The organism is Bacillota bacterium (genome assembly GCA_040754315.1).
GTDB lineage: Bacteria > Bacillota > Sulfobacillia > DUSP01 > JBFMCS01 > JBFMCS01.
Genome location: JBFMCS010000052.1, coordinates 93,319 through 146,871 on the forward strand (window position 1 = coordinate 93,319; position 53,553 = coordinate 146,871).

Below are 53,553 nucleotides of genomic sequence, written 5' to 3' on the forward strand. Positions count from 1 at the left end.
GGGGGGGGGGCCGCCGGGGGGGGGGCCGCGGGGGCCCGCCGGCCCCCCCCCCGTGAAAGGATGGAAGGCATGGACATGCTGCCTCAACTCCTGGTTAACGGTTTGATCTCTGGAAGCAACTACGCCATGGTGGCGGCGGGCTACGCCATGGTGTACAGCATCCTGAAGATGATGAACTTCGCCCACGGCTACGTGGTCATGGTAGGAGCCTACTTGGCCTATGCCTTCATCGTGTGGTTAGGGCTCAACCTGGTCCTGAGTTTCCTCCTGTCCATGCTAATCTCGGGCATTTTGGGTTTTGGGATAGAACGCATAGGCTACAGGCCCCTGAGAAAGGCTGCCAGGTTAGCGCCCTTGATGACTGCCATTGGCATCTCCCTTCTTTTGGAGAGCATCGCCATGCTGATCTGGGGAGCCGACATCAGGGCCTACCCTCGTCCAATTGAGGCCGGGTACTACCTCCTAGGTGCCAGGATCACCCCGGTCCAGGTATCCATTATCGGGGCGGCGCTTGTATTCATGCTGAGCATGCACTGGCTGATCAACAAGACCCCCCTGGGGGTAGCGGTGAGGGCCACATCCGATGACCTTGAGATGACATCAATGATGGGGATAGACTCAAACCAGGTGATATCCATCGTCTTCGTGATCGGTGCTGCCCTGGCCGCGGTCTCGGGTATCCTGGTGGGGTACGAGGCTGACCTCCAACCCACCATTGGGTTGGTGGTTACTATCAAGGCCTTTGCCGCCGTAATCCTCGGTGGCCTAGGAAGCATCTACGGGGCCATCCTGGGAGGCCTCCTCATCGGCTTCGCGGAGAACCTGGGGGTCTGGTTCATCCCCGCTGTGTGGAAGGATGCCATTGCATATGTGATACTCCTGGCGATCCTCCTGGTCAAGCCCTCGGGGCTCCTGGGGGAACGCTACGAGGCGGAGACTAAACTATGATATATCACATCATTGTCCTGATGTGCATCTACGGGATACTTGCAATCAGCCTGAACCTTACGATAGGCTTCACTGGACTTTTCAACCTGGGGCATGCCGCGTTCTTCGGTATAGGGGCATATACCTCGGCCCTGCTAACCCGCGCAGGGTCTCCGGTTTGGATCGGACTCATGGCTGGCGCCCTCCTGGCAGGGCTGTCCGGCAGCTTCATCGGTTTTTCCACATTGAGGCTCCGCGGCGACTACCTCGCCATTGCCACTCTGGGCTTTGGTGAGATAATGAGGAGCGTATTCCGCAACTGGGTGGGACTCACGAGGGGGCCCATGGGACTGCCGGGCATACCTCGCCCTGAGATCCTTGGCTACCAGTTCTCCAGCATGCCCTCATACGTAGCTTTGATGCTGGGATTCCTTGTCTTGACCTACGTGGTCATCGAGAGGATGGTGAACTCGCCCTACGGCAGGGTGCTCAAGGGGATCAGGGAGGACGAGATCGCCGTCCAGGCCATGGGGAAGGATGTTGTGGGGTTCAAATTGGTGGCCCTTGTGGTGGGTTCCCTGTTTGCAGGCGTTGCGGGCAGCCTCTACGCCCACTACATCACATTCATAGACCCTACGAGTTTCACGCTGAACCAAACCATTTTCGTCCTGCTGATAGTGGTCTTTGGCGGGTTGGGCAGCAACGCGGGGTCACTGGTGGGCGTGTTCATCCTGGTCTTGATCAGGGAGTCCACACGGTTCTTCGGGCTGCCGCCATCCGTGTCCGCGCCACTTCAGCAGATAATGTTCAGCCTTATGCTGGTCATCATGATGCTGGTGAGACCCAATGGGCTCTTGGGTGAGAGGCGCCTTCACCTGAAGCCCAAGACTGCCAAGGGAATGGGTAGTGAACATGCTCAAGATAACTGAAGTGAACAAGCGTTTTGGAGGCTTGCAGGCCGTGGATAGTGTGAGCTTCGAGGTAGAGCGAGGCTCCATATGCGGGCTCATTGGGCCCAACGGATCAGGCAAGACAACCATCTACAACCTGATCACCGGCTTCTACAGGGTCGACAGCGGGGAGATAACCTTCAAGGGCGAGCCCATAACTGGCCTCAAGCCCCACGAGATCGTCAAGAAGGGGCTTGTTCGTACCTTTCAGGTGACCCGGGTCTTCCCCCGGATGTCCGTGATGGAGAATATGCTACTGGCGCCGGTTAGCTCTGGTGAAAGCGTGCTGGCGGTGCTGAGGGGCTCCCGGAGGGTGAATGAGGATGAACGCCTCTACAATGAGAAGGCCTTGAAGCTCCTGGATTTCGTGGAATTGACCCATCTCAGGAACGAGCTGGCCTGCAATCTCTCTTACGGGGATCAGAAGCGCCTGGAACTGGTCAGGGCCTTGATGACCGACCCGGAGATGGTGCTCCTGGACGAGCCCACCGCTGGTGTGAACCTGACCCTTGTGAATAAGATGATAGACTACATTCACCAGCTGAGGGATAAGGGGCTTACCTTTCTTCTCATCGAGCATCACATGAAGTTCATCATGAACCTCTCTGACAGGATCTTCGTGCTGGACCACGGGGCTAAGATCGCCGAGGGCAAACCGCCCGAGGTACAGTCCAACCCCAAGGTAATCGAGGCGTACCTCGGTGTGAAGCACAAGGTGATCAGCTAGGCCGTCTTATTCCAAAGGGGAAATGACCATGGCACTCCTAGAGTTGAACGATGTCAGCACCTCGTACGGCAACGTGGAGGCCCTAAAGAACGTGTCACTTGAGGTAACCGAGGGAGAGATAGTGACGCTTCTTGGGTCAAACGGAGCCGGGAAGAGTACTACGCTAAAGACCATATCGGGGCTCTTGAAGCCAAGGAGCGGTGAGGTTGTGCTGGATGGCCAGCGCATAGGTGGGTTGTCGCCCCACAAGATAGCGCTGTCCGGGATCGCCCATGTCCCCGAGGGCCGCAGGGTTTTCCCTAGTCTCACCGTGGAAGAAAACCTGGCCATGGGCACCTACGCCTTCAAGGGCAAGGCAGGGCTAGAGGAGTACAGGTGCCTGGTTTTCGACCTCTTCCCCCGGCTGAAGGAACGACTCAAGCAGAAGGGTCGCACCCTGAGCGGCGGCGAACAACAGATGCTGGCCATCGCCAGGGCACTCATGATGAGACCGAAGATCCTAATGCTGGATGAACCCTCTATGGGACTGGCGCCCGTTCTGACCGCGCAGATCTTTGAATCCATAGAACGCTTGAACAGGGAGGGCACCACGGTGCTCCTGGTAGAGCAGAATGCCCACGTGGCGCTGGAGGTAGCGCACCGCTGCTACGTGATCCAGACAGGCTGCATCGTCATGGAGGGCAATGCCGAGGACCTGCGGGGAAACGATATGGTGAGGCGTGCCTACCTAGGCGAGGAGTAAATATGTCACGCGGTAAAGCCCGCCAGCGGCGGGCTTGGTTATCTGGTGCGCCTGGCAGGAATCGAACCTGCGCACCCGGCTCCGGAGGCCGGCGCTCTATCCTCTGAGCTACAGGCGCATACACACATATCTAGTGTACCGCAAAGTAGATCCCCGGGCAAGCTGTACCTGGCACTTCCAGAATATGGCCGGGCAACGGCCACCTCTTGAGGCAACACCTTCAGGTCAGACGCCCCTCGTTCCCATAGCGACGCTACTTGCCCCTGGAAGCCAGGAGCAGGATGCCCACAACGACGAAGAACGCTCCCGCGATGGAACGGATAAGACGGACAGGTACCACCCTGGTTATTGCCTCCCCGAACACAACCCCCAGGAGGGAAGTGAGCACCAAGGCTGTGGAGGCCCCCAGGAACACCGCCACCGGGGACCTCGTCTGTGCAGCCAGCAACATGGTGGTGAGCTGGGTCTTGTCACCTAGCTCGGCCAGGAAGATCATGGCGAAGGCCGTGATGGATGTCCTCCAATCCACGTGTACTCCCCCACTCTCCAGCTTCCTGAAGGGAAGCTGGTCCTTACATCACCAGGGCAAGAATGGCCTTCTGCACGTGAAGCCTGTTCTCGGCCTCATCCCATACGACTGATTGTGGCCCGTCGATTACCTCGCCGGTAACCTCCTCGCCCCTGTGGGCTGGGAGGCAATGGAGGAACACCGCATCGTCCCGGGCATGGCTCATAAGTCCGGCGTTGACCTGGTAGGGCCTGAGTGCACCAAGACGCGCCTCCTTCTCCTCTTCCTGGCCCATACTGGTCCACACATCGGTATAGACCGCGTCAGCGCCCCGGACTGCCTCCACAGGGTCATTGGTGACGGCTATGGATGCCTTCGTGAGCTTGGCATCCTCCGTGGCTAGTCTCGTAATCTCGGGGTCCGGTTCGTATCCAGGCGGGCAACCGATAGTGACACTCACCCCGGTCTTCGCCCCACCGAACATCAGGGAGTGAGCCACGTTGTTGCCGTCTCCCACGTAGGCTATCTTCAGCCCCTTTAGGTGTCCCTTCTTTTCGTAGAGCGTCAGGTAGTCTGCCAGGGCCTGGCAGGGATGAAGCAGGTCTGTGAGCCCGTTGATCACGGGGATCGTGGCGTGCCGAGCCAGCTCTATGACATCACTGTGGCTGAAGGTGCGTATCATGATGCCATGTATGTAACGGGAAAGCACCTTGGCTGTGTCGCCTATGGTTTCTCCCCTCTTGAGCTGGAGGTCCTGGGCGCTGAGAAACAAGGGATAGCCACCCAGCTGGTACATGGCCACCTCAAAGGATATCCGGGTGCGGGTGGATGGCTTGTGGAATATGAGGCCCAGCGTCTTGCCCTGAAGGGGCTGGGGATGCTCCCCCGTCTTGTCCAGCACCTTGTAGTGGGCAGCGGTGGTGATGATCTGTGAAACCTCCTCAACGCTGAGGTCGTGAAGGGAAATCACATCCTTGCCCTTCATGTTCTGCATTTTTTCATCCTCCTCAACTCATTATGGAACCGGTTATGGCTATGGTTTGCCCGCATTGCGGGCACTGGGCCCCATGAGACAGGTCCCACTGGCCAAGATGCATTCCCTCACGGCAGATGAGAGCGTACCCGCACTGCGGGCAAAGGGTCGTGGAGCCCTCCCTGCCCGCCATGTTGCCCGTGTAGACATAGGACAAGTGCTCCCTGGCAACCTCCCAGGCCCTCTTCAGTGTGTCCAGCGGGGTCGCCAGCATACTGTAGCGGTAGTTGGGGAAGTACCGTGTGAGGTGCAGGGGAATGTCCTTGTCTATTGATGCCAGCCACCGGGCTAGGTCCGCCAATTCCTTCTCGTCATCGTTTAGACCGGGAATCACCAGGGTCGTCACCTCTACATGCCACCCCGCGCCACAGGCAACCTCCACTGTCTCCTTTACGGGTTCTAGACGCCCCTTGCAGTGCTTCCGGTAGAAGTCCTCAGTGAAGGCCTTCACATCTATGTTGGCGGCATCGATGAGATCCAGGAGTCCCTTAAGGGGCTCCCTGTTGATGAAGCCATTGGTCACCAGGACGTTCTTGAGTCCTTTCTGCCTGGCTAGAGCAGCTGTCTCCAGGACGTATTCATACCACATCAAGGGCTCGGAATAGGTGTAGGCCAGCCCCACGCAGCGGGGGTTACCCTCCCTGGCCTGCACGGCGTCTTGCACGGCCTCTTCAGGGAGAAGCCGGTAACTGGGGGCGTCCCTCTGGGAGATCTGCCAATTCTGGCAAAACCCGCACTTCAGATTACAGCCCAAAGTGCCCAGGGAGAGAAGGTAAGAACCAGGGTAGAAGTGGTAAAGGGGCTTCTTTTCTGTGGGGTCTAGCGCCCGCGCTGTGCACCTAGAGTAGTTTGTGGCCCACAGCCTGCCATCCTTGTTCAGGCGCACCCGGCACACGCCCCTCTGCCCTTGGGCAATTCGACAGTCCTGGGGGCACAGGTGGCAGTGGATGCGCTCCCCCGCCGCTTCGTAGTACATAGCCTCTCGCCCGGTGTCCATGGGTTCATCCTTTCCTTCCAAACCTCGTCACCTTGAACCGGTAGAGCCTCACCCCGTGCTCTCCCGGCCTGAGGCCCGCCTTCTGGCTGGCTATAGCCACCTGCTCCGCCGGGGTGTCCACCCCGTCAAGGCCGGGGAGGAGCACGCCACGCTTGTCTCCCTTCTCCACTATCACACCGTAGACCCTGGCGTCAAGGTCTCCAAGCCCGCTAACGGGCTCGGGCTCTCCAAGAACATCTACGCTGTATGTGAGAGAGCCCAGTTCCCAAGCCCTCAACGCGGGGAAGCGCGGATCCTGGGTGCCAGCGGCTATCGCATTCTCCACCACCTCCAAGGCAACACTCCCCTTGGTAGGGGCTATTGTCCCGATGCATCCCCTGAGGCGGCCCCGGGAGTGAATGGATACAAAGGCCCCTGCCAGCGATGAGAACTCTGGGGGAACATCATCTGGCTCGATGATCCTCCCGCACCTTACATAGGCCTCCAGGCTCCTGCGGGCCAAGGATACCAGGTAGTCCTGGGCGATAGCCTGGGCCACAAGGTATCCCACACCGAAGGGGCCTTCATAGGAGAGCACCTGGAACCCCCCACTGTCCTTAGCCACGCCGGAGAGCATCGCCACGGGCCTGAGCCCGCACTGGCCCGCCTGCTCCACCAGGTTCTCATCCATGTTCAGCAGCGCCCCGGCATCTCCCTCGCGTAGTGCCTTGACGACGAGGTCGTCGAAGACCTGCCCCATGCGGTGGTATCCCGCCGGGGCCCCGCACTTGAGGCGATGGGAGAGGTCGCCGCTGGCAATGAAGGCCACCCTCTTGGTGAAGGTTCTTGCCATTTCAAGACCCATCCGGTAGAGGGCACCGGTGGGCAACGCACCTGGTCCTAGAAGGACCAGGGGGGCGCTGACACCCGCCTTCCTGATGTAGTAAAGGGGGACCAGGAAGCCGTGGTCCAGGTCGGCCCGTGCCTCCCTCACTTCAAGGCCGGTCTGGGTCGCTGCCCTGATTACCTCCTGCCGGGTGCCGGCATCCAGGCTGAACTCCAGCGACACCTCCGGAGCCCCGAAGGCTCCGAGGGTACCCCTCACCTGGTCACCCGAAACCACACCTATTGCGTCCCAGTACTGAAGCCCATGAGGTCCAGCCATCACCAGTACTTCGGGTTCGGTGGATCGAACCGTCTTGGACAGCTGTTCCATCGCGTTGACCGTAGCCTCGACCTCACGCAGGCTTTCCCGGCCAACCTCCGGCACTATTACTGGGGGATGAGGACACAGCCCCGCAAAAACCACAGTTGCCACGGCATCACACCCCTCTGTGGACTCCTGTGCTCTCGCAAAGAAGACTTGCCGCAGCCTTGGGCCACCGAGTCGACAGTACTCCGCATGCCGCCATGACATAGTTGCCATCCAGCAGGACCCGGGCATCCCGGGGATACATCTCCCTGCCTGGCCCCGGGACCGTGAGCGCCTCCAGGGCTTCTTTCCCCCCGGGCAGCCTGGTAAGGGGTCCCCCAGTCCCCACGATCCACTCGACTCTCCCCAGGTCCCTGCCCTCCGCTACCACAGATCGGCCTCCAGGCCCGTAGACCTCCTTGAGGCGGCCAGCATGCCGTGCCACTGCCAAGCCCACAGCCTCCTTGGCCAAGCGGGCTACCAACCTCTCTTCTAGAGGGGTAGAGGGCATGGTGTGCATTGATGCTAGCACCTCCCGGGCATCCAGTCCCAGGTCTTTCGAAAGGTCCTCCTCACCGATGATGTTTACGATGTGAACCGCATTGCGCCGGACACCCAGGTCACCCTCGACAGTTCGTTTTCTGAATGGCTCAGGAAAGGTGGAGATCCTTCGTAGTTCCTCCGAGCCCTCCGTGATGGAGTGCACGTCAGTGGTGGCTCCCCCTACATCAATGGTCATCAGGTCTCCGAGCTCACGGTAAAGGAGGGTTGACGCCTCCATCACCGCCCCCGGGGTGGGCAACAATACCCCTGAAAGCCCCTGGCGGATCCGGGCCATCCCGGGGGCCTCGGTTATCCTCTCCTCAAATACCCGCTGTATCACCATGCGGGCAGGCTCAACATCCAGCTGGTCTATGGCGGGGTATACGTTTTCCGCGGTCTCCACCCTGCGCCCCTGGCTGCGCAGGATATCGACGACCTCCTGGCGCGCGCTGCTGTTGCCCGCGAAGACCACCGGTATGCGGGCGTGCACTGCCGCCAGGGCCCTGGCGTTGGCAACCACGGTGTTGCGGTCTCCATGCTCAACGCCCCCGGCAAGGAGGATTATCCCCGGAGACAGCCGGGATACTTCCTCCAGGTCCCAGCGGCTGAGGAGCCCTGCCGTGACCATCTTCACTATAGCTCCCGCTCCCAGGGCAGCCTCCCGCGCAGCCTTCACCGTCATGTCGTAGACCAGGCCGTGCACGCTCATGACCAGGCCGCCCGCGGCGCTGGAGCATGCCATGAGAGGAAGCCCCTGCGCCATGGGGCCCAGGGCTCTTATGGCTTCGTTGAGGCCTAGGCGGGCATCACCCTGGTCTACGGTGGTCTCTACCGTAACCTGGCCCACCAGGCTTGGCTGGCCTGTTTCGATACCCTCGAAGGCACTGACCACAGTGGTAGTACTGCCGATCTCCGCCACCAGGACATCCGGCCGGGCCCCGTCCATATTCTTCTTCACCAGGATGCCTTTACCTCCTCCCTTCGAGCCCCCGTGCCCTACGAGCCTTGACCAGGAACGAGGCAACCTCAATGCCTTTGGCGCCCCGGCCGAACCCGCCGTCCAGTCCACACTCCCGAGCCATCTCACCGGTGACCTGGGTGCCCCCGGCCAAAAGCACCAGGCGCTCCCTGATCCCTGATTCCTGGGCATACTGGCTGAGCCTCCGCATATTGCGCCTGTGAACATCCCCATGGGTGATTATGGTGCTCATGAGTATGGCGTGAGCGTCGACCTCCCGGGCGGCATCCACCATCTTGTTCACGGGCACTGATGTGCCCAAGTAAAGGCAGGAAATCCCGAACTTCTCGATGCCCCCGTGCTTGATGTCGAGGATCTCCCGCATGCCCATGGAGTGCTCGTCCTCGCCGGCCGTGGCCGCCACAACCCTCATGGGGGCGAGCAGTATCGCCTCCCTTATTTCCTCTTCCGCTAGGAGCGGTTCTCTCCTAGGCATCTCGAGCGTGGAAGGGTCTAGGTCCCAGGGAACCCGTCCCTTCACCTCCACCAGCGTTGCCTCGGCTGGGTGCATAACCCTGGCATATGTCACCTCGGGCTCCTGTAACCCCATTCTGGCTGCGGTCTCCAAGCCAGCCGCCTGGGCCACACCGGTAGCCGCGGGGAACAGCATGGTCACAGTGATGATGCCGTCAGCCCTCCATTGCACCTCCGGCCGCAGCACTTCACCATTGCGATGACGTTCGGTGAGGGCCATCCTGACCCTCACGTTATCTTCAGGGTCCAGCTCGTCAATGTAAGGAATCCGCTCAGGGCGGCAAAGCGTGCACCCCCCTATAAATTTGCAGGGTGGGTCGCCGCCGGGCATGTTCTGGCCAAAATGGGAGCACACAGGGGCAAGGTAGTCCGCATCCCTTGGGATGACACTGCCGGCCCCCACACCCCCTCCAGGGTCTCTCTTTATCCCGTCGCCTTCCCTGTCTGGATAGAGCCCCGAGTCCACGAAGAACCCCTGGCTCACAGCCTGGAAGTAGCCTCCCACCCCCAGGATGTCCTCCAACAGCAACAAGGCCCGCTCCTGGATCTCCCTGACCGCATCCCTCAGGGGCCCGTCCCACCTGAGACTGACCATTTCCTCCAGTCCATCCAGCCCGGTGAGCGCCTGCTTCGCCGTGTCCACGGCTGCCACGCTGTTGTGATGCCAAGGCACGTTCCTGCCCTCGTCCGGGGTAATGGTGCTCTGGATGTCTGCCGAGGTTAGCCTAGATATGAGCACATCCAGGACATGGGTAACCGTGGCTTCCCTGGGGTCTGCCTCCATATAGCGCGTGTTCATCTGAGCCCTGAACCGGAAGCCGGGAAAGAACTGGCGCAAGGCTACGGCGTAAGGCAGGTCCAGGCGAACCTTGGGCGCCGGGGGGGCCGTGGGGGGCACCGTGCTCAGGTAGATCATGTCCGGGGGCATCCCGACCATCTCGGAGAAGGCAGCGTTGATGGCGTGTTGCACCATGAGCTCCGGCATTACCTTCCAAGCCTGCCGGGCAGTGGCATTGGCGTTGTGGGCACCGTCTATCTGGATGATGCCAGCGCCAGTCATGACCCTCTTGGCCTCCGCGGCATCAACGAAGGACCTTACCATGTTCACGTTCCGGTATAACACATTGTACTGGGGATCCTGGTGAGCCCCCCCAAGTCCCTCCTCGGCAAAGAGCACGGCCATCTCGGGACCCGCTAGGCCACTCACGTAGGAATGAAGGTTGATGGGGCGACCCACCTCGTCTTCGATAAGGTCCAGCGCGCTCCTGGTGGCCCTGAGCTGCTTGCGGGTGATAGGTACCCCGCCTACACCCTCAGGGGTTCCCTCTAAAAGGCCGTCCACATGACTCTGACCTGCAGTGCGTATCACCATCACGTGGTCCGCACCGTGCCAGGCCGCCATGCGCATTCGCCTGAGGTCATCCTCAAACCGCCCGGAGGCTATCTCTGTGCTGATGGTGCAGTCAGGCTGGGGGTCAATCCCCCCGAAGTGCCTCGCCGCAGGAAGGGGCACACCCTTGGATAAGGGTGAGGAGGATTCCCGGTACTGGAAGGGCCCGAGCACAGAACCGTCAGGACGCCTTGGAATCCATCCTTGCCGCCTGGGGCGGTAGGCTTTAAGCCCCCTCAAGAGGGCCATCACGTCCAGGGGCTCACTGGGTGTCATGTATGCCGGAGACCCTGGTACCCGGCCCTTCTCCCCTCGGGGGTGGGCAGTTGAAGGCCAGGGCAGCCGCTTCCCACCCTTCGCCACGGCCAAGCCGCCGGAGGGCTTCAGCCGGGTCGCTTGCGGTGATCTGGGCCACCCGGAGCACCACATGGCCAGCTCCCTTGCCCATTAGGCCAACGTCGAGGCATCTTTCCACGATGGCCTGGGCCTCCAGGCTAGTCGCGCCCATCCTCATGAGCACTGACCTCTCGATGGAAGGGGTAGTATGTGTCCTGGCCATTTCCACCAGGGGGCTCACCGCCTCACGAGCGGCAGACCAGAACCTCTGCCTGAGTTCATCGGCGCTAAGGTGGGCCAGCGCCGCGCGGCGCTCCGCGAAGTGTTTATCGATGCCTGTCATGGGACCACCTCCGAGAAAGCCCCTGGAGCGGTCCAGGGGCGGTGACCTGGGCTCAAGGCCCGGCAACTGTATTGTTCTCATTTCCGGGACACTTCTACTCGGATCCCCGGAAGAACGAGGCCAGGCCCATGAAGATGGCCCAGGCGACCCTCCTCTGGTAGCCCTCCGTCTGCAGCAACCGGGCCTCTTCGGGCTGAGACAGGAAACCGACCTCCACCGTCACAGCCGGGATCTCCAGGTTCTTCAGGACGTAGTGATCGATCTTCTGCGAAGCCTCCCTGCTGGTTCGCCCTGTGTGTTCCACCAGGGCCTTCTGGACAGAGAGAGCCAGGGGCTCGTTGAGAGGGTGTCTGCCCGCAACGTAAAAGGTCTGGGCCCCTCCCCACCTTGGAGAGGGAAACGCGTTACAGTGTATACTCAGGAAGACGTCAGCCCCAGATGCGTTTCCCAGGGCGACCCTGGCCTCCAGATCACTTCGCTCACGCCAGCCCTCCCCGCTGTGGCTCATGTCAGTATCCGTCTCCCTGGTCATCGTCACCTCGGCCCCACTGACCTCAAGATACCCCCTGAGGTAGTGCGATATCTCCAGCACTATGTGTTTCTCCACACCACCATTACCGCTTGCCCCGGGATCCCATCCCCCGTGCCCAGGATCTATGACCACCACCTGTTCTTCGAATAGAGCCAATGCACCTACGCTGCAAGGCCTGCCACTGAGAGCACCGGCCAGGAGCCCCAGGATGCACAGGATGAGCAGCCCCACCAGGGAAAGATGCCTTCGGCTTATAGACAAGAGAACGTAGCGCTTCATTCGCCCTCCCTCCTCGCTCGCTAATGATGCTATGCGGCCCCAGGTCCGGGGATAACAGCCCATCTACAGGACAAGGTTGCCGGATCCGGTCTATGGGACACCTTGCCCACATAGCCTTCAGTGAAGTCCAGCAAAGGAGGCCAGGGAGTGGCAGGTAAAACCCTGCTGGGAATGTGCCTGTTAAGAGTCCTCTCGGGCTGCATCGAGCTCAGCGCCGCGATGCTTATGTGGCACTTCGGGAGTATTCCGGTGGCCTTGCGGATCAACGGTGTTCTGGGTGTGTGCGGGCCGTTGGTGCTTCTTCTTGCCACGGGGCTTGGCCTGTCGTCTCTGGCCGGCCAGGTGCCGCCCTCGCGACTTCTGTTGATCCTCGCTGGGGTTTCCCTTATATTCCTAGGCACACGTTGGGGGGAGGTGCCGTGAGGCCCATCGCTGAACAGTTGCCTCTCATCCTGATGTTCCTGCTAGGGGTCGGCATCAGAAACAGTCTCCTCGCCTCGGCTGCTGGCATACTCCTGGTGCTCTCCTTTTTGCAGCTACAGCCAGCCCTTCTCTTATTGGAGAAGCGTGGCGTGGAACTCGGGCTCCTCCTGTTAACCCTGGCGCTCCTGCCCCCCTTTGCCTCAGGCAAGATCACGCCAGAAGACCTCAAGGCCTCCTTGTTGAGCCTGCCCGGCCTGGTGGCGGTAACCGGGGGAGCGGTCGCAGCTGTGCTCAATAGCCGTGGTGTGCAGCTACTGGCCATTTGCCCGGAAATCGCCACGAGTGTTATCGTGGGTTCCATCGCCTCCATCCTCCTGTTCGGCGGCATCCTGGTAGGACCGGTAATGGCCGCCGGGGTCACCGCCGTGTTCCTAAGCTCCCTATCCCTCATCCAGTAGTTTCCTCTTTCTGCCCAACCCTCAGGACAAGGTGCATTACTCTGTCCCCCCCCGCATAGCCTGAAGTCAGGCATGGCAGAACTTACCAATTATGTTAAGGGGAGGGGGACTATGTCTTCAATATTAGTACCCGCACAAGGACCACTGCGTTGCAGGAGGCGTTGAACCTCTCCATTGTCCCCAGGAGGGCGGCGGACTGTTCGGGCGTGTCCATCCTGACGCTTGAAGGCAGGCAGATCATCCCCATCGTTTTGGGAGGTTCAAGCCGACTGCATCCGGGGAAGAACCGGTATGAGCATGGAATTGCTCAACACAATCACAAAGGGCACGGCGCTGAGCGTGATAAGGGTAGGGAGTATGTCTCTCTTCAAGAACCAGCCTCCAGACGTGCCTGCCTATATCATCCCCCGGATGGGGCCTTTCCTGTGCACGGAGGTGTTTGGGCCTCTTGACGGTGATCTGGCCAAGTGGGGACGAGGCTTGGGCATGGCCTTCTGTGGCGAAGGGACACACCCAGACATATGATGATTAGCGGGTGGAAGTGAGGGTGGACTTTATTTCAAGAACAGTGTCCAGGGGGTGATTGGTGTGCATGGCGGCGCAAAGAGCATGGGATACAGGGAGATTCTTACGAAGGCTGTATGCGGGTACGGGGTCAAAGCCTTCAGGCTCGAGCGGATCCTTACCGTTCCCGAGGGCAGTGTCCCAGGTGAGGTCCTGGGATGCCTTTTCACACAGGTATCGGAGCCTGAAGCCTCCCCTCCGGAGAGGTCAGGGCAGAATGTGGTGTCGGTCCCCATCTCCGGAAGGTTTGACGTGAACGTGTGGTACTCGTACAACAACCGGCAGGGCACGGCCCTGGCAAAAGAGACGGTTCGCTACACGGAGTTCATTCCCATCACGGAGTGGAGCAGCACCGCCCTGGGGAGCCTGGAAGCCAAGGCGCGTGCGGTGCAGGTTCCTGAATGCTCCGATGTGAGCATCGTATCCCAAAACCGCGTCAGGGTCACGGTAGAGTTCTCCGTGCAGGCAGAGGTCATTGGAGAGACCAAGATAGCAATAGAGGTGTTTGACGCACCCCGGTGAGCCGCTGGGCGGTTTTCGCCTGGAGAGGAGGGTGCCCTCCATGGGATCCCGTGAGCCCGTGCTGGGGGAGTTCCGGGAGATCTTCACCAGGGTGGTATGGGGATGGGGTCAATCCAGGATCGTCAAGACCATGCGTGCGCCCATCCAAGGCGTCACACCTAAGAGGGTACTGGGGTGCCTGGTGGATGGCTTCAGGGTTGATTCCGCTGTCCTGGACGTCCGGGATCCCCGTGTGGTGAGACTGCGGGGGTCCCTGGCAGCCCATGTCTGGTGCACAGGTGTTAACCCTGGAGAGACTCGCGCTGTTGATGTCAGGATTCCCGTTACGGAGGAGATCCCCTGGACACACCTGGGAGATAAACCCATTGAGGCGCCCCAGGTTACGGTAACCGTCCTGAGTGAACCCGCCTGCAACTGGGCAAGGCCCCAGGCTGGATCTGTCGAGCTGGAGGCAGAAGCTGTGGTCAGGGTTGACGTTGTAGGCTTCGAATGGATCTGGGTAAGGGCGGTCCAGCCGGGGGCAGGAGGCGGTGATAACACCACTGGCGATAACCGGGACGTGAATCAACCGGAGGGCTAGGCCTGCAGGTTCCCAGGCATACCACTGGCCTAAAGCGTGCTCACACGAAGGCTCCATGCCTGGGAGGCATGGGCCCACAAAATGAAGAAACCCCGTGATACCGGGGTTCCTCGTCTAGCGCTTGGAGAACTGCGGAGCCTTTCTGGCCTTCTTCAACCCGTACTTCTTCCTCTCCTTGACCCTGGCATCCCTGGTGAGAAGACCCACTCTCTTCAGTGATGTCCTAAGGCCCACATCCAGCAGGCACAAGGCCCTGGCTATTCCGTGCCTTACCGCACCCGCCTGGCCGGAAACCCCTCCCCCGCGTACTGTTGCGAACACGTCATAACGGCCAAAGGTGCTGGTAAGCCGTAGCGGTTCGGTTACCTGGGTCTGCAGGGTAGAAAGACCAAAGTAGTCCTCAATGGGCCTGTCGTTTATGGTAATCCGGCCGTCCCCTGGCATGAGACGAACCCGGGCTATGGCTTCTTTGCGCCTTCCCGTGGCAGTGAATTGCGACATTGCCATCCATTCAAACCCCCTTTCCTGGAGGAACTGTCAGGAGTCTAGATCCCATGCTTGCGGTGCCTGGGCCTCGTGAGGATGGGTTGATCCTCGGTAGACCTTGAGCTTCTTGGCCATTTGTCTTCCTAGCTTGTTGTGGGGGAGCATGCCCTTGACAGCCATTTCGATCGCTTTCTCGGGATTGTCCGCCAGGAGCTTCTCGTAGGGTGTCGCCTTCAGGCCCCCGGGGTAGTTGGAATGCCGGTACCACATCTTCTGCTGGGGCTTATTGCCCGTCAGGAGAATCTTCTCGGCATTGACTACGATCACGTGATCCCCGGTATCCAGGTGAGGGGTGAAGGTAGGCTTGTGCTTGCCCCTCAGCACCAGGGCCACCCTGGCGGCCAGGCGCCCTAGGGGCTTGCCCGTGGCATCCACCACGTACCAACGGCGGGTGATCTCCTTAGGCTTTGCCATGTAAGTCGTGCGCATCTTGCTCCTCCTTGTCCTCGGCCCCGCGGGCACAACCCCATTCTATAACAGAGCCCATGGGCTGTCAAGAATACCTTACCTGTTCAAGACAGAGACCGGAGGCAGGAACGGTAGGCCCAGCCATGCCCCTCTCCCCAGTCTCCAGGGCATGGCGGACATCCCCAGGGGTGAGCCGCCCCCGCCCTGTCTCCAGCAGTGTCCCCACGATGATCCTGACCATATTGTAGAGGAACCCATCAGCCTCCAGGTAGAATCTGAGAAATGGTCCCTCCTCATTCACATCCAGCCGGTTGAGGGTCCGGACGCTTCCCTTCACGGAGCTGCCCATAGCCCTGAATGCCCGGAAATCGTGCTCCCCTACCAGGACATTTGCCGCCTCCACCAAGGGATCCATGGAGAGGTCCTCCCAGAAATGGTAGCTATACTTGCTGTAAAAGGGCGACCGCCGCCTGTCCCTCCATACAGTGTAGCTGTAGAGCTTGGAGACTGCCTCGTACTGGGGGTGGAAGCCCGTGGGTACTTCAACCGCGTCCCACAGAGCGATGTCCGCTGGCAGCCGGGCATTTGCTGCTTCAGGTATTCTCTCCGTCGGAATGTTCCCTTCCAGGGAGAAGCACACTACCTGTCCCACGGCGTGTACTCCTGCATCGGTTCTCCCCGCCCCCACTACCCTTAGAGGGTGCCCTGCGATGAAGGAGAGGGCGCTCTCCAGTTCTCCCTGGATTGTGGCGAGGCCCTTCTGGCGCTGGAACCCTGCGTATGCCGTGCCGTCGTATTGCACCGTGGCCTTTATGTGCCTGGAACGACTCAAGAAGGCCCCCCCCTTAGAGCAACAAGCGGCCTAGCACAATGCTGCTCGCCATGATGGCACTGAAGACCGTCAAGGCCACGTAGTCCGCCAGGCCAAGTCTCAACTGCTTCATCCTGGTGCGGTTCTCGCCCCCGCGGTAGCACCGGGCCTCCATGGCCAGGGCCAGGTCATCCGCCCGGCGGAATGCCCCCACGAACAGGGGTACTAGGAGGGGCACCATACCCCTGGCGCGTTTCACGATATTGCCGCTCTCGAAGTCCGCTCCCCTGGCCATTTGGGCCTTCATAATCTTTTCGGCCTCCTCCAGCAGGGTGGGGATGAACCGTAGAGCGATGGTCATCATCATGGCCAGCTCATGGGCGGGGACACCCAGGGGCTTGAAGGGCCTCAGGAGTGCCTCTATACCGTCAGTGAGGGCAATGGGGGATGTTGTGAGCGTCAGGAGGCTGGTGGTACTGATGAGCAACAGGAGCCGGGACGCCATGAACGCGCCTTGAACGAGCCCCTGCCGGGAGCCGGTCAAGGGACCCAGGGTGAACAGGGGCTCCCCCTTGGTGAAGAACACGTGGAGTACCAGGGTGAAGGCCAGGATGAACAGGATTGGCCTGAGGGTTCTTAGCACAAGCCTGACCGGAACCCTGGATAGGAGTATCGCCCCCAGGGAGAATGCGCTCAGGACACCGTAGGCTGGCACCCCTTTTACCAGGAACAGCACAACAATGTATATGATGGCCATGACGATCTTCGTCCTGGGGTCGAGCCTGTGGCTGAGTGACTCAACCGGGTAGTACTGGCCTAAGACCACGTTCCTAAACACTTGTCCGGCCCTTCTTCCACTCCAGTATTGAATCCCTAGCCTCCTCCACAGTGAGCGCCCCACGCTTGACAGGAACACCCTTAAGGGCCAGCTGGCTCATTAACCTGGTCATCTGCGGGACGTCAAGGCCCATTCCCCGGAGCAACTGGTCCTGAAGGAAGACCTCCCTGGGAGGGCCCTCCAGAACCACCCTGCCCTTATCCATGACCACAAGGCGTTCAACCAGCCTCGCTATCTCCTCCATGCTGTGAGACACAAGGATAACCGTAATGCCTCTCTCGGAGTGAAGGTCCTTGATCCTGCCCAGTATCTCGTCACGGCCCTGAGGGTCCAGGCCCGCCGTGGGCTCGTCCAAGACCAGGTACTTGGGCTCCATGGCCAGGACCCCTGCCATAGCCACCCGCCGCATTTGCCCGCCGCTGAGCTCGAAGGGGGACCTTTCCGCGAGGTCTTCACCCACTCCCACCAGCCCCAGGGCCTCTTTTACCCGGCGTTCGATCTCCTCTTCTGCCAGCCCCAGGTTTCTGGGGCCGAAAGACACGTCCCGGCGCACAGTCTCCTCAAATAGCTGGTGTTCGGGGTACTGGAAGATGAGGCCAACCTTGCGGCGGACGTCCCTCCAGGAGGCCTTGTCCCTGAACACGTCCGCACCATCCACAAGAACGCGGCCTGCCGTGGGTTTCAGAAGCCCGTTGAAGTGTTGTATGAGTGTGGACTTGCCGGAGCCCGTGGGCCCGATTATACCTAGAAACTGCCCGTCCGGGATAAAAAGGTTTACGCTGGCAACAGCCCTTACTTCAAACTTGGTCCCTGGCATGTAGGTGTGGGCGAGGTCTTGCACCACTATTGGCATAGGTGCTCCACCATCTCGTCCACAGTGAGGAGGTCTCCAGGGACATCCAAGCCTGCCGCTCGGAGTTGCTGAGCTAGCACCAGGACCTGCGGGACGTCAAGGCCCATTCCCCTGAGGAGGTCAACCCTGGAGAAAACCTCGGACGGGGAGCCCGCCATGGCTACCTGTCCACCCTCCATCACCAGCACCCTGTCAGCATCCACGGCCTCCTCCATGAAGTGGGTGATGAGGATGACCGTTATGCCCTCCCCGTTCAGCGTCTTGATGGTGGAAAGCACCTCAAGGCGTCCCTGGGGGTCTAGCATAGCCGTGGGTTCGTCCAGTATGATGCACTCTGGCCTCATGGCCAGGATCCCAGCGATGGCAACTCGCTGTTTCTGGCCTCCTGACAGCAGGTGTGGGGCGAAACTGGCGTAGCCAGCCATGTCTACGGCTTCCAGGGATTCCGTCACCCGCCTCCTGATCTCTCCAGGATCAAGGCCCAGGTTCTCTGGACCAAAGGCAACGTCCTCCTCCACAACTGCCGCGACAAGCTGGTTGTCCGGGTTCTGGAATACCATTCCCGCAGATTGCCTAACGTTCCAGAGATTCTCCGGCCTCCGTGTATCCATCCCCCGTACCCACACAGCACCCTCTGTGGGCAAAAGCAGTGCATTTAGGTGTTTTGCCAGGGTGGACTTGCCCGAACCGTTCCGCCCAATTATGGCGATGAACTCGCCTTTTTTCACGTGAAACTCAACACCAGTTAGGGCAAGGATCTCACCTTGGTCACCCAAGCTGTAACGATGGCCGAGATTCTCGGCCTCAACTATGTTTGCGGTACCGCTCAAGGCATTCGCCTCCCAGGCTACACCAGTTCCACCACAGCCATGGGAGCCCCGTCGCCCCTCCTGGGCTCCGTTTTGGATATGCGGGTGTACCCACCCTGGCGGTTGGCGTAGCGCGGTCCCAGGGACTCGAAGAGTTTTGTGACCACATCCTCATCCGTCAGGTAGGCTAGGACCTGCCGCCGCGCGTGCAGGTCCCCGCGCTTGCCCAGGGTGATCATCTTCTCGGCTATGGAACGCACCGTTTTCGCCTTGGTCTCTGTTGTCTCAATTCTCTCCTCCCGCAAGAAGGAGGTTACTATGTTCCTCAACAGGGCCCTGCGCTGGTCAGACGGGCGCCCGAACTTGCTCATTCCCATGAATGTGACACCTCCTGCGAGACCTCGCCAGCCCGTCAGTCCTCTGAGGGCTTAAGGCCCAGCCCCAGGTTGGCCAGCTTGATCTTGACTTCTTCCAGTGACTTCTTACCGAGGTTTCGCACCTTGATCATCTCTTCATCAGTCTTCTCCGTGAGTTCGCCAACGGTGTTAATCCCGGCCCTCTTAAGACAGTTGAATGAGCGGACAGACAGCTCCAACTCCTCAATGGGTGTCTCCAGGAGGCGGCTCCGCTCGTCCTCCTCACGGTCCGCCGTTATCTCGATCTCCTCTGTCGTATCGGTAAGCCCAACAAAGAGCTTCAGGTGCTCCATCAGGATCTTGGCCCCCAGGCTCGTTGCCTCCTCGGGGGATATGGTTCCGTTGGTCCATACCTCCAGGGTCAGGCGGTCGTAGTCCGTAACCTGCCCCACCCGGGTGTCTTCCACGCTGTAGTTAACCCGCCTTATGGGCGTGAAGATGGAATCCAGCGGGATAACCCCAATGGGCTGCTCGCCCTTCTTGTTGCGCTCCGCGGGAACGTAACCGCGCCCCTTTTCCACGATCATCTCCATGACAAGCCTTCCGCCCTTGGCCAGGGTGGCTATGTGGAGGTCAGGGTTGAGTATCTCCACATCCGCATCGGTAGCGATGTCAGATGCCGTGACCTCGCCCTCAGCCTCAGCCTCAATGCGGATCACCTTCGCCTCGTCGCTGTGTATCTTAAGGTAGAGGCGCTTGAGGTTGAGTATTATATCGGTGGTGTCCTCGATAACACCGGGTATGGTAGAGAATTCGTGGAGCACGCCCTCGATCTTGACGGATGTCACCGCCGCACCTGGCAAAGACGACAGGAGGATCCTCCTAAGGGAGTTCCCCAGGGTGATCCCGTAGCCCCGTTCCAGGGGCTCAATCACGAACCTCCCGTAGGAGTTGTCCTCACTGATCTCCCAAACCTCGATCTTAGGTTTCGCAATCTCGATCATCCACTCGGACCCTCCTTGGCACAGGAATTCTTCCTTGGGCCCCACAGGTCATTCGGCGGTTTATCTGGAATAGAGCTCCACGATCAGGTGTTCCTCCACTGGGATATCTATGTTCTCACGGTTCGGATACCGGAGTACCTTGGCTGCCATGTTATCCACGTCCACCTCAAGCCACTCGGGGAAGCTGCGGCCCTTGGCGAACTCCTGGAGTTCCTTCATCCTGGCATCATCGCGGAACTTGGGCTTCACAGCGACAATGTCGCCCTGCTTGACCAAGTACGATGGGACATCGACCTTCTTGCCGTTGACGGTGAAGTGCCCGTGCCTTACCAGCTGGCGAGCTTCCGCCCTCGAGGCCCCAGCCCCCATCCTGTGGACCACGTTGTCAAGGCGCCTCTCCAGCAACTGTAGAAGGATCTCGCCGGTCACACCCCGGGATTGCTCGGCCTTCCGGAAGTACCTGCGGAATTGCGCTTCGAGCACTCCATAGACCTTCCGGACCTTCTGCTTTTCCCTGAGCTGGATCCCGTACTCCGATACCTTCTTCCTACCCTGGCCGTGCTCCCCAGGGGGATAGTTCCTCTTGTCAACAGGACACTTGGGTGTATAGCACTTTTCGCCCTTGAGGAAGAGTTTGCCTCCCTCGCGGCGGCATTGCCTGCACACTGCCTTTGTATACCTAGCCACGCTTCTTCACCTCCTGCCTATACCCTCCTGCGTTTGGGTGGCCTGCAGCCGTTGTGTGGTACCGGTGTTGTGTCCTCTATGGCGTTTACCTCCAAACCGGCTGCCTGCAGGGAACGGATGGCCGCCTCCCGGCCTGCGCCCGGTCCCTTCACCCTTACTTCTACCTCTTTCATGCCATAGTTCATGGCCTCTTTGGCCGCCTTGTCCGCGGCCAACTGCGCGGCAAAGGGCGTGCTCTTCCTGGAGCCCTTGAAGCCGACGGTGCCAGCGGTAGCCCAGGCCAGGGCATTCCCTGAAGTATCGGTGATGGTCACCGTGGTATTGTTAAAGGTGGAACGGACATGGGCAACACCTCGCTCCACCATCTTCCGTTCTCTCTTCTTGGCTCTTGTAGTACGCTTAGCCAACTAGATCCCTCCCTTCACTACTTCTTCCTCCGGACGCCTACGGTCTTCTTGGGGCCCTTTCTAGTCCGAGCGTTAGTCTTTGTGCGCTGTCCCCTTACAGGGAGGCCTCGCCGGTGCCTCAGGCCACGGTAGCTGCCGATCTCAATGAGGCGCTTGATGCTCATCTGCACCTCGCGCTGGAGGTCTCCTTCCACCTTCACGCTCTTGTCGATGTACTCCCTTAGCCTAGAGACCTCTTCCTCGGTAAGATCTCTCACTCGCGTATCAGGGTTGACCTTTGTTGCATTGATTATCTTCCTGGCGGTCGAATCACCGATCCCGTATATGTAATGCAAGGCCGCTTCAATCCTTTTGTCCCTGGGGAGGTCAATTCCCGCAATCCTAGCCAATCATCCTCACCTCCTGCTCCTTAGCCTTGTTTCTGCTTGTGCTTCGGGTTAGTGCATATTACCCGCACTCGCCCGTGCCTTTTAATGATCTTGCACTTCTCGCAAATCCTCTTGACTGACGGCCGTACCTTCACTGGAAAAACCCCCTTGAATAACCGGTATCCCTTATTTATAGCGATAGACTATCCGCCCCCGGGAAAGGTCGTAGGGAGACAGCTGAATGGTTACCTTGTCCCCAGGAAGAATGCGAATAAAGTTCATCCTGATCTTGCCGGAGACGTGGGCCAGGACCTTATGGCCGTTGGCCAGCTCCACCCTGAACATGGCGTTGGGCAGTGGCTCGATAACCGTTCCTTCGACCTCGATGGCGTCCTGTTTAACCATACCCTTGCATCACCTCCCTTGCGCCTAGTTACCTTGGGGTCCAGCCAGGCAACCCAGGGCCCTCTTGAGATCTGCGTCGGATATCTCTTGCCCGGCCTCCAGCGACCGTCCCACTTCCTCCAAGACCTGCTTGTGAACAACCAGGTGTCGCAGGTTCTTTCTCTTGGGCTTCTTCGCCGATCGCCTGTCTCCATCCGCAACCTCAACGAAACGATGGTCGACTACTTTCATGATTGCATAGAACCTGCCCGCGTCTCTCCCGGCCTTGGATGACACTACCTGACCCCGCCTCAGGCTCCTCTCGCTAGCAGGGCCCGGTTCTCCCAGAGAATAATCCTCCATGGGTAATTATCTCCCTCCGGCCTGGAAGCCTATTCCAGTGCTAGTCCTTGCGGGTGAGCACCCATGCCTCTCCCCCGGTGATGCAGATGGTGTGCTCGAAGTGAGCGGACAACCTACCGTCAGCCGTGACGACTGTCCAGGTGTCTTCCTTGACGGTCACTTCGAAGCCTCCCAGGTTCACCATGGGTTCTATGGCCAGGGTCATTCCCGGGCGGAGCACTGGGCCCCTGCTGGGCTCACCGAAGTTGGGAACCTGAGGGTCTTCATGCATGCTCCTGCCGATGCCGTGCCCCACGAAATCCCGGACCACGGACATCCCCCGGGACTCAACGTACTCTTGCACCGCATGGGAGATGTCGCTCAGGTGGTTTCCGGCACGAGCCTGGCTGATGCCTGCTACCAGTGAACCCAGTGTCACCTCCAGGAGGCGGGCAGCATCCTCGGTCACGATACCCACCGGCACGGTAAAGGCCGCATCTGCATAGAAGCCATTCACTACGGCCCCAATGTCAATGCTGAGAATGTCTCCTCTTCTCAGTCTCCTCTCCCCCGGTATCCCGTGTACCACTTCTTCATTGAGGGACGTGCAAATACTCCCCGGGAACCCGCGAAACCCCTTGAAGGCTGGGACTGCCCCTTGATCCCTGATAAAGCGCTCAGCAATAGCGTCCAGCTCCAGAGTGGACAAGTTCGGTCTGACAGCCTCCTTGAGCACATCCATGGCATCCGCGACGATCTGGCCAGCCTTGCGCATGATTGCCAGCTCTTGGTCGGACTTGAGCACTATCATACTTCCACGGTCCCCAGCGCCTTGACGATGGCATAGCTGACATCGTCTATTGTACCAGTCCCATCTACCCTTCTGAGGTATCCCCTGTTGCCGTAGAACCCTAAGAGCGGTTGGGTCTCTCTCTCGTACACCCTCACGCGGTTGCTCACCGTCTCCTCTGTGTCATCCTTACGCTGGCGGAGTTCCGCGCCGCAGGTGCACCGCCTCCCCGGGGGCGGGGGATCGAATACCATGTGGTAACTGGCCCCGCAGGACCCGCATACCCTCCGGCCTATGGCCCTCTCCACCAGCACTTCTTCAGGCACTTCCAGGCTTATGACGGCGTCGATCTTCATGCCCAGTTCTCCCAGGATGGCCTCCAGGGCCTCCGCCTGGGCTACCGTTCTCGGGAACCCATCCAGGACCACGTCTCCACCACAGTCCGGCATGGCAAGACGCTCCTTCACGATCCCCACTACCACGTCATCGGGTACCAGCTCTCCGCGAGTCATGTACTCCTCGGCCTTTTTCCCCAGTGTAGTCCCCTGTGAGACAGCGATCCTGAACAGGTCGCCAGTGGACACATGGCAGGCATTGAGTCTTCCGGCTATTCTCTTGGCCTGGGTGCCCTTTCCAGCACCGGGGGGTCCCATGAGAATCAGGAACATGACTCCTCCCCCTTACCTCATGAAGCCCTGGTAGTGTCTCATTAGCAGGTGGGCTTCAATCTGCTTCATGGTCTCCAGGGCTACTCCCACCACGATGATCAGGGCCACACCCCCGAAGGCGACCCCGGGGATATCGGTGATACGCATAACGATGCCCGGCATTATGGCCACAGCTGCGAGGAAGAACGCTCCTGGAAGGGTTATCCTCACAAGTATCCTCTCCAGGTGTTCGGCCGTGTGCTTGCCTGGCCTGATACCTGGGATGAAGCCTCCCCACTTCTTCAGGTTGTTGGCCACGTCCATGGGGTTGAAGGTGACTGCCGTGTAAAAGTATGTGAAGAAGATGATTAGCACGGCAAAAAGCACGTGATAGGCCACGCCTGTACCAGCGAACAGTTCCTCTACCTTGCGTGCCCACGGATGCTGGATGAAGGCAGCTATTGTAGCTGGGAATGCCAGCATGGCTGAGGCAAAGATGACAGGGATCACGCCTGCCTGGTTCAGCCTCATGGGAATGTGGGTGCTCTGGCCTCCGTACATCTTCCTGCCCACAACCCTCTTAGAGTACTGCACCGGAACCCTTCTCTGGCCTTCCTGGACCCAGACAATCCCAGTGATGACCAGTGCCGCTATAACGCCTAGGAGAGCCACGTTGAACAGGCTTATACGTCCCACCTGGAGCAACGCCAGTATGTTGCCGAGGTCCACGGGCATCATGGAGACAATGTTCACAAAAATGATCAGTGAGATGCCGTTGCCGATGCCCTTGTCGGTGATCTGCTCGCCCAGCCACATTAGGACCATGGTGCCGCTGGTGAGGCTGAGAACCACCACCACAAGGCTAAACATCCCCGGGTCTGCCAGGGCACCCTGGTTACGGATGAAGAAGCTCATACCTATCGCCTGGATGAGCGCCAGGAGAACCGTGCCGTACCGGGTGTACTGGCTCAGGATGCGCCGTCCCTCTTCGCCCTCCTTGGCAAGTTTCTCCAACTTGGGTATAACCATGGTCAACAGGTTCATGATGATGGACGCGTTAATATAAGGGTATATGCTCATGGCGAAGATGGAAAACGACTTCAACGCCCCGCCTGAGAACAGGTCCCAGAGGCCGAACAGGGTACCCTCCTGGAACATCCTGGCTATCACGGTAGCATCTATGCCAGGAACGGGTACGTGGGCTCCAATCCTCACCACCACGAACATCCAGAAGGTGAAGAACAGTCTCCTGCGGAGATCCCCCACACGCATGGCAGCCTTGAGGGAATCCAGAAGAGCCATCCTATATCACCTCAGCCTTCCCGCCAGCAGCCTCGATCTTCTCCCTGGCCGAGCGAGTGAAGGCATGGGCCCTTACGGTGAAAGCCTTCTCGAGGCTGCCCCCACCCAGCACCTTCAGGCCGTCGGTCAGGTCCTTCACCACCTTCGCCTCTTTGAGGGTCTCTGGGGTAATGGTGCTACCCGTCTCAAAGCGCTCCAGGGTCCCTACATTGACCTCTGAGTAGACCTTGCGGTGCCGGTAGTTGGAGAAGCCTCTCTTGGGAATCCTCCGCTGGAGGGGCATCTGCCCACCCTCAAAGCCTGGCCTGACGCCCCCGCCTGACCTGGCGTTCTGACCCTTGTGGCCCTTGCCTGATGTCTTGCCTCTGCCAGAACCGGTTCCCCTTCCGACCCTCTTAGCCTTCTTCCGGGCACCAGGAGCCGGCCTTAACTCGTGCAGCTTCACGATGGCTCGACCTCCTCCACTTCCACCAGATGGGCCACCTTGCGGATCATACCGCGAACTGCTGGCCCGTCCTCCCGTACCACTTGGGAGCCTATTCTTCTAAGGCCTAGGGCCTCCATGGTGGCCCGGTGGTACTTGGTCTGCCCAAATGCGCTCTTGCGCTGTGTGATCTTAAGCTTGCCTGCCACCTGTGCCACCCCCTCTAGCCGCTAATCTCCTCGATACTCTTGCCCCTCAGGCGAGCCACATGGCTAGTACTCTTGATAGCCTTGAGTCCTTCAAGGGCAGCGTAAACCACATTGCAGGGGTTGGCGGAGCCCAGGGACTTCGTGAGCACGTCCCTGACACCTGCCAATTCCAGAACGGCCCGGACGGGGCCGCCCGCTATGACGCCTGTTCCAGGGGCGGCAGGCTTGATGAGAACCCGCCCTGCGCCAAAATGCCCGGTGATCTCGTGGGGCACAGTAGTTCCCACCAGCGGGACTTCAATCATGTTCTTCTTTGCGTCCTCAATGCCCTTGCGGATGGCTTCGGGGATCTCTGTGGCCTTGCCGAGCCCTGCTCCGACCTTGCCCTCGCCATCCCCCACCACCACGAGAGCGCTAAAGCTGAAACGGCGGCCACCCTTGACAACCTTGGCCACGCGGTTTATTGAAACGACCTTCTCTTTCAGTTCCTTCTCCTGAGCAAGCTCCATTTCGCTCACAAATTCCTCCCCTTTCATCAGAAGACGAGCCCAGACTTTCTGGCCCCTTCTGCCAGGGCGGCTACTCGGCCGTGGTAAAGATAGCCCCCACGGTCAAAAACCACCTGGGTGACACCCTTGCTCTGGGCCCGCCTCCCCAGGACCTCTCCCACGATCCCTGCGGCGTCTCTCTTCGTTGAGTCCGCCTTCAAGAGACCCTTGATCTCTGGATCCATGGTAGAGGCAGCCGCCAGGGTCTCGCCGGTCTCATCGGCAATGACCTGGGCATATATGTGCCTTGAGCTTCTGAAGACACTCAACCGGGGGCGCTCAGCGGTGCCGGCGACCTTCTTCCGCACCCTGAGATGGCGCCTCTTCCTGGTGAAGTTACGATCTTCCCTCTTGAGCACCCTGATGACCTCCCGTTATCACTTCTTGCCAGCCTTTCCTACCTTCCGGCGGACCTTCTCTCCCGCGTAACGAATGCCCTTGCCCTGGTAGGGTTCGGGTGGCCGCACCTGCCTGATCCGGGCGGCTGTCTGGCCCACCACTTCCTTGTCACTTCCCCGGACGATGATATAGGTGGGGTTGGGCACGTCGATCTCAATGCCCTCTGGAGGGTCGAATTCCACTGGCTTAGAGTAGCCTACCGCCAAGACCAGCTTCTCCCCGGACTTGCTTGCACGGTACCCCACGCCCACAAGCTCGAGGGCTTTCTGGTATCCACGAGAGACTCCCTCAACCATATTGGCTATCAGGCTCCGGGTAAGCCCGTGAAGGGACTTGTGCTCCTTGGATTCGGAGGGCCTTGACACCTGGACCCTGCCATCCTCCAGGACTATCTTCATGTCCTGGTGGATCTTCCTAGACAACTCGCCCTTAGGACCCTTTACCGCTACGCTGTCTCCGTTGACGGTCACATCAACGTTGGGGGGTACCGCAATGGGCTTAATGCCTACCCTGGACATTCTTCGGCCTCCTTACCAGATGTAGCAGATGACCTCTCCGCCAAGTCCTGAGGCCCGAGCCTTCTTATCTGACATTAGTCCTTGGGAGGTGGAGACCACAGCAAGACCCAGACCGCCCAGGACTCGAGGGACCTCTCCCTTCTTGGCGTATACCCTTAGTCCTGGCCTGGAAATGCGACGGAGTCCCGTTATGACCCTTTCCTTGTTGGGCCCGTACTTAAGGTAGACCCGGATCTTGCCCTGCTTGTCATCGTCTATCCATTCGTAATCCCGGATGAAGCCCTCTTCCTTCAGGATCTTGGCCAACCCTGCCTTCATCTTGGAACCGGGTATTTCCACACGGTCCCGCGTGACGGTGTTGGCATTTCTTATGCGTGTAAGCATATCAGCGATGGGATCAGTGACTGACATGTCCCAGACCTCCTTTCGGCAAGGGGCATAACCCCTACCAGCTAGCCTTCCTTATGCCTGGGATTTCGCCCCTGTGGGCCCTCTCTCGGAAGCAAAGCCGGCACATTCCGAACTTCCTGAGGTATCCCCGGGGTCTCCCGCATATGCGGCACCGGTTGTACCTGCGAACCCCAAACTTCGGAGCCCGCCTGGCCTTTTCTATCAGCGACTTCTTTGCCATCCTGTAACCTCCCTGCCAGGGCTATTTCCTAAAGGGCATGCCCAGGCCCGCTAACAGGGCCCTTGCCTCTTCGTCTGACCTGGCTGTCGTCACGATGGTGATATCCATGCCCCTGATCTTCTCTACCTTGTCGTAGTCGATCTCAGGGAACACCAATTGCTCCTTGAGTCCCAGTGAGTAGTTGCCTCTCCCGTCGAAGCCCCTGGCTGACAAACCCTTGAAGTCCCTAACTCTGGGAAGAGCGACATTCACCAGCTTGCTGAAGAAGTCGAACATCCTTTCCCCCCGAAGGGTTACCTTACAGCCTATGGACATCCCTGTCCTCAGCTTGAAGGCTGCGATGGACTTCTTTGCCTTTGTCACAATGGGTTTCTGGCCTGTAATGATGGTCATATCCGACACGGCTGCATCCAGTACCTTAGGGTTCTGGATGGCCTCCCCTACGCCCATGTTGACAACGATCTTCTCCAGGCGGGGCACCTGCATCTTAGAGGCATACCCGAACTCCTTTGTAAGGGCCGGGAGCACCTCTTTTTCGTATGTTTCCTTGAGAGATGCCATAAGACGTTACCTCCCTTTACAACGCCCCGTCACTTGTCCAGCACCTCTCCGCACTTCTTGCAGAGGCGTACCTTCTTCCCGGTCTCCAGGTTCTTCGCCCCCAAGCGCGTGGGTTTCTGACACCTGGTACAGAAGAACATGACATTAGCGGCGGAGACAGGAGCCTCCTGCTCGACTATACCGCCCTGCATGACCTTCTTGCTCCGTTTCTGGTGGCGCTTGATCATGTTTACTCTCTCAACCACAACCTTGTTCTCAGAAGGTATGGTCCTGAGCACCTTGCCCTTCTTGCCCTTATCCTTGCCAGCCATCACAAGGACCGTATCGCCCTTTCGTATCCTAAGATGTGATCTCGTCTCTTTGGCCATCACTGCTACCCCTCCTTCCGTCCCTTAAAGGACCTCGGGCGCCAGGGACAGTATCTTCATGAATTCCTTCTCCCTGAGCTCCCTGGCTACGGGGCCGAAGATGCGGGTTCCCTTGGGTTCCCTGCCGTCCTTAAGTATAACCGCGGCGTTTTCATCGAACTTTATGTGCGAGCCATCCTCACGCCCTATGCCTTTCTTGCACCGGACCACCACGGCCCTTACAACATCGCCCTTCTTGACAACACCACCTGGAGCGGCGGACTTCACAGACGCTACTATCACATCGCCCACCGTGGCATACCGCTGGTTTGCTCCACCCAAGACCTTAATGCACATTATCTCTTTGGCCCCGGTGTTGTCGGCTACGTTCAGCCTCGTCTGAGTCTGGATCATGGCATACCCCTCCCACTAAGGAGCGCCTAGCGCGCCTTCTCCACGATTTCTACCACGCGCCAGCGTTTGTCCTTGCTCAGGGGCCGGGTTTCCACAACGCGCACCTTGTCGCCAGCATGGCATTGATTGGTCTCGTCGTGGGCCTTCAGCCTCTTAGTGCGTTGGACGCGCTTGCCATACAAAGGGTGAGCTGTGAGGCGCTCCACCGCTACCACCACAGTCTTATCCATCTTGTCCGATACCACTATACCTACCCTTGTCTTGCGCCTGCCCTCGGTCATCTCAGCGCCTCCTTCCCCTGGAGCTCCTTCTGCCTCATGACGGTCTTCACCCGGGCTATGTCCCTTCTGACCTGGCTTATCCGCATGTTGTTATCCAGCTGCCCTGTGGCTGACTGGAAGCGCAGGTTGAAGAGCTCCTCCTTGAGGTCGCTGAGCCGCCTGTTGAGTTCCTTGTCGGCCATTTGCCTTATCTCCTCAGCCTTCATCGGCCTCACCACCTACGTCTTTGCGCTTCACGAACTTGGTACGGATTGGCAGCTTCTGAGACGCCAGTCTCATGGCTTCTCGTGCAATGTCCTCGTTGACACCTGCCAGTTCAAAGAGGATCCTGCCGGGTTTGACCACTGCCACCCAGAACTCCGGGGAACCCTTCCCGCTGCCCATGCGTGTCTCCGCGGGCTTCGCCGTCACGGGTTTGTCAGGGAAGATACGGACCCATACCTTCCCGCCTCTCTTGATGTGCCTGTTAAGCGCCACGCGGGCTGCTTCGATCTGCCGATCTGTAACCCAGCCCGGGTCCAGCGCCTGGAGCCCGTAGTCACCGTAGAAGACCTCGGCACCACGATTGGCTAGACCCTTCATGCGGCCCCTGTGCTGCTTGCGATACTTGACCCGCTTGGGTTGGAGCATTATCTCTCTCCCCCTCCGCCGGCAACAGCCTTCTCGGGACGAACCTCTCCCTTATACACCCATACCTTGACACCAATCTTGCCGTAGGTGGTCTTGGCCTCGGCAAAACCGTAGTCGATGTCGGCCCTGAGGGTGTGGAGGGGAACAGTGCCTTGCCAATCCCACTCGCTTCGCGACATCTCAGCGCCGCCCAGGCGACCGGAAACCCTGACCTTCACCCCTTTGGCACCCATTCTCATAGCGCGCCCAATGGCCTGCTTTATGGCCCGGCGGAAGGAGATCCTGCGCTCAAGGGCGTGTGCTACATTCTCGGCCACCAGCTGGGCATCGACCTCGGCCACCTTTACTTCTACGATGTTGAGGGATACCTGCTTGCCTGTCTTAGCCTCAATGGCCTTGCGCAGTTCCTCAACGCCAAGGCCGCCCCTGCCTATGACCATCCCCGGCTTGGCAGTGTGGATGTTAACCTTCACCCTGTTGGATGCTGCTCTCTCAATTTCCACCCTGGAGATCCCAGATTGCCTCAGCTTGTTCTTGATGAACTCCCTAACCTCCAGGTCCTCGTGGAGGAGATCGGTGTAGGCCTTCTTCCCCGCAAACCACCGGGCATCCCAATCCTTGATGATGCCAATCCTCAGACCCTTTGGGTGCACCTTTTGGCCCATTCCTTACGCCTCCTTTCCATCCCGCAGTACTACGGTGACGTGGCTGGTTTTCTTCAGTATGGGGAAGGCTCTCCCTCTCTGTCGCGGGTGCCATCGCTTCATGGTGGGCCCCTGGTCAACGTAGACCTCGGATACCATCAGATCACGGCGTTTCATGTTGTAGTTATTCTCGGCGTTGGCCGCCGCCGACCGGATGACCTTCTCCACCACGCGCGATGCCCTCTTAGAGGTGAACCGCAGGATGGCAAGGGCCTCGTCTAGTGCCTTACCCCTAACCAGATCCACTACTATCCGGACCTTCGAAGGCGCTATCCTGACGTACTTTGCCACAGCCTTTGCTTCAGCCACAAGATGAGCCCCCTTTCTCACAGTCTTGCGGCTACTTAAGCGCCGTAGACCTTTCCGTATGGTGACCGTGGCCCCTGAACGTCCTGGTGGGAGCGAATTCCCCCAACCGGTGGCCGACCATGTCCTCGGTGATGTAGACGGGTACGTGCTTGCGCCCGTCATATACTGCTATTGTCAGGCCAACCATGTCCGGGATCACGGTCGCGGCCCGGGCCCAGGTCTTTATGACTCGCTTGTCGCCCTTGGACTTCATGAGGCTGACCTTCTTCATCAGACTCTCCGGAACATAGGGGCCCTTTCTCAATGAACGACCCATGGTACTGGTCCCCCTTTACTTACCTCTTCTTGACGATGTACTTGTCAGAAGGCTTGCCCTTCTTCCTGGTCCTATGGCCCAGGGTGGGCTTTCCCCAGGGAGTCACAGGGGACTTCCGGCCGATGGGCGACTTGCCTTCGCCTCCACCGTGGGGATGGTCCACAGGGTTCATAACAACGCCCCTGACTGTCGGCCTCTTACCCATCCAGCGATTTCTCCCTGCCTTGCCGATGGATATGTTCTCGTGATCCACGTTTCCCACCTGACCCAGTGTGGCCTTGCAGTCCAGGCGAACCCGGCGCTGTTCCCCTGAGGGCATTCTGATGAGGGCAAAATCCCCTTCCTTAGCCATGAGCTGGGCCATCCCACCTGCCGCCCGTACCAGCTGGCCGCCCTTGCCTGGATACAATTCAATGTTGTGCACCATGGAGCCCATGGGCATGTTTCTCAACGGGAGGGCGTTTCCCGGCCTGATGTCCGCGTTGGGTCCGGACTCTACAATGTCGCCAACCCTTATTCCAACAGGGGCGAGTATGTACCGTTTCTCCCCGTCAACATAGTGCAGAAGAGCTATGCGTGCCGTCCGGTTGGGGTCATACTCGATGGTTGCCACCTTGGCTGGCACACCATCTTTGTCCCGCTTGAAGTCGACCAGGCGATAGCGCCGGTTATGACCTCCGCCGCGATGCCTTACTGTAATGCGTCCTTGCGCGTTGCGTCCGGCCTTCTTCCTCAGCGGCGTCACCAGCGATTTTTCCGGGGTATCCCTGGTAATCTCCTCAAAACTCGAAACAGTCTTCGAGCGTACCCCGGGGGACGTCGGCTTGAAAGACTTTACGGGCACTGTTCTTCCCCTCCCTTCTCACGCGCCCTCGAACAGCTTGATCGACTGTCCCGGCTCCAGTGTCACGATGGCCTTCCTCCAGGATGCAGTCTTGCCCGCGAACTTTCCCATTCGCCTGCTCTTGCCCTGGACTCTAACGGTATTCACCTTCTTGACCTGAACCTTGAAGATCGCCTCGATGGCCTGCTTGATCTGGGCCTTGCTGGCCCCTTCCGCTACCTCGAATACGTACTTATCCTGGGTCATCAGGTTCGAGCTCTTCTCGGTAACGATGGGTTGGATGATAACGTCCCTGGCGTCCATCAGCCGAGCACCTCCTCTACTCTGGCCACCGCATCCTGGGTGATGACGAGGTGCCCGTGACTGAGGACGTCGTAGACGTTAAGATCCACAGCCTGAATGCTCCTTACCTTAGGCATGTTGCGGGCGGAGAGAAACACATTGGGGTCCTTCTCGGCCATTACCACCAGGGCGCCCTTACTCACATTGAGTTTCTTAAGCAAGGAACGAATGACGCCGGTCTTGGGCTCCTGCATGGCTATGCGGTCTACCACCCGGATTTCTCCGTCCCTGACCTTGGCGGACAGCGCCGACTTCAGCGCCACTCGCCGCGCCTTCCTGGGGACTTGAAACCCGAAGTCCCTGGGCTTAGGACCGAAGGCCACACCACCCTTCCTCCAGATGGGCGAGCGGATGGAACCATGCCTGGCCCAGCCGGTTCCCTTCTGGCGGTAGGGCTTCCTGCCGCCCCCGCGAACCTCAGCCCTGGTCTTGGTAGAAGCGGTGCCAGCCCTGCGTGCCGCAGCCTGGCCCACCGCCACTTGGTGAAGCAGGGCTTCGTTTACCTCGGCACCGAATACCTCTTCGTTAAGGTCGATGCTTCCTATTTCATTGCCTTCCTGGTTGTAGAGTGCCACTTGGGGCATAACGTCTTCCTCCTTACGGACTACCGTGCCTTGAAGCTGTTCCTGACCATTACGATGGAGCCTCGGATGCCTGGAACAGCCCCTTTCACCAGCAAAAGGCCCCTGTGGGGATCCACCTTTATCACCTTGAGCCCCTGAACGGTGACGCGCCCTCCTCCAAGCCTGCCGGGAAGCCTGCGGCCTTTGAATACCCTGGATGCATCCCTGGATTGAAGGGAGCCCGGAGCCCTGTGGTACTTGGAACCATGGGCCATGGGACCCCTGTGGAAGCCCCACCGCTTGATCCCGCCGGCGAAACCCTTGCCCTTGGAGGTACCTGCAACATCCACAAGGTCACCCGGGGCGAACACAGCGGCTGTCACCGTCTGGCCTACCTCCCAGTCACCCTTGAGACGAAACTCCTTAAGGTAGCGCGTTGGCTTCACTCCTGCCTTCCCGAAGTGACCCTTCAAGGGTTTGTTGACCCTTCGTTCGGGTACCTCAGAGAACCCCATCTGGACGGCAGCATAGCCATCGGAATCCACGGCCTTCTTCTGTACTACCACGCACGGCCCCGCTTGGATTACCGTAACGGGAATGGCCCTACCCTGCTCGTCAAAGACCTCGGTCATGCCAACCTTCTTGCCGATTATCCCTTTGTCCATGACCGTCACCCCCTTACAACTTGATCTCGATGTCCACCCCGGCCGGAAGGTCGAGGCGCATCAGGGCGTCAACGGTCTTGGGGGTGGGATCCACTATGTCAATGAGGCGCTTGTGCACTCTCATCTCAAACTGCTCCCGTATGTCCTTTTCTCCATTGGGAGCGGTAAGGATGGTGTAAACGCTTCGCTCCGTGGGGAGTGGCACGGGGCCGGAAACCTCGGCACCGGTCCTGCGGGCCGTCTCCACTATCCTAACGGCTGACTGGTCCAGGAGCTTGTGGTCAAAAGCCCTGAGCCTAATACGGATCTTCTGTGACGCCATCCGGCGCTCCCCCCCTTTCTACTCGATTATTTGGGTCACGGCACCGGCACCCACCGTGCGACCGCCCTCGCGGATGGCGAAACGCAGGCCCTCCTCGATGGCGATGGTGGTGATGAGTTCCACATCCATGTTAATGTTATCCCCGGGCATCACCATCTCCACCCCGTCCGGGAGCTTGATCTGCCCTGTCACGTCCGTGGTCCTCAGGTAGAACTGCGGGCGGTAACCCTGGAAGAATGGAGTGTGCCTGCCTCCCTCTTCCCGTGTCAGCACGTATACCTGCGCCTTGAACTTCCGGTGCGGGTGTATGCTCCCGGGCTTGGCCAGCACCTGCCCTCTTTCTACCTCTTCCTTGTCAACGCCTCTCAACAGCGTCCCTACGTTGTCCCCCGCTTCCGCCCGGTCCAGGATCTTCCGGAACATCTCCACCCCTGTCACCACGGTCTTCCTTGCCTTGTCCGCAAACCCTACCACCTCTACCTCGTCTCCTACCTTCACTGTTCCCCTGTCAACTCGCCCTGTCGTCACCGTCCCCCGCCCCGTGATGGTGAACACATCCTCTATCGGCATCAGGAACGGCTTGTCTATATCCCTCTGGGGTGTCGGTATGTACTCATCTACCGCGTCCATCAACTCCCAGATGCCCTTGGTCCACTCGTTCTCTCCATCGCTCTCCAGTGCCTTCAGCGCTGAACCCGCTATCACCGGTGTCTCGTCCCCGGGGAAACCGTACTTCGTCAGCAGCTCCCTTACCTCCAACTCCACCAGTTCCAGTAGCTCCGGGTCGTCCACCATGTCAGCCTTGTTCAAAAACACCACCATCGATGGCACGTTAACCTGCCTGGCCAGTAAAATATGCTCCCTGGTCTGCGGCATCGGCCCGTCGGCCGCCGATACCACCAGTATCGCCCCGTCCATCTGCGCCGCGCCAGTTATCATGTTCTTGATGTAGTCAGCGTGCCCCGGGCAGTCCACGTGCGCGTAGTGCCTCTTCTCCGTCTCGTACTCCACGTGTGCCGTCGCTATCGTGATCCCCCGCGCCTTCTCCTCCGGCGCCTTGTCGATCTGATCGAACGGTACGAAATTCGCCAGCGCCTTCGTCGCCAGCACCTTCGTTATCGCCGCCGTCAACGTCGTCTTCCCATGGTCTATGTGCCCTATCGTCCCTACGTTTACGTGCGGCTTCGTCCTCTCAAACTTCTTCTTGGCCATGAATGTCCATCCCCTTTACTCTTGTTTCCCATTACCTGTACACATATCTCAGGCCTGTGGCCTTGGCCACTACGCTCTCGGCGACGTGACCGGGCACCACCTCATAGGTGAGGAAGTGCATGGTGTAGGTAGCCCTACCCTGGGTGAGCGAACGCAGATCAGTGGCATACCCAAACATGTCGGCCAAGGGGGCCTTGCCGTGAACTACTTGCGTCCCTTCGATGGACTCCATCCCCTCTACGTGCCCGCGGCGGGCTCCAAAGTCCGCCAGGACTTCGCCAAGATAGTCCTCGGGCACCCGGATCTCCACCTTCATAATAGGCTCCAGCAGGACAGGGCCGGCTTTTACAGCGCCATTGCGGAAGGCTAGGCTGCCTGCGATCTTGAAGGCCACCTCGGAGGAATCCACTTCGTGGAAGGACCCGTCCAGAAGGCTTGCCTTCACATCCACCACTGGGAAGCCCGCCTTGATGCCACTGTCCATGGCCTCCTTGACGCCGGCCTCCACTGCGGGTATGAATTCCTTGGGCACAACCCCGCCCACCGTCTCGTCACAGAACTGGAATCCGGCACCACGCTCCACGGGCTCAACCTGCACCCAGACATGCCCGTATTGCCCTCTGCCCCCGGTCTGGCGTACAAAACGGCCCTCTCCCCGGGCCACGCCTGTGATGGTTTCCTTGTAAGCCACCTGGGGCTTGCCAACACTCGCCCCCACCTTGAACTCCCTGAGGAGACGGTCCACTATTATCTCCAGGTGGAGCTCGCCCATGCCTGATATGATGGTCTGACCGGTCTCTGGGTCCACGTGGGACTTAAACGTGGGGTCTTCCTCGGCCAACCGGCCGAGGGCATCACCCATCCTGTCCTGGTCCGCTTTGGTCTTGGGCTCAATCGCCACGGAGATCACTGGTACCGGGAAGTCCATTTGCTCCAGGACCACTGGATGGGCCTCATCACATAGCGTATCCCCAGTTGAGGTCTCTTTCAGCCCCACCAGCGCGCCTATGTCACCGGAGTACACTTCCCTGACGTCCTCGCGGTGGTTGGCGTGAAGCCTGAGGATCCTTCCTGCCCTCTCCTTCCGGTCCTTGGTAGCGTTGTACACGTAGGAACCCGCAGTGAGCGTGCCAGAATAGACGCGGAAGAACGTGAGCTTGCCAACGTAGGGATCCGACTGGATCTTAAAGGCTAGTGCGGAGAAGGGCTCGTCGTCACCCACGAGACGCACCTCGTCTCCCCCGTCCCTTGTGTTGATCCCGCGTATTGGGGGAACATCCAAGGGAGAAGGAAGGTAGTCCACCACAGCGTCTAGAAGAAGCTGGACACCCTTGTTACGGTAGGAGGAACCGCACAGCACGGGCACCACCTTGTTTAAGAGGGTCCCCTTCCGGATGGCCCTCCGCAGGTCTCCGGGGGAGATCTCCTCTCCCTCCAGGTACCTGGCCATGAGGCTCTCATCCAGGTCAGCGGCTATCTCCATTAGTTCCTCTCGCTTCTCCAGCACCTCGTCAATGGCTTCGGGAGGGATGTCCGATTCCTCGCTCCTGGTTCCCAGGTCATCGAGGGACACGATGGACTTCATGCCGATGAGGTCTACCACTCCGCGAAAGTCATCTTCGGCCCCAATGGGCAAGTGAACGGCAACGGGCTTCACCGCTAGTTTCTCGCGAATCATATCTATAACCCGGAAGAAGTTGGCGCCCACGGCATCCATCTTGTTCACGTAGGCTATCCTGGGCACATGATAGTGATCCGCCTGTCTCCACACCGTCTCGGACTGTGGTTCCACGCCGCCCTTGGCACAGAAGACAGCGATCGCGCCATCCAGTACCCTAAGGCTTCTCTCCACCTCTACCGTGAAGTCCACGTGCCCGGGTGTGTCTATGAGATTAATGCGGTGACCCTTCCAGAAACAGGTGGTGGCAGCACTGCTAATGGTGATTCCCCTCTCCTGCTCCTGTACCATCCAATCCATGGTTGCGGCTCCGTCGTGGACCTCGCCCATACGGTGAACCCGCCCGGTGTAGAACAGTATCCGTTCTGTGGTGGTGGTTTTCCCTGCGTCGATATGGGCCATGATCCCTATGTTCCGGGTGGTCTCCAGTGGATGCTCTCTCGGCATGCTAATCCCTCCTTTCCTCGGGAATGGTCGCCCTGGGCTTACCAGCGGTAGTGGGCAAAGGCCCTGTTGGCCTCGGCCATCCTGTGTGTTTCCTCGCGCTTCTTCACTGTGTTGCCCGCGCCTGCTGCAGCCTCCATGACCTCAGCGGCTAGCCTATCCTTCATTGTGCGCTCGGGTCTCTGGCGTGCGTAGCTCGAGAGCCATCTCAAGGCCAGGGAAGTCCTGCGCTCTGACCTGACTTCCACGGGCACCTGGTAGGTTGCACCTCCGACCCTGCGAGGCCGCACCTCCAGGAGAGGCATGACGTTCTTCAGGGCCTTCTCGAACACCTCCAGGGGATCCTTGCCGGTCTTGCGCCGGATTTCCTCCATGGCGCCATAAAACGTAGCCTGGGCCAGGCTCTTTTTGCCGTCCATCATGATCTTGTTGATGAAGCGGGACACCATTTCGCTGCCGTAGATTGGGTCCGGCAGCAGCTTCCGCCTCGTCCGCCTACCTCTCCTAGGCATTCAGCCACCCCTTTCCCTTAGACGTTCTTGGGTCGTTTTGCCCCGTACTTCGAGCGACCCTGGTTGCGCTTCTGAACTCCTGCAGTGTCCAGGGTTCCACGGATAATATGATAGCGCACGCCTGGCAAGTCCTTGACACGGCCTCCCCTGACCAGTACCACCGAGTGCTCCTGCAGGTTATGGCCAACACCGGGGATGTACGCAGTCACTTCCACGCCGTTCACCAAGCGCACTCTGGCAACCTTCCTCAGAGCGGAGTTGGGTTTCTTGGGCGTAATTGTCCATACCCTGGTACAAACCCCGCGCTTCTGAGGATTCTCCTTGAGCGCCCTGGCCGCGGACTTCTTCTCCGCCTCTTCCCGTCCTCTTCTCACTAGCTGGCTGATGGTGGGCATCCATTCACCTCCCCGCCTTGAGTATCACTCTTCTAGGACCGCGCAGGCGGCGGCACCAACCTCTATGCCGCAGGCGCGACCAAGATCTGTCATGAAGTCCACGTAGGTAACGGGAACGTTCATGGCCTCGCACTGTGTGACCAGGTCGGCCACCACCCGTTCCTCTGCATCCCTGGCTATGTAGACCAGCTTGGCTAGGCCGCGGCTGATAGCCTTGGCCGTCTGCTTGGTCCCGATGGTCTTCCTCCGGGCCTGCTTCAGTCGTTCATAGGGCATTGAGTGTTCCTCCCCGTAGGACTCCCAAAAGGACTCTCACATCCGGGCAGTCCTCAAGCGACAGCTTGAGGACTGCCCGGAGACACTTCTATATTCTAGCATCAACCCTCATCAGAGTCAACAGGACCCAGGGTGCCAAAATCGCTGGCCAAGGCGTCTCCAAACCCCTCGTCGCCGTCGATTTCGTCCAGGTCGGGTTCGAGGGCGTCGGGAAGGTACTCCGGCTCTGGCACGCAGGTCTCAACCCGTATGTTACGGTACCGGCTCATGCCTGTACCTGCAGGAATCAGCTTGCCGATGATGACGTTCTCCTTTAGGCCCAGGAGGGGGTCCCTCCTGCCCTTGATGGAGGCCTCGGTGAGCACCCGGGTGGTCTCCTGGAAGGCGGCAGCCGATAGGAAGGAGTCTGTGGCCAGGGACGCCTTGGTAATCCCTAGTAGCACTGGCTTGGCCACGGCGGGCTCACCGTCGTGTTCAAGAACCCTGGCGTTCTCCTCCTCAAAGGCCAGAAGGTTGACCAGCTCTCCCGGGAGCAGTATGGAGTCCCCGGCCTCTTCCACCTTCACCTTTTTGAGCATCTGCCTGATTATGACCTCTATGTGCTTGTCGTTGATGTCCACGCCCTGGAGCCTGTAGACACGCTGCACCTCGTTGAGCAGGTAGGACTGTACCCCCGCCGCACCCTTGATCTTCAGAAGGTCATGTGGATTCAGGGAGCCCTCGGTCATGGGCTCGCCTGCCTCAACGAACTGCCTGTCCTTGACGCTCACGCGAGCGGCGTACGGCACAGGGTACACTGCGACATCGCCTTCAGGGCCCCTCACCTGTATCTCTCGCTTGGTACGCCCCTCTGAGAAGCTCACCACGCCATCGATCTCGGAAATGACGGCTTGACCCTTGGGTTTGCGGGCTTCGAACAGTTCCTCCACTCGAGGGAGCCCGTGGGTGATGTCTTCCCCTGCCACACCGCCAGTGTGGAAAGTTCTCATGGTGAGCTGGGTGCCGGGTTCACCTATGGATTGGGCTGCAATTATGCCTACGGCCTCTCCTACCTCTACCGGCCGGCCGGTGGCAAGGTCACGGCCATAGCACTTACCGCATACGCCGTACCGGGAACGACACGTGAGCACTGACCTCACATCGATCCTCTCAATACCGGCGTCCAGGATAGCCTGGGCGGCCTCCCGGGTTATCTCCTCGCCCGCGGCTACCAGGATACTACTGTCCTCGGGATGGACCACATCTCTCAGGGCAGTCCTGCCTACGAGGCGGTCCCACAAGGGCTCGATAACCTCATTGCCGTCCCTGATCTCTTCCACCGATATGCCCTCAGTTGTACCACAATTGATCTCTCTCACGATAATCTCCTGGGACACATCCACCAACCGCCGTGTAAGGTAACCCGAATCGGCGGTTCTCAAGGCGGTGTCAGCCAGGCCCTTCCTGGCGCCGTGAGTGGAGGTGAAGTACTCCAGTACGGTCAGACCCTCACGGAAGTTCGCCTTGATGGGCAGCTCGATGATGCGGCCGGATGGATCTGCCATGAGCCCCCGCATGCCAGCCAGCTGCGATATCTGTTGAACGTTACCCCTAGCCCCGGATGTGGCCATCATGTAAACGGAATTGAACTTATCCAGGTTGGCCATGAGGGCCTTAGTGAGATCATCCCTGGCCCTGTTCCATATCTCAATGACCTTCTGGTAGCGCTCCTCTAGTGATATGAGGCCCTTCCGGAATTGTTCTTCAACCTCATCCACCTCGTTTTCAGCCTTCGACAGGATACCCTTCTTCTGCGGGGGGACCTCAATGTCGGTTATGCTTATTGTAGTGCCCGCCCGGGTAGCGAACCTGAAGCCCAGTTCCTTTAGACCGTCAAGCACCTGGGAGGTGACCGCCGTGCCGCAGGTTCTATAGCACTCGGCGACCATGTCCGTAATGGTCTTGCGGTCCATAACCCGGTGATAGTAGTTGCGCATCTCCTTGGGCAGGACCGAGTTAAGAATGACCCTGCCCACGGTGGTTTTTATCCTCTTGCCATCTATGCGCACCTCAATCGTATCATGGCAACCTATGTGCCTCTTCTCGTAAGCCATCATGGCTTCGTCGGAGTCCGAGAAGCACTTGCGCTGGCCGTTCTCTTCCTCCCTCTCCAGGGTTAGGTAGTAGCAACCCAGCACCACGTCCTGGGTGGGAGTAACCACGGGGCTCCCGTCCTTGGGATTCAGCATGTTGTGGGCTGACAGCATTAAGATCCGGGCCTCGGCCTGTGCCTCGGCGGAGAGCGGCACATGCACAGCCATCTGGTCACCGTCAAAGTCAGCGTTGTAGGCAGTGCATACCAATGGGTGGATCTGAATGGCCCTGCCCTCTACCAAGACGGGCTCAAAGGCTTGAATCCCCAGGCGATGGAGGGTTGGCGCCCGGTTGAGGAGGACCGGGTGTTCCTTTATGACCTCCTCCAGCACGTCCCACACCTCAGGCTTCACCCTCTCCACCATTCTCTTGGCGCTCTTTATGTTGTGTGCAAGCCCATCCTTTACTAGCTTCTTCATGACGAAGGGCTTGAAGAGCTCCAGCGCCATCTCCTTGGGGAGGCCGCACTGGTGGAACTTGAGCCTGGGACCCACCACAATGACGGAACGCCCGGAGTAGTCCACCCGCTTGCCCAGGAGGTTCTGGCGGAACCGTCCCTGCTTCCCCTTGAGAAGGTCGCTCAGGGACTTCAGGGGCCTGTTGCCAGGACCAGTCACGGGCCTTCCCCTGCGACCATTGTCTATGAGGGCGTCCACAGCCTCCTGGAGCATCCGCTTCTCGTTCCTGACGATAATATCTGGGGCGCCCAGGTCTAGCAGCCGCTTGAGACGGTTGTTCCGGTTAATTACCCTCCGGTAAAGGTCGTTAAGGTCTGATGTGGCAAAACGCCCGCCGTCCAGCTGGACCATGGGGCGAAGGTCCGGCGGTATGACGGGAATGACGTCCAGGACCATCCATTCTGGCCGGTTGCCAGACTGGTGGAACGCCTCGACCACCTCCAGCCTTCGTATGGCTCTGACCCGGCGCTGCCCGGTGACAGCCCTGATTTCCTCCCTGAGTTCCTCCCCAAGTTCCTCCAGGTCCAGTTGCTCGAGGAGGTCCTTAATGGCCTCAGCGCCCATGGCTGAGCGAAAGCTGCTCCCATACTTATCCCTGGCCTCCCGGTACTCGTTCTCAGTGAGAAGCTGCTTAGGGGTAAGGGGAGACATGCCTGGATCAGTTACTATGTAAGAGGCAAAGTAGAGTACTTTCTCCAGGGCCCTGGGAGACATATCAAGTATGAGGCCCATGCGGCTGGGTATGCCCTTGAAGTACCATATGTGGGACACAGGAGCGGCCAGCTCTATGTGGCCCATGCGCTCCCTGCGTACCTTGGAGCGAGTGACCTCCACACCGCACTTGTCGCATACGATGCCCTTGTAGCGGACTCTCTTGTACTTTCCGCAGTGGCACTCCCAGTCCTTGGTGGGGCCGAAGATCTTCTCGCAGAACAGGCCCTCCCTCTCGGGTTTCAGTGTGCGGTAGTTGATGGTCTCGGGTTTCTTGACCTCGCCCCTGGACCACTCCCGGATCTGTTCCGGCGAGGCCAGCCCTATTCTGATGGAATCAAACTCGCTAAGCTCTCGGGTTCTGCGGTTATCCGCATCGTAGCTGGCCAGCCCCAGGCCTTTGCTGTCACTCTCGGTCATAGACAAGGGTATGCCCCCTTCCAGGCAATGGGTCTTCAGTCAAGTTCCCTGTCCTGGGTATCCTCCAGGACCTCGTCTTGCATGGTCAGACCTGCTGTCTTTGTGGTTGGAGCCACCGCATCTTCCTGGTGGAGGCCAGCGCCTCCCAGGGCGGCATCTTGACTGTCGTCTGAGTCGTCGGGCTGGTCATCGTCGTACACCAGGTCATCGTCAATCTCGTCGTCAGTGACTGCGTCCTCATCATCACCGGGCTCCATGGTCTTGGGTCTTGGTTCCCTGTGGCCACCGATGTCCAGATCCAGGTTTCGAGCCGTTTCACTGATGTCATCCTCGGATTCCCTGATCTCAATCTCACGGGCGTCCTCCGCCAGGACCCTCACGTCCAGGGCAAGGCTCTGCAGTTCCTTTATGAGCACCTTGAAGGACTCTGGCACCCCCGGTTCGGGCACATTCTCGCCCTTGACTATTGCCTCATATGTCTTCACTCGTCCCACTACATCGTCGGACTTGACTGTGAGGAGTTCCTGCAGGGTGTATCCAGCCCCGTAAGCCTCCAGGGCCCAGACCTCCATCTCGCCAAAGCGCTGGCCTCCAAACTGCGCCTTGCCCCCTAGAGGTTGCTGGGTCACAAGGGAGTAGGGGCCGGTGGAACGGGCATGGATCTTATCATCAACCAGGTGGGCCAGTTTCATCATGTAGATGTAGCCCACGGTGACCTGGTTGTCAAAGGCCTCCCCAGTCCTGCCGTCGAACAGCATTACCTTGCCGTTGGCGGGGAGATTTGACTTCACTAGGTACTCCAAGATCTCCGTCTCGGAGGCTCCGTCAAAGACGGGGGAGGCTGCCTGTATCCCAAGGCTCCTTGCAGCCCATCCCAAGTGGCACTCGAGCACCTGGCCAAGATTCATCCGGGAAGGAACGCCCAAAGGGTTCAGCACAATCTCAACGGCGGTGCCGTCCGGCAGGAAGGGCATGTCCTCCGCGGGAAGGATCCGTGCGATTACCCCCTTGTTTCCATGGCGGCCCGCCATCTTGTCGCCTTCAGACACCTTCCGCTTCTGGGCAATGTACACACGCACCAGTTGGTTCACCCCGGGGGACAACTCATCGCCGGATTCCCGGGAGAACTCCTTCACATCCACCACTATGCCAGACTCGCCGTGAGGCACCCTCAGGGATGTGTCCCTGACCTCCCGGGCTTTCTCACCGAAAATGGCTCTGAGGAGCCGCTCCTCGGCGGTGAGTTCAGTCTCTCCCTTCGGAGTAACCTTTCCTACCAGAACGTCTCCAGGACGAACCTCAGCGCCGATCCTGATTATGCCGCGCTCATCCAGATCCTTGAGAACGTCTTCGCCAACATTGGGGATGTCCCGGGTGATGTCCTCTGGGCCCAGCTTGGTGTCCCTGGCGTCGCACTCGTACTCCTCTATGTGAATGGATGTAAAGATATCCTCCTGTACCAGTTTCTCGCTGATAAGGATAGCATCCTCGTAGTTGAAGCCCTCCCACGGCATGAAGGCCACCAGCACGTTCTTTCCCAAGGCAAGTTCCCCTTGGTCGGTGCAGGGCCCGTCCGCAATTAGGCCACCGGTTTCCAGGTGATCCCCTGCATGAACCACTGGCTTTTGATTCATGCAGGTGCCTTGGTTGGAGCGGGAGAACTTGCACAACTTGTAGGTGTCCACGTCCCCCCTGTCAGTCCGGACCGTGACACTGCCAGCAGTCACGCGTTCCACTACACCCGGTCGCTTCGCGTTGACGGTAACGCCGCTGTCAAGCGCAGTCCTGTACTCCATGCCTGTTCCCACCAGAGGAGCCTCGGATACGACTAGGGGTACCGCTTGGCGCTGCATGTTGGAGCCCATCAATGCCCTATTAGCATCGTCGTTCTCCAGGAATGGGATGAGTGCCGTTGCCACGGACACCACCTGCTTGGGGGAGACGTCCATGTAGTCTACCTGGTCTGCGCTCACCTGGGATACCTCGTGGCGCGACCGGACTGTCACGCGGGGGTTAACGAAGTAGTTGTTCTCGTCCAGCTCAGAGTTGGCCTGGGCAATGATGTACTCGTCTTCCTCATCCGCGGTAAGATAGACGATCTCCCTGGTGACATGTCCCTTCTCCTTATCCACCCGCCTGTAAGGTGTTTCTATGAAACCGTATTCGTTCACCCTGGCGTAGGTGCTCAGGGAGCTTATGAGTCCAATATTGGGACCTTCAGGGGTCTCAATGGGGCACATGCGCCCGTAGTGGCTGTCATGAACGTCTCGCACTTCGAAGCCAGCGCGTTCCCGGCTGAGACCCCCGGGGCCCAGGGCGGAAATGCGGCGCTTGTGGGTAAGCTCCGCCAGAGGGTTCGTCTGGTCCATGAACTGGCTGAGCTGGCTGGAGCCAAAGAACTCCTTGACTGCGGCTACCACCGGCCTGATGTTGATGAGAGCCTGAGGTGTAATGATGTCCACGTCCTGGATGGTCATGCGTTCCCTTACGACCCGTTCCATCCGGGCAAGCCCGATCCTGAACTGGTTCTGGAGGAGCTCACCCACGGACCGCAGTCTCCGGTTCCCCAAGTGGTCAATGTCGTCAATGCTTCCCACACCATAAAAGAGGTTAACGATGTGGTTGACCACAGCCACGATGTCCTCCCGGGTCACGGTCTTATGGTAGACATCGGGCCGGCCGTTGGACACAACCTTGACCCGGTGCCCCTCCGATGTCTCCACCCAGGCCTCATTCACACCGGCAGCCTCAATGGCCTGGGCCTTCTCCCGGGTGATGTGCTCGCCTGCCTGTGCCAGGACGGTACCGTCGGGACCTGTAATGGTCTCAGTGGCGGTGGTGTAGGTAAGCCTCCGCCTTAATCCCATCTTCTTGTTGATCTTGTATCTTCCCACCGGAGCCAGGTCATAGCGTTTCGGCTCGAAGAACAGGCCCTCCACAAGGGTGCGGGCACTGTCCACTGTGGGGGGCTCCCCCGGCCGGAGTCTTTTGTAGATTTCGACCAGGGCGTCCTCTTCGCTGTTGGTGCCATCCTTGTCAAGGGTTGTGAGAATGTAGGAGGTTTCTCCAACCAGGTTGACTATCTCTGCATCGGTGCCACACCCCAGGGCCTTCAGGAGAACCGTGACAGGAAGGCGCCGGGTCCTGTCAATCCTTACTTGCAGGATGTCGTTGGCGTCGGACTCGAACTCTAACCACGCTCCCCTGTTGGGAATGAGGGTAGCGAAGAAGAGCCTCTTCCCGCTGGCGTCTATCTGCTCTGAGAAGTAGACACCGGGTGAGCGTACCAGCTGGCTCACGATCACCCTTTCGGCTCCATTTATGATGAAGGTCCCCTTCCCGGTCATAAGGGGGAAATCACCCATGAACACTTCTTGCTCTTTTACTTCCCCAGTCTCCCGGTTTATCAGTCTTACCCGGACTCTTAGCGGAGCAGCGTATGTTACGTCCCTCTCCTTGCACTCGTCCTCCGAGTACTTGGGATCGCCCAGGCTGTAGTCCACAAACTCCAGGACCAGGTTACCCGTGAAGTCCTGTATGGGTGAGATGTCGCGGAACATCTCCTTCAGCCCCTCATTCAGAAACCAGCGGTAGGACTCCTGCTGGATTTCGATGAGGTTGGGGATGTCGAGCACTTCTTCGATCTTGGAGAAGTTGAGTCGTTCCCTTCCGCCAACCTTCAAGACCTGCGCCATGAATGAGTTCCTCCCCTCAATTCTTTGGCGAAAAAAACCAAATCCCAAAAGCGGAAGCTTATTGGACTGTACCTATAAGCCCACTTTTGGTTCCGGAAAGAATCAACCTTTCTAGGTAAATTATTCCCGCAACTTCACCATTTCATCCTCGCGGGGTAAGTGAAACCACGATTATGGCAATTTGATATGCTAACACAACGGGTGGGTGGTGTCAAGGAAACTGAAGTGCTGGATTGTTACCGGCCTGTGACACATCCGGGAAGGTGGACAAGATCTTAACCCCTGACGGTCCAGCCCCTTCCCTCTGGAAGAATGGGTCTTGGACTCTCACAGGGTCTTAAGCATTACGTGCCATGACCCCTGGGTATCCCGCAGGGCCCCAATCCTCCTGAAGCCTGCCCTGCGGTAGAGGGCCAGGGCTGCCTCGTTGCCTGGGCGCACCTCCAATTTCACCTCTGTGGCGCCAGTAGACCGGAGGTACTCACAGCCCTTTTCCAGCAGCATCCGGCCTACCCCTCTGCCGCGAGCCCCTGCCCTAACGGCAATGGATAACACCTGAGCGCATCCCGGCCTGTAGTTGTAGCGTGAGGTGGCAAAACACAACTTGTCTATGATCACCCGGAGGATACTCTCCCGCCTGCCGTAGTCGCCCCTGAAGTAACGCAGCGCCCACCGGACAAGATGGCCTTTTGACAAAGCGGCGGTCCAGATCCTCCTCACGCTGCCCGGTACCACACAGTAGCCCAGGATTTCCTGGCCCTCCCTGGCAACGAGGAAGCAATCCGGCTCCACCTCCAGGAGGAAGGTGAAGATGTCCAGCAGCGCCATGGTGGGTGCCGTGACACTCCAGTACCTGTTGACGCTCTGGGCGAAAGCCTCGGAAAAGACTTGAGTGATGGCGGGCATGTCTTTGATCTGGGCCCGATCTGCGAACATCCCCTCACCCCTTGCTGGTCTCTAGGGCCCAGTGACGGGCAGCTGGGCCCCATACTCTTCACCTATCAACCCGTGGGCGATCATCATCTCCGTCACTGTAACAAAGGTGAAACCCTGTTCCCGGAGGCCCTCTATGACCCTGGGCAGGGCCGCCACGGTGTTCGTCCGGTTCCCCCCTGCGTAGGTTATGAGGTCTCCGCTATCGTGAAACAGTATTATGTCACCACTCCGTGTCCGGTTGACCAAGTCCCGGGCCATCTCCCTTGGCCTTATCTCAATCCAGTCCCGGGAGCTTACAGACCACAACACAACGGTGTAGCGGAGGTCCCTGGCAGCCTCAAGCGACTGGGCGCCATAGAGGCCTTGAGGGGGACGGAAGAGGGTAATCCTCTCACCTGTGGCGGCTTCTATGGCGTTGTGAGCCGCGACCATCTCCGTCATGCTCCGGTTGTAGGAGGTTGTGAGGAGCCTGGCGTGGCGATGAGTGTGGTTGCCAATCTCGTGGCCCTCCTCAGCCACCCTCCTTGCCAGGTCCGGGTAGAGCTCAGCGTTCCTGCCCAGCATGAAGAAGGTAGCCTTCACATCGAATTCCTCCAGTATATCCAGGATCTCCGGCGTGTATTTGGGATTGGGACCATCATCGAAGGTGATGGCCACCAAGGGCAGTGTGGATGGCCCCCTCCGGAAGATCTCCACGTGCTGCCCGAATCCCCGGTACACGTAGCGATTCAAGTAGAACCCGGAAAGAAGGCATATTATGAGGGTTGCCAGGCCGCCCCTGCGCATCAGCACCCTCAGGCGGTGAGCCTTGACGTGAGCCTTCTCCGATGGCGACCAGGGCTTCTCTCCCGGAGTCTCACAGTTGTGTTCCACGTATCGCAGGTACTGGTAGATAAAGACCCCTGCAATGAGGCTGCCGAAAACGAAGTACACGTCAGCCTCGTAGAACCTGAACAGGACAATGGGGGTAAACCCACTGGCCCAGATGGCTGCCTTGGTCCAGGGCTGGCGCCTCCAGCGAACCACCAGCCAAATGATCAGCATGAGCAGGGCAACGAGGGGAGCGATGAGCCCGGCGGTGACCCCGGCTGTCACCGTGCCCTTGGGATACCTGTAGTCATAGTGGGGATCTGGGGACCAGACACGACCCATGGAAACGGCTAGCGCAGCCAGGGACATGGCTCCCACGGAGCCGTTGAACCCATAGCTCAACCCTATGGCGGCTATCCCCTTGAGACACTCCGAGAGCGCACCTCCAAGGCCAGGCCACCTGCCGTCGAGGGTGCGTTCCATGCGGGCTTCCACGGGGAGGAGCCCCAAGAGAAAACACAGGAGCGCTATGCCTATGAGTAGTTCCATGACGGTCCACCCCTCGTTGAAAAGTATATATTCCGACCCTACGGGTGGCAATGGATTCGAACTGGGGAATGCTGGGGGGGCCCTGCCTGGTGCCTTGCAAGAGAAAGGGTGTCCCTTCTTCCCTGAAACGGGTATGGCGGAGGAATGAGGCGGGGAGAGAGTCCGCGCTCCCTCCCCAGCGCGACTACTTGATCTCTATGGTTGCTCCCACTTCCGTCAGCTTGGCCTTCATGGACTCCGCCTCTTCCTTGTTCACCTTCTCCTTGACAACGCTGGGGGCACCATCAACCAGTTCCTTGGCTTCCTTGAGTCCAAGCCCGACGAGCTCCCGGACAACCTTGATTACCTGGATCTTCTTGTCTCCAACGGCAGCCAGGACCACATTGAACTCGGTCTGCTCTTCCTCGGCCTCGGCAGCTGCGCCGACCTGACCAGCCATGGGGCCCATGGCCACCGGGGCGGCCGCGGACACTCCAAACTCGGTCTCAAAGGCCTTGACAAGATCTGCCAGCTCCAGAACTGTCATACCCTTGATGATTTCCAGGGCTTCCTGTACTTTGGACATTTAACACACCTCCAGGTTATGCCTGAGATTCTCTGAGTTCCTTCAGGGAGTTGAGGGCATACGCCAGGTTCCTGAGGGGCGCTGAGGCAACCGTGGCAATGCCATATAGGGGCGCCATGGCTCCGGCCAGGACTTGACCCAGAAGCACCTCCCTGCTGGGCAAGTCAGCAACCCGCTTCATCTCATCGGCCCCGACAATCTTGCCTTCCAGCAGGCCACCCTTGATCTCCATCTTCTTGGCTTCCTTGGCGAACGTAGCGATGAGCTTGGCAGCAATGGCAGGGTCATCGTAGCTCAGGGCCACAGCAGTAGGCCCTTCCAGCATCGACCCCATGTCCTCCAGGCCTAGCTCTCCCGCAGCTATGTTAAGGAGAGTGTTCTTTATGACCTGGAAGTCCACGCCCTCAGCCTTGAGGCGACGGCGAAGGGTGGTGCTCTCAGCGACGTTGAGCCCCCTGTAGTCAGTGAGCACCGCAGAACGCGCCTTGGCTAGCTTGGCCTTGATGTCTTGAACAATCACAGGTTTCTGTTCTTTGGCTGGCAAAAGGCTTCACCTCCTTCAAAAAAGAATGGGCTCCCGCCATATGGAGCCACCAAAGCATACTGGATGTCGCTTCGGCCTCGGCAGGTGGGCGATTGCCCCTTAGGTTTTCACACCTGCTGTCTACGGCGGGACAAATCCATATTCAGATTGTAGACTTCGAGTCAGTCCATCTTCTCCGAACGCTTCTGAGCCCTCTGGGGGTTCACTCTCACTCCCGGGCCCATGGTGCTGGAAAGCACTATACTCCGGAGGTACTGGCCCTTCGCAGCCGCCGGCTTGGCCCTCATCAAGGCATCCATGAGGATGTAAAAGTTCTCTAAGAGCTTCTGGGTGTCGAAGGACACCTTGCCGATGGGCGCGTGGACTATTCCAGTCTTGTCAGTACGGTACTCGATCTTGCCAGCCTTTATGTCCGCGATAGCCTGCCTTATGTCGAAGGTGACCGTCCCAGTCTTGGGGTTGGGCATGAGGCCTTTGGGTCCAAGTAGCTTACCCAGCTTACCTACGAGACCCATGACGTCCGGGGTAGCCACGGCTACATCGAAACCGAACCACCCTCCCTTGATCTTCTCCGCCAGGTCCTCAGCACCTACCTCGTTCGCTCCGGCCTCTTGGGCCTCTCTAGCTTTGTCCCCTTTGGCGAAAACCACTACCCTGACCTGCTTTCCGGTTCCGTGAGGCAACACGACGGCACCCCGGACCATCTGGTCGGCATGCCTGGGGTCCACGCCCAGCCGGATTGAGGCGTCAACGGTCTCGTCGAACTTGGCGTAGGAACACTTCTTCACAAGGTCCAGGGCTTCATCCGGGGCGTAGGTAGCCTCAGGGTCAATGAACTTCTCCGCATCGTGAAACTTCTTGCCTCGCTTCAACTCTGTCTCATCCTCCTTGTGGTCCAACGGAAACGGGTTCCTCCCACAAAAGTGCTAGTCCACTACTTCAATGCCCATGCTGCGGGCGGTTCCTTCCACGATACGCATGGCTGCCTCAACGCTACCCGCGTTCAGGTCCGGCATCTTCATCTCGGCGATCTCCCTGACCTTGGCCCTGTTTAGCTTTGCCACCTTGGCCCTGTTGGGTTCGGCAGAGGCTTTCTCCAGCCCGGCAGCCTTTTTCAACAGTACAGCGGCAGGGGGCGTCCTGCACTCAAACGTGAACGACCGGTCCTCAAAGACCTTAAGGCTGACAGGAATGATTAACCCTGCATCCTTTGCAGTTCTCTCGTTGAACTCCTTGCAGAATGCCATTATGTTTACGCCATGGGGGCCAAGGGCGGTTCCCACAGGTGGCGCGGGGGTGGCTTTGCCAGCGGGTATTTGCAGCTTAACCTGGGCGGTAATCTTCTTTGCCATCTAGGGCGTCCTCCTTAAAGCTCTTCTATTTGCCCGAAATCCAGTTCTACGGGGGTTTCCCTCCCGAACATGGACACTAGCACCCTCATCTTGCCCCTATCGGGCTGTACCTCTTCTACAGAACCGATGAAGCCGCCAAAAGGCCCGGAAATCACCTTGACGCTCTGGCCTACCCTGTAGGTAATCTTGGGGCGTCCCTCCTCCATGCCCATGCGCCTGAGGATGCTCCGGACCTCCCCGGGCTGCAAGGGTACGGGCCGTGAACCTGAACCTACAAACCCGGTGACACCGGGGGTATTTCTCACAACATACCAGGAGTCGTCCCCCATCACCATCTCTACGAGAACGTAGCCGGGGAACACCTTGCGCTTGGTAATCTTCTTCTTCCCGTCCTTGTACTCTATCTCTTCTTCCAAGGGCACAACAACACGGAAGATCTTGTCTTCCATGCCCATGGATTCAACTCGCTTTTCCAGATTGGCCTTCACCTTATTCTCATAACCTGAGTAGGTGTGGACGACAAACCACATTTTATTCATCTCTCCGGGGCATCCGACCCGCACCACACCTCCCCATCATTCTATCACCTCAACGCCAGGCTGAGCACGAAGCTGAAAACGGCGTCCATTGCCCAGACCAGGAGCCCTATAGCCACCACGGACACCACCACAACCGAGGTGTACGTGATGGTCTCTCGCCTGGTCGGCCAAACAACCTTGCGGACCTCGTAGCGTACCTCCTGGAGAAACCGCTTTATTCTCTCCAGCGGTCCTTTCTTCGTTGCCTTCATCGCCGTCACTTCCTTGATAGAATGGAAAATGGCAGGCCCGGAGGGATTCGAACCCCCATCACGCGGATTTGGAGTCCGCTGCTCTGCCAGTTGGAGCTACGGGCCTGTCTTGACCGGCCAGATATCGTTACCTCGTCTCCCTGTGCAGCGTATGGCTCCGGCAGAAAGGGCAATACTTCTTAAGCTCGATCCGGTTGGGATCGTTCTTCTTGTTCTTTTCACTGGCGTAGTTCCGGCGCTTGCACTCCGTGCAAGCCAAGGTAATCAACTGGCGCATAAAAATAGACCCTCCGCATACGAGACTAGGCCAATAATTGCTTTCTGAATCTACCACACTTTGCGTGGGGTGTCAACGAAACTGGCGATCAAAGAACCACACCTGTTAACGAAGGCGTTTGATCAGGGTGGCCCACCCACAGGATGGAAGGTCCGTCTGGTTGCCGGTGTGGACAAATGATTGCCTGGGGCGTGACTATCTCAAGTGACGCCGGTAGATGGCGGCGGTTTCCTCAGCCATCTTTGAGGCGGAAAAACGCGAAATCACGCTATCCTTGGCCGCCTGCCCAATTCTCCTGGCTTGGTCAGGGTCCTGGGCCAGGTAGCGCAGCGCATCCGCGAGGTCCCCCGGGGAGCCAGCTGGGAACAGAAGGCCTGTTTCACCGTGGGTAATCACCTCAGTGAGGCCTCCTACGCTGGAGGCCACCACCGGGACGCCACAAGCCATCGCCTCCAAGGCTGCTAGTCCCAGGCCCTCGTGTCTTGAGGAGAGCACCATAATGTCCAAAGCCCCTAGCACACCCCAGATATCCCGGACATGGCCCGTGAACGTGACCCTTCCGGCCATCCCCAGGTCCCGGACCAATCCCTCAAGCCGTGGCCGCTGGGGTCCATCCCCTACGGCCAGGAACCTGGCAGATGGGATGACGCTTGATACCAGGCTGGCCGCCTTGAAGAAGGTGTCGTAGTCCTTTTCCGGAGACATCCGGGCAACCATCCCTACTGTGAAGACCCCGAGTTCCTCCCGGAGAGACTCCCCCATTGACCGGACACTGCACGGGGGCGGCTCAATGCCATTGTGGATTACCGTCACCTTGCTCTCGGGAACCCCCTGGCGGGCAAGGGCCGCGGCCACCGCCTCGGAAACGGCTATGTACCTGTCCGCCAGGAACACGCCAGCCAGGCGCGACGCGGCCTTGCCCAGCAATCCCCTTGCCGGAGCCTCAAGGCCATGCTTGGTGACGATAAGGGTTGCGCCAGAAAACCGTCCCGCTATCCTCGCGGCGATTGATGAGTGGGTATGGATGATGTGGTACCCGTCTTTGAGAAACCCGGACACCTGGAGGAGATTGGAGAGGCTCGCAGATCGATCCCCCTGGTGAAGCCCCAGGGTCTTGACACCAAGGCTATCAAACTCGCACTTCAGGAGCCCGCCAGGGCAGGCAACGCTAATGGAAAAGGCCTCCATGGCGGGCTGCCGCAGCAGGTAGAGGAGGTAGCGGCCGGCCCCTCCGATGTTGGTGTCAGTAATAACCTGGAGCACCTTGGGTTTCAAGGAGATTCAACGCTCCCCAGCGCGGCACTGGAGGCCGCTATCATGCCCACCACAGCCCAGAAAAGGAACAGGTTCTTGGGGCTGTACCATATGTTGTCCGCTAGACCGTAAATAACCTGGCCAACCAGGCCTGCCACAAGTGCCAGGACTATTCCTGAGTGATAGGGGCTACCTCGAAGGCTCAGGCTGGCTCGGAATGCGTTGCGCATGAGCCAGAGGAACACAAGCAGGCCGGGGAGTCCCATTTCCACCAGTACCTGAAGGTAGAGGTTGTGTGCGTGCACGGTGGGCGTGCCGGCAATCTCGTAAAGGGGGTAGACCAGCGTGTACGGGACAGGCCCGAGACCAACTCCCGATGCCCAGTAGTCCTTGACCATCAACCAGGTGGCCCTCCATATGGTGAGCCTGTAAAGGTTAGAGCTGTC

General features: G+C 59.1%; 73 protein-coding genes and 2 tRNA genes (1 of these 75 only partly in view). 9 read left to right on the forward strand and 66 right to left on the reverse strand.

The genetic code is table 11. The annotated features are described in order from the left end of the window. The 4 genes from AB1576_11850 to AB1576_11865 all read left to right on the forward strand — a co-directional run. The coding region (locus tag AB1576_11850) for a branched-chain amino acid ABC transporter permease (GenBank protein ID MEW6082437.1) at positions 1-948 on the forward strand (948 nt) is incomplete at its 5' end. Next, positions 945-1,856 carry a branched-chain amino acid ABC transporter permease gene (locus AB1576_11855; protein MEW6082438.1) on the forward strand — a complete coding sequence of 304 codons (912 nt, stop codon included), beginning with the start codon at positions 945-947 and terminating at the stop codon, positions 1,854-1,856. The genes AB1576_11850 and AB1576_11855, both read left to right, overlap by 4 nt. Then, the gene (locus AB1576_11860; GenBank protein ID MEW6082439.1) at positions 1,840-2,604 is read left to right on the forward strand and encodes an ABC transporter ATP-binding protein; all 765 of its coding nucleotides are present in this window, start codon (positions 1,840-1,842) and stop codon (positions 2,602-2,604) included. Before AB1576_11855 ends, AB1576_11860 begins: the two co-directional genes overlap by 17 nt. 28 nt (positions 2,605-2,632) lie before the next feature. After that, the gene (locus AB1576_11865) at positions 2,633-3,346 is read left to right on the forward strand and encodes an ABC transporter ATP-binding protein (GenBank protein ID MEW6082440.1); all 714 of its coding nucleotides are present in this window, start codon (positions 2,633-2,635) and stop codon (positions 3,344-3,346) included. 43 nt (positions 3,347-3,389) lie between these two features. Here the strand turns inward: AB1576_11865 and AB1576_11870 are convergent. The 9 genes from AB1576_11870 to AB1576_11910 all read right to left on the reverse strand — a co-directional run bounded on the left by AB1576_11870 (position 3,390) and on the right by AB1576_11910 (position 11,970). Then, positions 3,390-3,464: transfer RNA gene (locus AB1576_11870), tRNA-Arg, on the reverse strand. A gap of 135 nt (positions 3,465-3,599) precedes the next feature. Continuing rightward, positions 3,600-3,875 carry a TMEM165/GDT1 family protein gene (locus AB1576_11875; GenBank protein ID MEW6082441.1) on the reverse strand — a complete coding sequence of 92 codons (276 nt, stop codon included), beginning with the start codon at positions 3,873-3,875 and terminating at the stop codon, positions 3,600-3,602. 43 nt (positions 3,876-3,918) lie between these two features. After that, positions 3,919-4,848 carry an ornithine carbamoyltransferase gene (argF, locus tag AB1576_11880; protein ID MEW6082442.1) on the reverse strand — a complete coding sequence of 310 codons (930 nt, stop codon included), beginning with the start codon at positions 4,846-4,848 and terminating at the stop codon, positions 3,919-3,921. Positions 4,849-4,861: 13 nt separating this feature from the next. Next, the gene (gene amrS / locus AB1576_11885; protein MEW6082443.1) at positions 4,862-5,905 is read right to left on the reverse strand and encodes an AmmeMemoRadiSam system radical SAM enzyme; all 1,044 of its coding nucleotides are present in this window, start codon (positions 5,903-5,905) and stop codon (positions 4,862-4,864) included. Beyond that, positions 5,889-7,181 carry an AmmeMemoRadiSam system protein A gene (gene amrA, locus AB1576_11890; protein ID MEW6082444.1) on the reverse strand — a complete coding sequence of 431 codons (1,293 nt, stop codon included), beginning with the start codon at positions 7,179-7,181 and terminating at the stop codon, positions 5,889-5,891. Before amrA ends, amrS begins: the two co-directional genes overlap by 17 nt. A gap of 4 nt (positions 7,182-7,185) precedes the next feature. Beyond that, the gene (locus AB1576_11895) at positions 7,186-8,556 is read right to left on the reverse strand and encodes a glutamate mutase L (protein ID MEW6082445.1); all 1,371 of its coding nucleotides are present in this window, start codon (positions 8,554-8,556) and stop codon (positions 7,186-7,188) included. 10 nt (positions 8,557-8,566) lie between these two features. Beyond that, complete coding sequence (oraE, locus tag AB1576_11900; protein MEW6082446.1) at positions 8,567-10,756, reverse strand: D-ornithine 4,5-aminomutase subunit OraE; 2,190 nt, start codon at positions 10,754-10,756, stop codon at positions 8,567-8,569. After that, positions 10,743-11,240 (reverse strand): ornithine aminomutase subunit alpha, encoded by a 498-nt coding sequence (locus AB1576_11905; protein ID MEW6082447.1) that lies wholly within the window; start codon positions 11,238-11,240, stop codon positions 10,743-10,745. The genes oraE and AB1576_11905 overlap by 14 nt, the downstream gene beginning before the upstream one ends. Before the next feature lie 13 nt (positions 11,241-11,253). Beyond that, complete coding sequence (locus tag AB1576_11910; GenBank protein ID MEW6082448.1) at positions 11,254-11,970, reverse strand: N-acetylmuramoyl-L-alanine amidase; 717 nt, start codon at positions 11,968-11,970, stop codon at positions 11,254-11,256. 147 nt (positions 11,971-12,117) lie between these two features. Here AB1576_11910 and AB1576_11915 point away from each other — a divergent pair, with 147 nt between their 5' ends. From AB1576_11915 to AB1576_11935, 5 genes are all read left to right on the forward strand, one after another. Beyond that, positions 12,118-12,393, forward strand: coding sequence for a YqhV family protein (locus AB1576_11915; protein MEW6082449.1), 276 nt, complete (start codon positions 12,118-12,120; stop codon positions 12,391-12,393). Then, positions 12,390-12,851 (forward strand): DUF441 family protein, encoded by a 462-nt coding sequence (locus AB1576_11920; protein ID MEW6082450.1) that lies wholly within the window; start codon positions 12,390-12,392, stop codon positions 12,849-12,851. Before AB1576_11915 ends, AB1576_11920 begins: the two co-directional genes overlap by 4 nt. A 291-nt stretch (positions 12,852-13,142) precedes the next feature. Continuing rightward, a complete protein-coding gene (locus AB1576_11925) occupies positions 13,143-13,376 on the forward strand; it encodes a hypothetical protein (protein MEW6082451.1) in 234 nt (77 codons plus the stop codon). Between the two features lie 63 nt (positions 13,377-13,439). Continuing rightward, positions 13,440-13,937 (forward strand): outer spore coat protein CotE, encoded by a 498-nt coding sequence (gene cotE / locus AB1576_11930; GenBank protein ID MEW6082452.1) that lies wholly within the window; start codon positions 13,440-13,442, stop codon positions 13,935-13,937. 40 nt (positions 13,938-13,977) lie between these two features. Beyond that, positions 13,978-14,517: a hypothetical protein gene (locus AB1576_11935; protein MEW6082453.1), complete on the forward strand. Its 540-nt coding sequence runs from the start codon at positions 13,978-13,980 to the stop codon at positions 14,515-14,517. 114 nt (positions 14,518-14,631) lie between these two features. Here AB1576_11935 and rpsI read toward each other — a convergent pair whose 3' ends face one another. The 57 genes from rpsI to AB1576_12220 form a co-directional block, all read right to left on the reverse strand. After that, the gene (gene rpsI, locus AB1576_11940; GenBank protein MEW6082454.1) at positions 14,632-15,024 is read right to left on the reverse strand and encodes a 30S ribosomal protein S9; all 393 of its coding nucleotides are present in this window, start codon (positions 15,022-15,024) and stop codon (positions 14,632-14,634) included. Between the two features lie 30 nt (positions 15,025-15,054). Beyond that, entirely contained in the window at positions 15,055-15,492 is a 438-nt protein-coding gene (gene rplM / locus AB1576_11945) for a 50S ribosomal protein L13 (protein MEW6082455.1), read from the reverse strand. A 64-nt stretch (positions 15,493-15,556) separates the two neighbouring features. Next, positions 15,557-16,303 carry a tRNA pseudouridine(38-40) synthase TruA gene (truA, locus tag AB1576_11950; protein ID MEW6082456.1) on the reverse strand — a complete coding sequence of 249 codons (747 nt, stop codon included), beginning with the start codon at positions 16,301-16,303 and terminating at the stop codon, positions 15,557-15,559. A gap of 13 nt (positions 16,304-16,316) precedes the next feature. Further along, the gene (locus tag AB1576_11955; protein MEW6082457.1) at positions 16,317-17,120 is read right to left on the reverse strand and encodes an energy-coupling factor transporter transmembrane component T; all 804 of its coding nucleotides are present in this window, start codon (positions 17,118-17,120) and stop codon (positions 16,317-16,319) included. Further along, positions 17,113-17,973, reverse strand: coding sequence for an energy-coupling factor transporter ATPase (locus tag AB1576_11960; protein MEW6082458.1), 861 nt, complete (start codon positions 17,971-17,973; stop codon positions 17,113-17,115). Before AB1576_11960 ends, AB1576_11955 begins: the two co-directional genes overlap by 8 nt. After that, positions 17,964-18,749, reverse strand: coding sequence for an energy-coupling factor transporter ATPase (locus tag AB1576_11965; GenBank protein MEW6082459.1), 786 nt, complete (start codon positions 18,747-18,749; stop codon positions 17,964-17,966). Before AB1576_11965 ends, AB1576_11960 begins: the two co-directional genes overlap by 10 nt. Positions 18,750-18,820: 71 nt before the next feature. Next, positions 18,821-19,159, reverse strand: coding sequence for a 50S ribosomal protein L17 (rplQ, locus tag AB1576_11970; GenBank protein ID MEW6082460.1), 339 nt, complete (start codon positions 19,157-19,159; stop codon positions 18,821-18,823). Positions 19,160-19,194: 35 nt separating this feature from the next. After that, on the reverse strand, positions 19,195-20,142 hold the full coding sequence (locus tag AB1576_11975) for a DNA-directed RNA polymerase subunit alpha (protein MEW6082461.1): 948 nt from the start codon (positions 20,140-20,142) through the stop codon (positions 19,195-19,197). Positions 20,143-20,202: 60 nt separating this feature from the next. After that, on the reverse strand, positions 20,203-20,829 hold the full coding sequence (gene rpsD / locus AB1576_11980; GenBank protein ID MEW6082462.1) for a 30S ribosomal protein S4: 627 nt from the start codon (positions 20,827-20,829) through the stop codon (positions 20,203-20,205). Positions 20,830-20,846: 17 nt separating this feature from the next. After that, the gene (gene rpsK / locus AB1576_11985; protein ID MEW6082463.1) at positions 20,847-21,236 is read right to left on the reverse strand and encodes a 30S ribosomal protein S11; all 390 of its coding nucleotides are present in this window, start codon (positions 21,234-21,236) and stop codon (positions 20,847-20,849) included. A 17-nt stretch (positions 21,237-21,253) separates the two neighbouring features. Beyond that, entirely contained in the window at positions 21,254-21,625 is a 372-nt protein-coding gene (rpsM, locus tag AB1576_11990) for a 30S ribosomal protein S13 (GenBank protein MEW6082464.1), read from the reverse strand. A 20-nt stretch (positions 21,626-21,645) separates the two neighbouring features. Beyond that, complete coding sequence (rpmJ, locus tag AB1576_11995) at positions 21,646-21,759, reverse strand: 50S ribosomal protein L36 (GenBank protein ID MEW6082465.1); 114 nt, start codon at positions 21,757-21,759, stop codon at positions 21,646-21,648. Positions 21,760-21,790: 31 nt separating this feature from the next. Then, the gene (gene infA / locus AB1576_12000; protein MEW6082466.1) at positions 21,791-22,009 is read right to left on the reverse strand and encodes a translation initiation factor IF-1; all 219 of its coding nucleotides are present in this window, start codon (positions 22,007-22,009) and stop codon (positions 21,791-21,793) included. Between the two features lie 24 nt (positions 22,010-22,033). Beyond that, positions 22,034-22,351: a KOW domain-containing RNA-binding protein gene (locus tag AB1576_12005; protein MEW6082467.1), complete on the reverse strand. Its 318-nt coding sequence runs from the start codon at positions 22,349-22,351 to the stop codon at positions 22,034-22,036. A gap of 40 nt (positions 22,352-22,391) precedes the next feature. Beyond that, positions 22,392-23,141: a type I methionyl aminopeptidase gene (gene map / locus AB1576_12010; GenBank protein MEW6082468.1), complete on the reverse strand. Its 750-nt coding sequence runs from the start codon at positions 23,139-23,141 to the stop codon at positions 22,392-22,394. Then, the gene (locus tag AB1576_12015) at positions 23,138-23,788 is read right to left on the reverse strand and encodes an adenylate kinase (GenBank protein MEW6082469.1); all 651 of its coding nucleotides are present in this window, start codon (positions 23,786-23,788) and stop codon (positions 23,138-23,140) included. Before AB1576_12015 ends, map begins: the two co-directional genes overlap by 4 nt. Positions 23,789-23,800: 12 nt before the next feature. Beyond that, on the reverse strand, positions 23,801-25,069 hold the full coding sequence (secY, locus tag AB1576_12020; protein MEW6082470.1) for a preprotein translocase subunit SecY: 1,269 nt from the start codon (positions 25,067-25,069) through the stop codon (positions 23,801-23,803). A gap of 1 nt (position 25,070) precedes the next feature. After that, on the reverse strand, positions 25,071-25,514 hold the full coding sequence (rplO, locus tag AB1576_12025) for a 50S ribosomal protein L15 (protein ID MEW6082471.1): 444 nt from the start codon (positions 25,512-25,514) through the stop codon (positions 25,071-25,073). Further along, complete coding sequence (rpmD, locus tag AB1576_12030) at positions 25,511-25,702, reverse strand: 50S ribosomal protein L30 (protein ID MEW6082472.1); 192 nt, start codon at positions 25,700-25,702, stop codon at positions 25,511-25,513. Before rpmD ends, rplO begins: the two co-directional genes overlap by 4 nt. 14 nt (positions 25,703-25,716) lie before the next feature. Beyond that, positions 25,717-26,211, reverse strand: a complete 495-nt coding sequence (gene rpsE / locus AB1576_12035) for a 30S ribosomal protein S5 (protein MEW6082473.1) — start codon at positions 26,209-26,211, stop codon at positions 25,717-25,719. Between the two features lie 26 nt (positions 26,212-26,237). Further along, complete coding sequence (rplR, locus tag AB1576_12040; GenBank protein ID MEW6082474.1) at positions 26,238-26,609, reverse strand: 50S ribosomal protein L18; 372 nt, start codon at positions 26,607-26,609, stop codon at positions 26,238-26,240. A gap of 18 nt (positions 26,610-26,627) precedes the next feature. Next, entirely contained in the window at positions 26,628-27,167 is a 540-nt protein-coding gene (gene rplF, locus AB1576_12045; protein ID MEW6082475.1) for a 50S ribosomal protein L6, read from the reverse strand. Positions 27,168-27,179: 12 nt separating this feature from the next. After that, complete coding sequence (gene rpsH / locus AB1576_12050) at positions 27,180-27,578, reverse strand: 30S ribosomal protein S8 (protein MEW6082476.1); 399 nt, start codon at positions 27,576-27,578, stop codon at positions 27,180-27,182. Positions 27,579-27,612: 34 nt separating this feature from the next. Beyond that, positions 27,613-27,798, reverse strand: a complete 186-nt coding sequence (locus tag AB1576_12055; GenBank protein ID MEW6082477.1) for a type Z 30S ribosomal protein S14 — start codon at positions 27,796-27,798, stop codon at positions 27,613-27,615. 21 nt (positions 27,799-27,819) lie between these two features. Further along, positions 27,820-28,359: a 50S ribosomal protein L5 gene (gene rplE / locus AB1576_12060; protein ID MEW6082478.1), complete on the reverse strand. Its 540-nt coding sequence runs from the start codon at positions 28,357-28,359 to the stop codon at positions 27,820-27,822. A gap of 29 nt (positions 28,360-28,388) precedes the next feature. Further along, on the reverse strand, positions 28,389-28,727 hold the full coding sequence (gene rplX, locus AB1576_12065) for a 50S ribosomal protein L24 (protein ID MEW6082479.1): 339 nt from the start codon (positions 28,725-28,727) through the stop codon (positions 28,389-28,391). A 24-nt stretch (positions 28,728-28,751) separates the two neighbouring features. Next, positions 28,752-29,120 carry a 50S ribosomal protein L14 gene (rplN, locus tag AB1576_12070; protein ID MEW6082480.1) on the reverse strand — a complete coding sequence of 123 codons (369 nt, stop codon included), beginning with the start codon at positions 29,118-29,120 and terminating at the stop codon, positions 28,752-28,754. A 26-nt stretch (positions 29,121-29,146) separates the two neighbouring features. Then, positions 29,147-29,401: a 30S ribosomal protein S17 gene (gene rpsQ, locus AB1576_12075; GenBank protein ID MEW6082481.1), complete on the reverse strand. Its 255-nt coding sequence runs from the start codon at positions 29,399-29,401 to the stop codon at positions 29,147-29,149. Next, a complete protein-coding gene (rpmC, locus tag AB1576_12080) occupies positions 29,398-29,607 on the reverse strand; it encodes a 50S ribosomal protein L29 (GenBank protein MEW6082482.1) in 210 nt (69 codons plus the stop codon). The genes rpsQ and rpmC overlap by 4 nt, the downstream gene beginning before the upstream one ends. After that, positions 29,597-30,031, reverse strand: a complete 435-nt coding sequence (rplP, locus tag AB1576_12085; GenBank protein ID MEW6082483.1) for a 50S ribosomal protein L16 — start codon at positions 30,029-30,031, stop codon at positions 29,597-29,599. Before rplP ends, rpmC begins: the two co-directional genes overlap by 11 nt. After that, a complete protein-coding gene (gene rpsC, locus AB1576_12090) occupies positions 30,031-30,696 on the reverse strand; it encodes a 30S ribosomal protein S3 (GenBank protein MEW6082484.1) in 666 nt (221 codons plus the stop codon). Before rpsC ends, rplP begins: the two co-directional genes overlap by 1 nt. A gap of 3 nt (positions 30,697-30,699) precedes the next feature. Beyond that, positions 30,700-31,044: a 50S ribosomal protein L22 gene (gene rplV, locus AB1576_12095; GenBank protein MEW6082485.1), complete on the reverse strand. Its 345-nt coding sequence runs from the start codon at positions 31,042-31,044 to the stop codon at positions 30,700-30,702. Positions 31,045-31,075: 31 nt separating this feature from the next. Beyond that, positions 31,076-31,360, reverse strand: a complete 285-nt coding sequence (gene rpsS / locus AB1576_12100; protein ID MEW6082486.1) for a 30S ribosomal protein S19 — start codon at positions 31,358-31,360, stop codon at positions 31,076-31,078. A gap of 19 nt (positions 31,361-31,379) precedes the next feature. Beyond that, positions 31,380-32,204 (reverse strand): 50S ribosomal protein L2, encoded by an 825-nt coding sequence (gene rplB, locus AB1576_12105; GenBank protein ID MEW6082487.1) that lies wholly within the window; start codon positions 32,202-32,204, stop codon positions 31,380-31,382. An 18-nt stretch (positions 32,205-32,222) separates the two neighbouring features. Then, complete coding sequence (rplW, locus tag AB1576_12110) at positions 32,223-32,507, reverse strand: 50S ribosomal protein L23 (protein MEW6082488.1); 285 nt, start codon at positions 32,505-32,507, stop codon at positions 32,223-32,225. Then, positions 32,507-33,130: a 50S ribosomal protein L4 gene (rplD, locus tag AB1576_12115; protein ID MEW6082489.1), complete on the reverse strand. Its 624-nt coding sequence runs from the start codon at positions 33,128-33,130 to the stop codon at positions 32,507-32,509. Before rplD ends, rplW begins: the two co-directional genes overlap by 1 nt. Before the next feature lie 20 nt (positions 33,131-33,150). Next, complete coding sequence (gene rplC / locus AB1576_12120) at positions 33,151-33,774, reverse strand: 50S ribosomal protein L3 (protein ID MEW6082490.1); 624 nt, start codon at positions 33,772-33,774, stop codon at positions 33,151-33,153. A 13-nt stretch (positions 33,775-33,787) separates the two neighbouring features. Then, positions 33,788-34,096 carry a 30S ribosomal protein S10 gene (rpsJ, locus tag AB1576_12125; protein ID MEW6082491.1) on the reverse strand — a complete coding sequence of 103 codons (309 nt, stop codon included), beginning with the start codon at positions 34,094-34,096 and terminating at the stop codon, positions 33,788-33,790. 18 nt (positions 34,097-34,114) lie between these two features. Further along, on the reverse strand, positions 34,115-35,308 hold the full coding sequence (gene tuf / locus AB1576_12130; GenBank protein ID MEW6082492.1) for an elongation factor Tu: 1,194 nt from the start codon (positions 35,306-35,308) through the stop codon (positions 34,115-34,117). A gap of 31 nt (positions 35,309-35,339) precedes the next feature. Next, a complete protein-coding gene (fusA, locus tag AB1576_12135; GenBank protein ID MEW6082493.1) occupies positions 35,340-37,433 on the reverse strand; it encodes an elongation factor G in 2,094 nt (697 codons plus the stop codon). Between the two features lie 38 nt (positions 37,434-37,471). Continuing rightward, on the reverse strand, positions 37,472-37,942 hold the full coding sequence (gene rpsG, locus AB1576_12140; GenBank protein MEW6082494.1) for a 30S ribosomal protein S7: 471 nt from the start codon (positions 37,940-37,942) through the stop codon (positions 37,472-37,474). A 17-nt stretch (positions 37,943-37,959) separates the two neighbouring features. Beyond that, positions 37,960-38,337, reverse strand: a complete 378-nt coding sequence (gene rpsL / locus AB1576_12145) for a 30S ribosomal protein S12 (GenBank protein MEW6082495.1) — start codon at positions 38,335-38,337, stop codon at positions 37,960-37,962. A gap of 24 nt (positions 38,338-38,361) precedes the next feature. Further along, entirely contained in the window at positions 38,362-38,613 is a 252-nt protein-coding gene (locus tag AB1576_12150; protein MEW6082496.1) for a ribosomal L7Ae/L30e/S12e/Gadd45 family protein, read from the reverse strand. 101 nt (positions 38,614-38,714) lie between these two features. Next, positions 38,715-42,335, reverse strand: coding sequence for a DNA-directed RNA polymerase subunit beta' (rpoC, locus tag AB1576_12155; protein ID MEW6082497.1), 3,621 nt, complete (start codon positions 42,333-42,335; stop codon positions 38,715-38,717). Between the two features lie 35 nt (positions 42,336-42,370). Continuing rightward, the gene (gene rpoB, locus AB1576_12160) at positions 42,371-46,030 is read right to left on the reverse strand and encodes a DNA-directed RNA polymerase subunit beta (protein ID MEW6082498.1); all 3,660 of its coding nucleotides are present in this window, start codon (positions 46,028-46,030) and stop codon (positions 42,371-42,373) included. Positions 46,031-46,357: 327 nt separating this feature from the next. Next, entirely contained in the window at positions 46,358-46,966 is a 609-nt protein-coding gene (locus tag AB1576_12165; GenBank protein MEW6082499.1) for a GNAT family N-acetyltransferase, read from the reverse strand. 21 nt (positions 46,967-46,987) lie between these two features. Then, positions 46,988-48,325, reverse strand: coding sequence for a glycerol-3-phosphate acyltransferase (locus AB1576_12170; protein MEW6082500.1), 1,338 nt, complete (start codon positions 48,323-48,325; stop codon positions 46,988-46,990). Between the two features lie 184 nt (positions 48,326-48,509). Continuing rightward, the gene (rplL, locus tag AB1576_12175) at positions 48,510-48,890 is read right to left on the reverse strand and encodes a 50S ribosomal protein L7/L12 (GenBank protein ID MEW6082501.1); all 381 of its coding nucleotides are present in this window, start codon (positions 48,888-48,890) and stop codon (positions 48,510-48,512) included. 16 nt (positions 48,891-48,906) lie between these two features. Further along, positions 48,907-49,434 carry a 50S ribosomal protein L10 gene (rplJ, locus tag AB1576_12180; GenBank protein MEW6082502.1) on the reverse strand — a complete coding sequence of 176 codons (528 nt, stop codon included), beginning with the start codon at positions 49,432-49,434 and terminating at the stop codon, positions 48,907-48,909. 161 nt (positions 49,435-49,595) lie between these two features. Next, on the reverse strand, positions 49,596-50,333 hold the full coding sequence (gene rplA / locus AB1576_12185; GenBank protein MEW6082503.1) for a 50S ribosomal protein L1: 738 nt from the start codon (positions 50,331-50,333) through the stop codon (positions 49,596-49,598). A 27-nt stretch (positions 50,334-50,360) separates the two neighbouring features. After that, positions 50,361-50,786 carry a 50S ribosomal protein L11 gene (gene rplK / locus AB1576_12190; protein MEW6082504.1) on the reverse strand — a complete coding sequence of 142 codons (426 nt, stop codon included), beginning with the start codon at positions 50,784-50,786 and terminating at the stop codon, positions 50,361-50,363. Positions 50,787-50,800: 14 nt separating this feature from the next. After that, positions 50,801-51,325, reverse strand: coding sequence for a transcription termination/antitermination protein NusG (gene nusG / locus AB1576_12195; GenBank protein MEW6082505.1), 525 nt, complete (start codon positions 51,323-51,325; stop codon positions 50,801-50,803). A 44-nt stretch (positions 51,326-51,369) separates the two neighbouring features. After that, positions 51,370-51,576 (reverse strand): preprotein translocase subunit SecE, encoded by a 207-nt coding sequence (gene secE / locus AB1576_12200; GenBank protein ID MEW6082506.1) that lies wholly within the window; start codon positions 51,574-51,576, stop codon positions 51,370-51,372. Between the two features lie 29 nt (positions 51,577-51,605). Beyond that, a tRNA-Trp gene (locus AB1576_12205) sits at positions 51,606-51,682 on the reverse strand. 21 nt (positions 51,683-51,703) lie between these two features. After that, the gene (gene rpmG, locus AB1576_12210) at positions 51,704-51,853 is read right to left on the reverse strand and encodes a 50S ribosomal protein L33 (GenBank protein ID MEW6082507.1); all 150 of its coding nucleotides are present in this window, start codon (positions 51,851-51,853) and stop codon (positions 51,704-51,706) included. Between the two features lie 195 nt (positions 51,854-52,048). Then, complete coding sequence (locus AB1576_12215; GenBank protein MEW6082508.1) at positions 52,049-53,128, reverse strand: glycosyltransferase; 1,080 nt, start codon at positions 53,126-53,128, stop codon at positions 52,049-52,051. Continuing rightward, positions 53,125-53,553, reverse strand: partial view of an O-antigen ligase family protein gene (locus AB1576_12220; protein MEW6082509.1) — the end only. 1,110 nt of this gene lie beyond the right edge of the window; the window shows 429 of its 1,539 coding nt (coding positions 1,111-1,539); its start codon lies beyond the right edge, outside the window — the gene reads right to left on this strand; the stop codon is at positions 53,125-53,127. Before AB1576_12220 ends, AB1576_12215 begins: the two co-directional genes overlap by 4 nt.

What these genes read in the sequence shown, in the direction of transcription:
- AB1576_11855 (MEW6082438.1), top strand. Translation starts at nt 945, where the DNA reads ATGATATATCACATCATTGTCCTGATGTGCATCTACGGGATACTTGCA.
- AB1576_11860 (MEW6082439.1), top strand. Translation starts at nt 1,840, where the DNA reads ATGCTCAAGATAACTGAAGTGAACAAGCGTTTTGGAGGCTTGCAGGCC.
- AB1576_11865 (MEW6082440.1), top strand. Translation starts at nt 2,633, where the DNA reads ATGGCACTCCTAGAGTTGAACGATGTCAGCACCTCGTACGGCAACGTG.
- argF (MEW6082442.1), bottom strand. Translation starts at nt 4,848, where the DNA reads ATGCAGAACATGAAGGGCAAGGATGTGATTTCCCTTCACGACCTCAGC.
- oraE (MEW6082446.1), bottom strand. Translation starts at nt 10,756, where the DNA reads ATGACACCCAGTGAGCCCCTGGACGTGATGGCCCTCTTGAGGGGGCTT.
- AB1576_11905 (MEW6082447.1), bottom strand. Translation starts at nt 11,240, where the DNA reads ATGAGAACAATACAGTTGCCGGGCCTTGAGCCCAGGTCACCGCCCCTG.
- AB1576_11910 (MEW6082448.1), bottom strand. Translation starts at nt 11,970, where the DNA reads ATGAAGCGCTACGTTCTCTTGTCTATAAGCCGAAGGCATCTTTCCCTG.
- AB1576_11925 (MEW6082451.1), top strand. Translation starts at nt 13,143, where the DNA reads ATGAGCATGGAATTGCTCAACACAATCACAAAGGGCACGGCGCTGAGC.
- AB1576_11935 (MEW6082453.1), top strand. Translation starts at nt 13,978, where the DNA reads ATGGGATCCCGTGAGCCCGTGCTGGGGGAGTTCCGGGAGATCTTCACC.
- rpsI (MEW6082454.1), bottom strand. Translation starts at nt 15,024, where the DNA reads ATGGCAATGTCGCAATTCACTGCCACGGGAAGGCGCAAAGAAGCCATA.
- rplM (MEW6082455.1), bottom strand. Translation starts at nt 15,492, where the DNA reads ATGCGCACGACTTACATGGCAAAGCCTAAGGAGATCACCCGCCGTTGG.
- AB1576_11960 (MEW6082458.1), bottom strand. Translation starts at nt 17,973, where the DNA reads ATGCCAATAGTGGTGCAAGACCTCGCCCACACCTACATGCCAGGGACC.
- rplQ (MEW6082460.1), bottom strand. Translation starts at nt 19,159, where the DNA reads ATGGGAATGAGCAAGTTCGGGCGCCCGTCTGACCAGCGCAGGGCCCTG.
- AB1576_11975 (MEW6082461.1), bottom strand. Translation starts at nt 20,142, where the DNA reads ATGATCGAGATTGCGAAACCTAAGATCGAGGTTTGGGAGATCAGTGAG.
- infA (MEW6082466.1), bottom strand. Translation starts at nt 22,009, where the DNA reads ATGGTTAAACAGGACGCCATCGAGGTCGAAGGAACGGTTATCGAGCCA.
- AB1576_12005 (MEW6082467.1), bottom strand. Translation starts at nt 22,351, where the DNA reads ATGGAGGATTATTCTCTGGGAGAACCGGGCCCTGCTAGCGAGAGGAGC.
- map (MEW6082468.1), bottom strand. Translation starts at nt 23,141, where the DNA reads ATGATAGTGCTCAAGTCCGACCAAGAGCTGGCAATCATGCGCAAGGCT.
- AB1576_12015 (MEW6082469.1), bottom strand. Translation starts at nt 23,788, where the DNA reads ATGTTCCTGATTCTCATGGGACCCCCCGGTGCTGGAAAGGGCACCCAG.
- secY (MEW6082470.1), bottom strand. Translation starts at nt 25,069, where the DNA reads ATGGCTCTTCTGGATTCCCTCAAGGCTGCCATGCGTGTGGGGGATCTC.
- rpsE (MEW6082473.1), bottom strand. Translation starts at nt 26,211, where the DNA reads ATGGAGCTTGCTCAGGAGAAGGAACTGAAAGAGAAGGTCGTTTCAATA.
- rplF (MEW6082475.1), bottom strand. Translation starts at nt 27,167, where the DNA reads ATGTCCAGGGTAGGCATTAAGCCCATTGCGGTACCCCCCAACGTTGAT.
- rpsH (MEW6082476.1), bottom strand. Translation starts at nt 27,578, where the DNA reads ATGTCAGTCACTGATCCCATCGCTGATATGCTTACACGCATAAGAAAT.
- AB1576_12055 (MEW6082477.1), bottom strand. Translation starts at nt 27,798, where the DNA reads ATGGCAAAGAAGTCGCTGATAGAAAAGGCCAGGCGGGCTCCGAAGTTT.
- rplE (MEW6082478.1), bottom strand. Translation starts at nt 28,359, where the DNA reads ATGGCATCTCTCAAGGAAACATACGAAAAAGAGGTGCTCCCGGCCCTT.
- rplX (MEW6082479.1), bottom strand. Translation starts at nt 28,727, where the DNA reads ATGGCCAAAGAGACGAGATCACATCTTAGGATACGAAAGGGCGATACG.
- rplN (MEW6082480.1), bottom strand. Translation starts at nt 29,120, where the DNA reads ATGATCCAGACTCAGACGAGGCTGAACGTAGCCGACAACACCGGGGCC.
- rpsQ (MEW6082481.1), bottom strand. Translation starts at nt 29,401, where the DNA reads ATGACCGAGGGCAGGCGCAAGACAAGGGTAGGTATAGTGGTATCGGAC.
- rpmC (MEW6082482.1), bottom strand. Translation starts at nt 29,607, where the DNA reads ATGAAGGCTGAGGAGATAAGGCAAATGGCCGACAAGGAACTCAACAGG.
- rplP (MEW6082483.1), bottom strand. Translation starts at nt 30,031, where the DNA reads ATGCTCCAACCCAAGCGGGTCAAGTATCGCAAGCAGCACAGGGGCCGC.
- rpsC (MEW6082484.1), bottom strand. Translation starts at nt 30,696, where the DNA reads ATGGGCCAAAAGGTGCACCCAAAGGGTCTGAGGATTGGCATCATCAAG.
- rpsS (MEW6082486.1), bottom strand. Translation starts at nt 31,360, where the DNA reads ATGGGTCGTTCATTGAGAAAGGGCCCCTATGTTCCGGAGAGTCTGATG.
- rplW (MEW6082488.1), bottom strand. Translation starts at nt 32,507, where the DNA reads ATGGACGCCAGGGACGTTATCATCCAACCCATCGTTACCGAGAAGAGC.
- rplD (MEW6082489.1), bottom strand. Translation starts at nt 33,130, where the DNA reads ATGCCCCAAGTGGCACTCTACAACCAGGAAGGCAATGAAATAGGAAGC.
- rplC (MEW6082490.1), bottom strand. Translation starts at nt 33,774, where the DNA reads ATGGACAAAGGGATAATCGGCAAGAAGGTTGGCATGACCGAGGTCTTT.
- rpsJ (MEW6082491.1), bottom strand. Translation starts at nt 34,096, where the DNA reads ATGGCGTCACAGAAGATCCGTATTAGGCTCAGGGCTTTTGACCACAAG.
- tuf (MEW6082492.1), bottom strand. Translation starts at nt 35,308, where the DNA reads ATGGCCAAGAAGAAGTTTGAGAGGACGAAGCCGCACGTAAACGTAGGG.
- fusA (MEW6082493.1), bottom strand. Translation starts at nt 37,433, where the DNA reads ATGCCGAGAGAGCATCCACTGGAGACCACCCGGAACATAGGGATCATG.
- rpsG (MEW6082494.1), bottom strand. Translation starts at nt 37,942, where the DNA reads ATGCCTAGGAGAGGTAGGCGGACGAGGCGGAAGCTGCTGCCGGACCCA.
- rpsL (MEW6082495.1), bottom strand. Translation starts at nt 38,337, where the DNA reads ATGCCCACCATCAGCCAGCTAGTGAGAAGAGGACGGGAAGAGGCGGAG.
- AB1576_12150 (MEW6082496.1), bottom strand. Translation starts at nt 38,613, where the DNA reads ATGCCCTATGAACGACTGAAGCAGGCCCGGAGGAAGACCATCGGGACC.
- rpoC (MEW6082497.1), bottom strand. Translation starts at nt 42,335, where the DNA reads ATGACCGAGAGTGACAGCAAAGGCCTGGGGCTGGCCAGCTACGATGCG.
- rpoB (MEW6082498.1), bottom strand. Translation starts at nt 46,030, where the DNA reads ATGGCGCAGGTCTTGAAGGTTGGCGGAAGGGAACGACTCAACTTCTCC.
- AB1576_12165 (MEW6082499.1), bottom strand. Translation starts at nt 46,966, where the DNA reads ATGTTCGCAGATCGGGCCCAGATCAAAGACATGCCCGCCATCACTCAA.
- AB1576_12170 (MEW6082500.1), bottom strand. Translation starts at nt 48,325, where the DNA reads ATGGAACTACTCATAGGCATAGCGCTCCTGTGTTTTCTCTTGGGGCTC.
- rplL (MEW6082501.1), bottom strand. Translation starts at nt 48,890, where the DNA reads ATGTCCAAAGTACAGGAAGCCCTGGAAATCATCAAGGGTATGACAGTT.
- rplK (MEW6082504.1), bottom strand. Translation starts at nt 50,786, where the DNA reads ATGGCAAAGAAGATTACCGCCCAGGTTAAGCTGCAAATACCCGCTGGC.
- nusG (MEW6082505.1), bottom strand. Translation starts at nt 51,325, where the DNA reads ATGAATAAAATGTGGTTTGTCGTCCACACCTACTCAGGTTATGAGAAT.
- secE (MEW6082506.1), bottom strand. Translation starts at nt 51,576, where the DNA reads ATGAAGGCAACGAAGAAAGGACCGCTGGAGAGAATAAAGCGGTTTCTC.
- rpmG (MEW6082507.1), bottom strand. Translation starts at nt 51,853, where the DNA reads ATGCGCCAGTTGATTACCTTGGCTTGCACGGAGTGCAAGCGCCGGAAC.